Genomic DNA, 54,610 nt, shown 5'->3' with positions numbered 1-54,610 from the left:
ACCGCAGGGTGTCGATCTGGCGCAGGAAATCCAGGTAGTAGCGGGTCGTGCGCATCTCCTCCAGCGAAGCCAGGCGGTCACTGACCATCACGGTGCCGGCCCGCATCGTCGGGGCGGCGCGGTTGAACCACAGATTGTCCACCGAGTAGAGCGTGTCCTCGTTGAAGCGCTCCACCGTGCGCGGATCGGCCATCGAACCGGCAGCGACGAGTGCGGTGTGCCTGCCGGCGTCAACATTGCGCAGCGTGACGCTGCCGGAGTGGCAGCCCACCGCGCGCCCGAGTCGTTCAACGAATGCCTGCATGCGCTCCGGCGAAGTGACCCCGGCGTACAGCTCTTCCATCAATCCATCTTTCACAAGCATCTCCCTGCTCGTTCGTCAAGTCATATCCATGACCTGCATCACTGCGCTGTCTTGCGCAGATTTGCCGTCACCCGATCACATGCCAAGGAAGCCATGCCTCGCCCCTCCCTCCCAACGCTCTGCACCGCCATTGCGGCCACCTTGCTGCTGGCCGCCTGTGGCGACAAGCAGAATAGCCCGGCAGCGGGCGCGCCCTCGTCTGCGGAGGCGGCGACCAGCACGGCGCCGGCCGACGCGAAGGATGCACCCGTGGCCCTGCCCCAGCCCGACCCGGGCAAGCCCCTGGCCGAGTACAACCCATTGGATAGCGGCCAGCAGCTGATGTTTCTTTACACCGCGCTGTCACCGCTGCCGCCGGACTTCGAGCAGATCGCCACTGCGGCCTCGCAGGAGTACCGCAACACCGCCGATACCTTCCGCCGCAAGGACCTGATGACGGCGCTGCAGCCGCAGCTGCAGCAGTCCATCGCCGCAGCCGCACGCTCGCCCTATTACCGGGTCGAGGGCGATGCCGACCTGAAGCCGTACGACTTCGAGCGCAAGGGCTTCCCGGTCGGCGTCTACAGCGGGAACCGCTTCCACTACTTCCACGACCTCCCCGCCTACAACTACACACTGACCAACGCCGTGCAGGTTGCGCTGGCACCGGTGGCCGATGAAGGCGCCGCGCGTGCGATCGAGGGACTGCGCAGCCACTGGAACACCCAGCCCCGGGTGCGCACCTACTTCTTCGCGCAGTCCGTGGACCTCAACCGCCATGAGGTGAATGCCGTGGTGACACGGGTGGAGCTCCTGGACCGCAGCGGCAAGGTGGTGGCCAGCTACGCGCCCGACACCCGCGTTGCCCTGCCGGCCGCGGAGCCCGCTGACGATGGCGACTGCGTGAACGACCCCGGCGCCTGCGCCCTGCGCGCTGCCGGCGGCTGACCCCTTCCTCCTCCTACGAGTCCCACAGCATGAACCCTGTTCCTGAAAACGAGGTGCAGCAGGCCCTGAACGAACGCCGCGTCCGCGATGAGGCCGCGCGTCGGTCCACGGATGGCGCAATGCGCACGGCGCGCACGCTCCGCTGGATCGGCTGGGCCTGCGCCCTGGTGCCGGTGATCGGCATCTTCGGTGTGATGTTCTTCGTCCTGGGCGCCTTCATCTGCTTCATGTATGCCCATTCGAAGGGCAATCCGGACGGCTTGAAGAATGCACTGCTGAGCCTGGCCAGCGCGGTGGTTGCCGGCCTGGTCTGGCTGCTGGTGAACCTGGTCGTTCTCGGCCTGTTCGGCGCTGTCTTGTCCACGCACTGACCCATCCATCCCTGGAGGTCCCTGATGAAACACATCCTGCTTCTGGCGGCAGCGCTCGGCGCCCCGGCGTTTGCACACGCCGAAACCAGCGACGCGCTGCGCCGCGAAAATACAGCATTGCGTGCGCAGCTGGAGGCGCTCTCGCAGCGCTGCCCGCCCACTGCCCCGCCACACCCTGGCAACGGATCGACCGAGCGCATCGGCGACATCGAGGCCGTCCTCGATTCAATCCGGGTCGGTCGTGACACCAGCGGGGCGAGGGCGGTCATTACGGTCACCATGACACTGCGCAACGTGTCGCCGCAGCCGATGAACCTCAACTACATCCTCGGCTCCATCGGCGTCACCGACAGCAACGGCAACCAGTACGCCCCGTGGTCCGGCGAAGGCCCGAGCACCATCAAGGGCATTCCGATTGCGGGCAACAACAGCAGCGTGCCCAGCTACATCCTGCAGCCAGGCAGGACCGGAACCGTCAGTTTCATCGTCTCCAGGCAGCTTCGCAACGGCCAGCCGACCGGTGACCGCTTCGATATCAACGCGAGTTTCGGCCAGTACCGGGGCGATGGCGGCGGCCGCAGGAGCCAGCTGCAGACGTTCCCCGTCGCTTTCAGGAACCAGCCGGCCATGGCCAGCGGATCAGCAATGAGCGGGGGCGCGCTGGGCGGCCCGCAGGTCGAGGAAGCAGCTGGACGCCTGCTCGACCGCCTGTTGAAGTAACTGCCCGGCCTAGCGGAGCAGTTCGCACCCGGCCGGCAGGTGCATGCGCACCCGGCCGGCCACGCAATCGATGCGGAAGCGCTGTGCCTGCACCGGCTCGCCATCCAGGTTCAACGTCAGTGCCTGAGGCGCGTCGATCTGCAGCCACGGCAGCTGCGCACGGGTCGCCACGCGCTCGAGTGCCGCGTCCTTGCCACCGGTCAGCATCTGGCCCAGGGTTGCGGCGACCTCGCCGTCCAGTTCGGGCACCACGGTGACGTCCAGCAGGCCGTCATCGATCAGCGCCTGCGGGCACAAATGTTGGCCACCGCCAGCCTGGCGGCCATTGCCGATACCCAGGGCGATGAAGCCGTCTTCCCACTCGAAATCCGGGCCGGTCAGGCGCGCGGAGATCGGCTCGATGCGGCCCAGCTTGGCGATGCCGGTGATGACATAGGCCAGCCCGCCCAGCATTTTCTTCAGGCCCGCATCGGTTTCCACGGTCACCTGGGTACCGAAGCCGCCGCTGGCGAGGTTGGCGCACCACCAGCGCTTGCCATCGGCGTCGACGCGCAGCAGATCGATGGGACGGGCCGGCGCCTGCGCGATCAGCGCGAACGCATCATCAGGATCATTGGGAATGCCGGCCGACGTGGCGAAATCGTTCGCCGTGCCCATCGGCACCAGTGCCAGCGACGGTAGCGTGTCGGCCGGTTCTTCGCGATGGGCCAGGGTCTCTGCCACCGCACTGAGCGTGCCATCGCCGCCCGCCGCCACGATCACGTCCACGCCATGGTCGATGGCTTCGGCCACGTAGCGCTCGGCGTCGCCCTCTTCCCAGGTCACCCGCACTTCCAGCTGCACGCCCTGCCCGCGCCAGTGGCCAACCGCATTGCGCAGGTCGTCATTGCCAGCGGATTTGCCGTTGAGTATCAGGCGCCAGCGCGGGGTGGTCATGCAGGTGCTTCCAGTGGGGGTGGCACAGGCTATCAACCGCGCGTTCGCGGCCGGTGAAAGGCAGCGCGAAAAGCATCCACGCGTGGCGTGGCTCTACTCAATGCGGTGTCATCCAGCTGTCATCGCGCACCCGGAGAATGGGAGGCCATAGCAGGGAAGACGGATGGAGGCAGGATCAGCCTCCCACGAATGCAGCAGGGCCGCGCCAGGGTTTGGCGCGGTCTTTTTTTTGCTTCAGCCGTTGGCGAAATCGTGCAGCGCCTGGCCCTGCAGCCGGTACACGGTCCACTCGTCCTGCGGCTTGGCGCCGGCGGCGGTGTAGAACTCGATGGCCGGGGTGTTCCAGTCCAGCACCGACCATTCGAAGCGACCGCAGCCCTCGGCCACGGCCTGGCGCGCGATGTACTTCAGCAGCGCCTTGCCGGCGCCGCCGCCGCGCTTTTCCTGGCTGACGTACAGGTCTTCCAGGTAGATGCCCTTGCGGCCCAGCCAGGTCGAGTAGTTGTAGAAATACACCGCATAGCCGATGGCCTCGCCGTCGGCTTCGCAGATCAGCGCGCGGGCGGTGGCATCGGCGCCGAACAGGCTCTCGGCAATGCCGATCTCATCGGTCTGCACCGAATGCTCGGCCTTCTCGTAGATGGCCAGCTCGCGGATGAAATGCAGGATCAGCCCAGCGTCGGCCACGGTGGCCGGGCGGATGTTCAACAGTGCCATGTGCGCAAAAGGGGACGGAGGGGATCAATCGAGCTTAATCCCCTCCGTCCCCATTTTGTCAGCGGGCGGCGGCGACGTTCGCGCGCATCTGCGCGATCACGTCCTGGTAGCTGGTCTTGGCGTTGAAGATGGCCGAGCCGGCCACGAAGGTGTCGGCGCCGGCGGCGGCGATCGCGCCGATGTTGTCGGCCTTCACGCCACCGTCGATCTCCAGGCGGATGTCCTTGCCGCTGGCATCGATCTTCTGGCGGACCACGCGCAGCTTGTCCAGCGCCGAGGGAATGAAGGCCTGGCCGCCGAAGCCCGGGTTCACCGACATCAGCAGCACCAGGTCCAGGTCATCCAGCACCCAGTCCAGGATGTCCACCGGGGTGGCCGGGTTCAGCACCAGGCCCGGCTTGCAGCCCAGCGAGCGGATCAGCTGGATCGTGCGGTGCGGGTGGCGGCTGGCCTCCGGGTGGAAGCTGATGTAGGTGGCACCGGCCTCGGCGAAGTCCGGGATGATGCGGTCCACCGGCTCGACCATCAGGTGCACGTCGATCGGCGCGGTGACGCCGTGCTTGCGCAGGGCCTGGCAGACCATCGGGCCGATGGTCAGGTTGGGCACGTAATGGTTGTCCATCACGTCGAAGTGGACCCAGTCCGCACCGGCGGCCAGGACGTTGTCCACTTCCTCGCCCAGGCGGGCGAAATCGGCGGACAGGATGGACGGGGCGATGAGGCAGTTGGACATGGCCGGGGCCTTGGAGACGAGGGAAAGGGGTCAGCGCTTGCGCAGCGTCTTGATGCGGTCGTAGGCGGCGTTGATCCGCCGCGACTTCTGCTCGGCCTGCTGCTGCAGCTCGGGGGCCGCGCCGCCGAGCTTGTCGGGGTGGTACTGGGAAATGAGCTTGCGGTAGGCCCGCTCGACCTCGGCATCGGTGGCCTCGGAGGTCAGCCCCAGCTCCCGGTACGGGTTTTCCTTGTTCAGGCGGAACCAGTCCGAGTCGAAGGCATGGCCGAGCAGCAGGCCGATGACCGCCCCGAACAGCGGATTGGGCCGGAACAGCAGGGCCCCGGCGATGAAACCGAGCAGTTTTCCGTACCAGCGCATGGCGCCCCAGGGTCGACCGGCGAAATGGATGCTCATTTTACGTCACAGCGGGCCCGGACCGCTTTACACTAGGCCGCCCGCTGGTCAGCGGGCCCGCCGGGTCCGTTGGGCAGCCGTATCGACAACGCCCCAGGAGTGCCCGTGCCAACCACGCTGTTGCAATCCGATCTCCCCGGCCTGCCCTTGCGCCATCGCGGCAAGGTGCGTGATGTGTTCGATATCCCGCGCGAGCGGCTGCCTGCAGGGACCCCGCCGGGCGACTACCTGCTCATGGTGGCCACCGATCGCCTGTCGGCGTTCGACGTGGTCCTGCCCGACCCGATCCCGGGCAAGGGCGAGATGCTCTGCCAGGTGTCCAACTTCTGGTTCGCCAAGACCGCCCACCTGATGCCCAACCACCTGACCGGCATCGACGTGGCCAGCGTGCTGCCCGAGGGCGTGGACCCGGCCCTGTACGCCAAGCGCGCGGTGGTCACCCGCAAGCTGAAGCCGGTGCCGGTGGAAGCGATCGCCCGCGGCTACCTGATCGGCAGCGGCTGGAAGGACTACCAGCGCACCGGCAAGGTCAGCGGCATCGACCTGCCCGACGGCCTGCGCCAGGCCGAGCAGCTGCCCGAGCCGATCTTCACCCCGTCCACCAAGGCCGCCGTCGGCGACCATGACGAGAACATCGATTTCGACGCGATGGTCAAGCAGGTGGGCGCGGACCTGGCCGAGCGCGTGCGTGATGCCACCCTGCGCATCTACAAGTTCGCGGCGGACTACGCCCGCGAGCGCGGCATCATCCTGGCCGATACCAAGTTCGAGTTCGGTACCGATGCCGATGGCCGCCTGTACATCATGGACGAGATGCTGACGCCGGATTCCTCGCGTTACTGGCCGGCCGACGAGTACGAGGTGGGCACCAGCCCGCCGAGCTACGACAAGCAGTTCGTGCGTGACTACCTGGAGACGCTGGACTGGGGCAAGACCGCCCCGGGCCCGAACATCCCGGCGGAAATCATCGAGCGCACCCGCGCCAAGTACGCCGAGGCGCTGCAGCGCCTGGCCGGGATCAGCGTCGACTGATTGCCCCAGCGCCCCCGGCCGGAAGGTCGGGGGCGTTCTGCTTGGGACGACCCATTCGCCCGGATCCGCTGAACCCCGCGCTGCGCGCGATGGTCGACCAACGGTCGACCCTACCCTGCGGACGCCCCCGCACCGTCCGGCCCGGCCGGAGTATGCTGGCAGCATGCAGACCACCACCCAGCTTGCGCGGCCGATCGACCGCTACTTCGCCAGCTATTCAGACGACCACCGCAACGTCATCAACCAGCGCATCCACGTGGTGGCGGTGCCGGCGATCCTGTGGTCGGTGGTGGCCCTGCTGTGGTGCGTGCCGCCGCTGATCACCTGGTTCCAGTACGGCATCTGGTCGGCCTTTGCGATGTTCAGCGCCTGGTGCTTCTACAACAAGCTGTCGCGCCCGCTGGGCATCGGCATGCTCATCCAGTTCTTCGTGTTCGGCTGCCTGTGCCGGCTGCTGGAGGCCGAAATCGGCCTGCACGACCTGCGCTGGCTGGCGGTGGGCGTGTTCGTGGTGGCCTGGGTGGCGCAGTTCATCGGCCACAAGTTCGAAGGCCGCAAGCCCAGCTTCCTGACCGACCTGACCTACCTGCTGATCGGCCCGGCCTGGGTGATGGCCAAGGCCTACCGCAAGCTCGACTGGCGCTACTGACCCTCCTCTGAGCGTCATCGCCCGTCGTTTCCTGAACGGGCACGGCCCGTCACCCCTGCTGCACGAACGACCTGCCAGCCTGCGTTGCGCGTGCGGCATACCTGCGCCTGCGCGTCGGCCGTGAACGCCCCAGCCGTTGCCACGCGGGGGCGCAGGCCGCCATTCGCGGGCGTAGGGAGCCGATCCGACAAAGCCGGCGACCACACGCCGCAAGGCCCTGGAATGGGCATGCCGCACCGCAAAAAAGATGAATAGCGCACGTTACATGCCGTTTGTGGCCGTTACATGGGTTTCGGCGACATTTGGCTGACTGTTAGACTCAATGACCTGCTCGTGAATCATGGATTCCCTGCATGCTCCCCAGCCTGCCCCTGCTGCTGGCCCTGCCGTTCCTGATGGCAGTGGCTGTTGCGGCCTTCCCCCGTAGTTCCCGCTCGACAGCCGCCTGGCTGGCGGCGCTGGCGCCGTTGGGTGGATTGGCCATCCTCGGCTGGCTGACCCCGGCCATCATGGATGGGCAGGTGGTCCGCAGCGTGATGCCTTGGCTGCCGCAGACAGGGCTGGACTTCGCCCTGCGCCTGGATGGCCTGGCCTGGATGTTCGCCGGCATGGTGCTGGGCATCGGCGCGCTGGTGGTGCTGTACGCGCGCTACTACCTCAGCAGCCAGGACAACGCGCACCGCTTCTACTGCTACCTGCTGCTGTTCATGGGCGCCATGCTGGGCATGGTGATCTCCGGCAACCTGCTGCTGCTGATGGTGTTCTGGGAAATGACCAGCATCAGCTCGTTCCTGCTGATCGGCTTCTGGTCGCACCGCAAGGATGCCCGCGAGGGCGCGCGGATGGCGCTGGTGATTACCGGCGGTGGTGGCCTGGCCCTGCTCGGTGGCGTGCTGCTGATCGGCCGCATCGTCGGCAGCTTCGACCTGGACGTGGTGCTGGCCGCCGGCGACCAGATCCGCGCCAGCGCGCTCTACCCCTATGCCCTGTTCCTGGTGCTGGCCGGCATCTTCACCAAGAGCGCGCAGTTCCCGTTCCACTTCTGGCTGCCGCACGCGATGGCCGCGCCCACCCCGGTGTCGGCCTACCTGCATTCGGCCACCATGGTGAAGGCCGGCGTGTTCCTGCTGGCGCGCCTGCACCCGGCGCTGGCCGGCACCGACCTGTTCTTCTATACGGTCAGCGGCATCGGCGCGCTGACCCTGCTGATCGGCGCCTGGAACGCGATCTTCCAGCACGACCTGAAGGGCCTGCTGGCCTATTCGACCATTTCCCACCTGGGCCTGATCACCCTGCTGTTCGGCCTGTCCACGCCGATGGCGGTGGTCGCCGGCGTGTTCCACATCCTCAACCACGCCACGTTCAAGGCCTCGCTGTTCATGGCCGCCGGCATCATCGACCACGAGACCGGCACCCGTGATATGCGCAAGCTGGGTGGCCTGCGCAGGCTGATGCCCTTCACCAGCGCGCTGGCGATCATCGCCTCGCTGGCGATGGCCGGCATCCCGCTGCTCAACGGCTTCCTGTCCAAGGAAATGCTGTTTGCCGAGGCGCTGACCGCCGGCGGCCCGGGCACCATGCGCACGGCGGTGTCGATCGCCGCGCTGCTGGCCGGCGTGTTCGGCGTGGCCTACAGCCTGCGCTTCGTGCACGACACCTTCTTCGGCCCCGGCCCGCACGACCTGGACCGCGTGCCGCACGAGCCGCCGCGCTGGATGAAGGTGCCGGTGGAGATCCTGGTGGTGATCTGCGTGGCGGTGGGCATCGCCCCGGCGCTGACCGTGGCCCCGGTGCTGCATGCCGCGGCCGGCTCCATCCTCGGCAACGCCATGCCCGAGTACAGCCTGTCGGTCTGGCACGGCTTCAACCTGCCGCTGGCGATGAGCGCGATCGGCGTGGTCGGCGGCGTGGCCCTGTACTTCGGCCTGCGCAGGCTGATCAACCTGCACGGCGTGCAGAACACCGCCACCGGCCGCAACGTCTTCCACGCCCAGCTGGACACGGTGTCCGCGCTGGCCATGCGCCTGACCAACGGCATCGCCAACGGCAGCCTGCAGCGCATGCTGCTGGGCCTGGTGCTGGTGGCCATCACTGTGGCCGCCGCGCCCTACATCGCCAACCCGGCCTCGCCCAACTGGACCAGGCCGCAGTCGATGCCGCTGCTGGGCTGGGCGCTGTGGCTGGTGATGATGGCCTGCGCTGTGGCCACCCTGCGCGTCTACAAGCAGCGCCTGCTGGCCGTGCTGCTGGTCGGTGGCGTCGGCCTGATGGTCTCGCTGACCTTCGTATTCCTGTCCGCCCCGGACCTGGCCCTGACCCAGCTGCTGGTGGAGATGGTGACCCTGGTGCTGATGCTGCTGGGCATGAACTACCTGCCCGCCCAGTCCGGGCCGGAGCGGCCGCGCTGGCGCAAGCAGCGCGATGCGGTCATCGCGATCATCGCCGGCGCCGGCCTCGGCGCGCTGGCCTACAGCGCGATGACCCTGCCGCCGAACACCATGGCCGGCGAGATGCTCGCCCGCGCCCTGCCCGAGGCCTATGGGCAGAACGTGGTCAACGTGATCCTGGTCGACTTCCGCGGCTTCGATACCTTCGGCGAGATCACCGTGTTCGGCATCGCCGCGCTGGTGGTGCATGCCCTGCTGCGGCGCACGCGCATGGCGCCGGAACAGATCATGCCGGGCCCGCCGATCAAGCTGCCGGTGCCGGCCGATCTGGCCCAGATCATGTTCCCGCTCACCCTGACGGTGTCGATCTTCCTGTTCCTGCGCGGCCACAACGCGCCCGGCGGCGGCTTCATCGCCGGCCTGGTGCTGGCGGTGCCGCTGCTGATCCAGTACGTGATCCAGGGCACCGCGTCGGTCGAATCGCGCTTCGGCTTCGACTACATCCGCTGCATCGGCATGGGCCTGCTGATCGCCCTGCTCAGCGGCAGCGCCTCGATGCTGTTCGGCGTACCGTTCCTGACCAGCGGCCACCTCGACCTGCACCTGCCGCTGATCGGTGAGGTACCGCTGGCCAGCGCGATCGGGTTCGACATCGGCGTATACCTGGTGGTGTTCGGCGGCGCCATGCTGATGCTGTCGATGATGGGCACGGTCAAGCCGTCGCGCACGCGCACCGCGCGCCGCGGCGAGATCGACCTGCAACGCCGTTCGGCCCGCACCGGGGAGATGCACTGATGGAACTGGCCCTGGCCACCGCGATCGGCGTGCTGACCGCCATCGGCGTCTACCTGCTGCTGCGCGCGCGCAGCTTCGATGTGATCCTCGGCATGACCTTCCTGTCCTACGCCACCAACCTGCTGATCTTCGCCGGTGGCCGCGTGGTGCTGGGCAAGGCGCCGGTGCTGAAGGAAGGCGTGGACAGCAACCTGGGCAACTACACCGATCCGCTGCCGCAGGCGCTGGTGCTGACCGCCATCGTCATCGCCTTTGCGATGACCGCGGTGACCATCGTGCTGGCGATGCGCAGCCGCAGCGACAACCACAGCGACCACGTGGATGCGCACGAGCCGGATGAGGACGCACCGCCGCGTCAGGGCGAGGACCAGGCATGAATCATCTGGTGATCCTGCCGATCCTGGTTCCGCTGCTCGGCGCCGCGCTGTCCCTGTTCGTCGAACACCGCCGCTATGGCCCGAAGGTGCAGCGCAGCGTGGCCTGGACCGCGATGGCGGCGCTGGCCGTGGTGGTGGGCCTGCTGTTCGCGCAGACCGCCGGCGGCGACATCAACGTCTACCTGCTGGGTGACTGGCCCTCGCGGCTGGGCATCGCGCTGGTGGCCGACCGCCTGTCGGCGTGGATGCTGCTGACCACGTTGTTGCTGGCCATCCCCTGCCTGATGCATGCGTGCTCGGGCTGGGACCGGCGCGCACCGCACTTCCACGCACTGTTCCAGTTCCAGCTGGTGGGCCTGAACGGTGCGTTCCTGACCGGCGACATCTTCAACCTGTTCGTGTTCTTCGAGGTGATGCTGATCGCCTCCTACGGCCTGCTGCTGAGCGGCGGCCGTGGCCTGCGCATGCGCATCGGCCTGCACTACGTGGTGTTCAACGTCACCGCCTCGACCCTGTTCCTGATCGCGCTGGGACTGCTGTATGCCTCGCTGGGCTCGCTGAACATGGCCGAGCTGTCGCAGCGCATCGCCGAAGTACCGGCCTCGCAGCTGACGCTGGTGAAGGCGACCATCGGCCTGTTGCTGCTGGTGTTCTGCGCCAAGGCCGCGCTGATGCCGCTGTACCTGTGGCTGCCCGAATCCTACGCGCGTGCGCCGGCGGCGGTGGCGGCGCTGTTCGCGATCATGACCAAGGTCGGCCTGTACGCGGTGCTGCGCGTGCAGATGCTGTGGTTCGGCGAGGACGCAGGCGCGCTGGCCGGCTACGGCCGCGACTGGCTGCTGTGGGCCGGCGTGGCCACCCTGGTGCTGGGCGGCCTCGGCGCGCTGGCCGCGGCCCGCCTGCGTGTGCTGATCTCCTATCTGGTCGTCGTCTCGGCGGCGACGCTGTTCATCGCCTTCGCGGTGGGCACGCCGAAGGTGCTGTCGGCCGGCCTCTACTACCTGCCGCACAGCAGCTTCGTGGCGGCGGCCCTGTTCCTCATCGCCGACCTGATCCGCCGCCGCCGTGGCGGTGCCAGCGACCGCAAGGAAGTGGTGGCACCGATGCCGGGCAAGGAAACGCCGGCCGTGCTGTTCCTGATCGGCGCGGTGTCGGTGGCCGGCCTGCCGCCGCTGTCCGGCTTCCTGGCCAAGGCCGCGCTGCTGGCCGGCATGCCGGCGCAGTACACCGGCGCGGTGTGGACGGCGGTGCTGGTCAGCAGCCTGCTGGTCATCATGGGCCTGACCCGCGGCGGCATCCGCCTGTTCTGGCGCGTGCCGACGCCCGACCCGGACGCGCCGCCGCCGCGCAAGGCACCGCTGCGCCGCATCGAGCTGTATGCCGCGTGCCTGCTGCTGGCCTACGGCGTCGGCATGGCCGTGGCCGCCGCGCCGCTGATGCGCCACACCGACGCCATCGCCGCCCAGCTGCTGCAGCCGGGTGACTACGTGCAGCAGTTGCGCGCGACCACGCCGGAGATCCGCCAGCCATGACCGCCAAGCGTTCCTTCCGCCGCCGCGTGTTCCCCTCGCCCGCCCTGAGCATGATGGTGGTGGCGTTCTGGCTGCTGATGTCCGACAGCTTCACCCTCGGCCAGATCGTGCTGGGCCTGGTGCTGGGCGTGGTGGTGCCGCTGTTCGCCGCGCGCCTGGACCGCGAGTTCGCCCGCATCGGCACGCTGCGGCCGGTGCCCAAGCTGCTGGTCGTCACCCTGTGGGACATCCTGATGTCCAACATCCGCGTGGCGATCCAGGTGCTCGGCCCGGAGCGCAACATCCACCCCGGTTTCATCTGGCTGCCGCTGGATATCGCCAACATCCACGGCATCGCCGCGCTGACCAGCATGATTACCCTGACCCCGGGCACCGTGTCGGCCGCGCTGAGCGATGACCGCAAGTACCTGCTGGTGCACGTGCTGCACCTGGAAGACCCGCAGGAACTGATCGACACGATCAAGCGACGTTACGAAGCCCCGCTGATGGAGATCTTCCCATGACTGGATTCCAGATCATCCAGACCACCCTGGTGGTGTGCATGCACGTGGTCGGCCTGGCCATGCTGCTGGGCACCTGGCGCCTGCTGCGCGGCCCCACCGTGCCCGACCGCATCCTCGCGCTGGACACGCTGTCGGTGACCGCCATCGCCGAGCTGATGCTGTTCGGCATGTACCTCAACTCGGCGATCTACTTCGAGGCAGCGCTGGTCATTGCCATGCTCGGCTTCGGCAGCACGGTGGTGCTGAGCAAGTTCGTGCTGCGCCGGGACATCGTCGAATGATCACCTTCATCCAGATCGCCCTGTCGGTGCTGCTGCTGTTCGGCTGCTTCTTCATCCTGGTCGGTGCACTGGGGCTGGTGAAGCTGTCGACGTTCTTCAAGCGTCTGCACGCGCCGACCAAGGCCAGCACGCTGGGCGTGGGCTGCGTGCTGGCGTGCTCGGTCTGCTACCACATCTTCCTGGGCCAGGACCCGCAGCCGCGCGAGCTGCTGATCACCGTGTTCCTGTTCATCACCGCGCCGATCAGCGCGCACATGATGGCCAAGGCCGCGCTGTCGCTGCTGATGGAAACCCGCCCCAGCCTGCCGGGCAACGAGCGCGCGAAGGAAGAGCAGCTGCCGCCGCCGGAACCGGCGCGGGAAGAGGAAACCCCCGCAAGCTGACGGTAGGTGCCGACCGTTGGTCGGCACGGCCCGTCATCCACGCATGGCGTGGATCTACAGGACCAGGGCGATCTCCAGGCCCAGCCACGCGACGAATGCGCCGAGCAGGATCCCGCCTTCGCCACGGCTGATCTTCAGGTCACCGCGCAGCATCGGGTACAGCACCAGGGCGAAGGCCAGCAGCGTCGGCAGTTCCAGCCGCACGAACGAGGCCGGCAGCGCCAGCGGCTGCAGCAGGCCCATCGCACCGATCACCAGCAGCAGGTTGACCACGCTGGAGCCCAGCACATGGCCCAGCACCATGTCGCCGTGGCCACGCCGCGCGGCTGCGATGGCCGCGGCCACTTCCGGCAGCGTGGTGCCGATGGCCACCGGCAGCAGGCCCACCAGCAGCGGCGTCCAGCCCAGCGCCGCGCCGAGATCCGCCGCCGCGCCCACCACCAGGCGCGCGCCCCAGTAGAGCGTCAGCGCGGCGATCAGCACGCGCAGCACGTTCAGCGGCAGGCTGGTGCGACTCAGCGCGGATTCGGCGATGACCGCCTGCACATCCGGCGCTTCCAAGCGCCCGCGACGCAGCAGCACGATCTGCACCAGCACGAAGCCCGCCACCAGCACGCCGGCTTCCCAGCGCTGCAGGCGACCATCCAGGCCGAACACGATCAGCAGCAGGCCGGCGGCCAGCAGCGACCACCACAGCACGCCCTGCAGGCGAGCGCGCAGCAGCAGCGGCGCGGCGATGGCAGCCACGGCCAGGGTCAGGCCGAGATTGGCGATGCTGCTGCCGATGGCGTTGCCCAGGGCCAGTTCCGGTTGGCCAAGGGCCAGCGCGCGTGCATTGACCGCCAGTTCCGGCAGCGAGGTGGCGACGCCGAGCAGCAGCAGGCCCGCAGTGAAAGCGCTGGCGCCGAAGCGCTGGGCGAGGCCGGACACGGCCTTGACGATGGAATCCCCGCCCAGCGCCAGCAGCAGCAGGCCAAGCAGGAACCAGGCAATCGAGATGGCGATCATCGAGCACTCCCCAGCGGTCGTGGCGCGATTCTACGCGTGGCCCACCCGCTGCGGGTGGGCCACGGTCGTGGTGGTCAGAGGCAGCCTTCCACGTAATCCACCTGCGGGATCTGGCCGACCCGCCAGCCGTTGACCTTACCGTCGGGTGCCACCTCGAAATCGATGATGCCCGCGCCCTCCTGGGCCGGGCGCACGCGCAGGTGCTGGGCCTTCTCGTCGTACTTGTCTGGACCGACGTCGGCGCGCTCGGGGTACAGCAGCTGCAGCTCACCCAGGGTCATGCCGACCTTGCCACCGCCCGGCGCAACGATGCCAGTGCTGAACACCTCGTAGCGCACCAGCTTGCGGCCTTCGATCATCAGGCGCGGCTCATCGGCCCCCTGCGGGTGCAGGTAATAGCATTCTTCGTTGTTGTCATCGTCCGGCAGCGGCTTGCCGGTCGCATCCAGGTTCATGACCTGCAGGGGGGCGCCGAAGCCACTGCGCACCTCGGCGATGGGCGCGCCCAGGCGGGCGCCGCCGAAGCCATCCAGCCGCGCCGGGCTGTCGCTGCGCGGGTCGGCCGGCGAGGTGGTGGCCAGGTCGGCATCGGCCGGGGCGGTGGCGGTCGCCGTGTCCTTGGCCGGGGCGGGGGCAGCCTCGGGGCTGTCGGGGCTGCGCGAACAGGCGGCCAGCGACAGCAGCAACAGACCGGCAATCGGGAGGTGTTTCATGGCGCGGATCCTTGGCACGAGATGGCTGCACGCTAGCGCAGCGCGCGTGCAGGCGCTGCATTGTCATCGCCGTTTCATGCCCCGCGTTCAGGCTCGGCGTGCACCGACTTGGCTGTCCCTCCCATGCAACCGCGCAAGACCGACCTCGCCCGAACCGCGCTGCAGGCCCACCGCGCGCCGCTGGACATGCGCCAGCGCCGCCTGCTGATCCTGTGTGATGGCCAGCGCAGCATTGCCGACCTGACCGGCTTGATGGGCCAGGAAGCGCCTGCCATGGTGATCCAGCTGATCCAGGGCGGCTATCTGGAAACCGGCGCGCCCGCAGCGGCGAGTCCATCTGCAGCGCCAGCGCCTGCCGCGCCCCGCCCTGCGGCGGCGGTGGCGGCCGCACCTGCGCCCGCCCCCGTGCCAGCCCCCGCCCCGGCCGCACCGGTCGAGCGCCGCCGCTCGCTGGTGGCCGCACGCATCTACCTGCTGGGCATCCTGGAGATGCAGCGCAACCCGATGGCGGCCGCCCTGTTCCGCGACCTGCAGCAGGCCCGCGCCGAGAACGACGTGGTGAAGGTGCTGCAGGCGGCGCTGCAGGTACTGCCCGGCATGACCTCAGAAGGCTACTGCGAGCGCGTTCGGCAGCGCCTGCTGGAGGCGCTGCCAATGGAGCATTGCGACGCGTTTGCGGCAACGGCGTAGGGTTGCGAAAACACCCACGCATGGCGTGGATCTACAACATCACGCGACCGGATCAACCCGTAGATCCACGCCATGCGTGGATGCGATGAATCAACGGAAATTGTTGCGCAGGCCGTTCCAGCACTGCTGGTAATCGCCCTGGCGGTGGCCGGCAGCCAGCGCCTGCGCGCTCGGGCGGATCACTGCGCGGGTCTCGAACATGAAGGCCATCGTGTCCTTGATGACATCGGCCTTGGACAGGTCGGCATTGGATGCCTTGTCGAAGGTCGGCGCATCCGGGCCATGGCCGCTCATGCAGTTGTGCAGCGACGCGCCACCGGGCACGAAGCCCTCGGCCTTGGCGTCGTAGGCACCGTGCACCAGGCCCATGAACTCGCTGGCGATGTTGCGGTGGAACCACGGCGGGCGGAACGTGTTCTGCGCCACCAGCCAGCGCGGCGGGAAGATGGCGAAATCCATGTTGCTGGTGCCGGGCGTGTCGCTGGGCGAATGCAGCACCAGGAAGATCGACGGGTCCGGATGGTCGTAGCTGATCGAGCCGATCGTGTTGAAGCGGCGCAGGTCGTAGCGGTACGGCGCGTAGTTGCCGTGCCAGGCCACCACGTCCAGCGGCGAATGGTCGATGGGCGCGCGCCACAGGCGGCCCTCGAACTTGGCGATCAGTTCGAAATCACCGTCCACATCCTCGAATGCGGCGTGCGGGGTTTCGAAGTCGCGCGGGTTGGCCAGGCCGTTGGCACCGATCGGGCCCAGGTCCGGCAGCTTCAGCAGCGCGCCGTAGTTTTCGCAGATGTAGCCGCGGCTGGGGCCGTCGGGCAGCTCGACGCGGAAGCGCACGCCGCGCGGAATGACCGCGATCTGCTGCGGTTCGATCTCGATCACGCCCAGTTCGGTCAGCAGGCGCAGCGCGCCCAGCTGCGGCACGATCAGCAGTTCGCCGTCGGCGTTGTAGAAGTAGCGGCCGACCATGTCCCGGTTGGCGGCGTACAGATGGATGCCGACGCCGGCATGAGCATCGGGCGCGCCGTTGCCGCCCATCGTGTACAGGCCTTCGACGAAATCGGTCGGCAGTTCCGGCAGCGGCAGCGGGCTCCAGCGCAGCTGGTTCGGCGAGGCCGGCTGCGCGCCGAAATCACACTGCAGCTGCGACTGCGCGAACGGGGTGAATTCGCCGTGGGTCACCGCCGGGCGGATGCGGTACAGCCAGCTGCGGCGGTTGCTGCCGCGCGGCGCGGTGAACGCGGTGCCGGACAGCTGCTCGGCGTACAGGCCGTGGGCCACCTTCTGCGGTGAGTTCTGCCCGACCGGCAGCGCGCCGGCGACGGCCTCGGTGGCGAATTCGTTGCCGAAACCGGACTGGTAGCCGCGGGCGGTGAGGGCGGTGGACATGGTGGCTCCTGGAACGCGATGCCGGAACGGAAAGCAGCCGAGCATGGCTCGGCTATACTAGTGAGCAGCCGCCGGGCGTGGCCCGGCGCTGCCGATGAACGTTACAGCACGCCGCGGCGGATCTGGTCGCGCTCGATGCTTTCGAACAGCGCGGTGAAGTTGCCTTCGCCGAAGCCTTCGTTGCCCTTGCGCTGGATGATCTCGAAGAAGATCGGGCCGATGCAGTTCTGGGTGAAGATCTGCAGCAGCTTGCGCTGGTGGGTTTCCGGATCGGCGTCGATCAGGATCTTGTTCTTCGCCAGGCGCGCCACGTCTTCACCGTGGTTCGGCACGCGCTGGTCGATCACATCGAAGTAGGTTTCCGGCGTGTCGAGGAAATCCACGCCCTGCGCGCGCATGGCTTCGACGGTCTCGTAGATGTTGTCGGTGAAGCAGGCGATGTGCTGGATGCCCTCGCCCTTGTACGCGTCCAGGTACTCGTTGATCTGGCTCTTCGGGTCGGACGATTCGTTCAGCGGGATGCGCACGATGCCGTCCGGCGCGGTCATCGCCTTGGACACCAGGCCGGTCTTCAGGCCCTTGATGTCGAAGTAGCGGATCTCGCGGAAGTTGAACAGGCGCTCGTAGTAATCCGACCACTGCTGCATGTTGCCGAAGTACAGGTTGTGGGTCAGGTGGTCGATGAAGGTCAGGCCGAAGCCGAACGGACGCAGGTCGGCGCCGTCGATCACCTCGTAGTCGCCATCGAAGACGCTGCCGGCGCTGCCGTAGCGGTCCACCAGGTACAGCATGCAATCGCCGATGCCCTTGATGACCGGGGCGTTGACCGCCTTGCTGTCCGGCTTGAAGGCGATGGCTTCGGCGCCGTTGCCCAGGGCGGTCTGGTAGACCTCCTGGCCCGGCTTCTTGAAGCGGATGGCGAAGCCGCAGGCGCACGGACCATGCTTTTCGGCGAAGTCGGCGGCGAAGGAATCCGGGTCTTCGTTGACGAGGAAGTTGACGTCGCCCTGGCGATAGACGGTAATCGGACGCTGCTTGTGCTTGAGCACCGCGCTGAAGCCCATCTTGCGGAAGTACTCGTGCAGCTCCTGGCCGCGGCCGGCCGGGGCGGCAAATTCGACGAACTCGAAGCCGTCGATGCCCATCGGGTTTTCGAAGGTGGTGACCTGCATGCCGGGGTTCGGGTGCGAGGCGGTCGGGACTGCGGTATTCATGGCGTGGCTCCGAATCGGTACCGCATCGGTACAAACCAGGTGCGGGCTAGGGTGGACCCGGCGAGAATGCAGGGTCCGGACATACCACTTATAGTTACACTTGAAACCACCAGCAAGGTGCACCGCAGCATGAGCCCAGCCGACCCCGCCTCCACCCGCGTGCGTGCCTCGCACGTCCTGCTCGACCTGGAACAGTTCCTGCCGTATCGGCTGAGCGTGCTGTCCAACCGCGTGAGCGGCAACATCGCCAAACTCTATGGCGACCGTTACGGCCTGGCCATTCCCGAGTGGCGGGTGATCACCATCCTGGCGCTGTACCCGGGGTCGTCGGCCAGTGAGGTCTCCGACCGAACGGCGATGGACAAGGTGGCGGTCAGCCGGGCGGTGGCGCGCCTGCTGGAGCGCGGTTTCATCAAGCGTGAGACGCACGGCGACGACCGCCGGCGCTCGGTGCTGGCGCTGTCGGCGGCGGGTTTCGAGGTGTACGAGACGATCGCGCCGCTGGTGATCGAGATCACCCGCAAGCTGATGTCGGTGCTGAGCGAGGAAGAAGAGCAGGTGCTGGAGAAGCTGATCCTGCGGCTGGCCGGTGACGGCCTGGAGCGGATGGGCGAAGGCGTCTGAGGGGAAGGTTTCCGGGGCCCTGCCCCGGCCCCCGGTAGTGCCGGCCGCTGGCCGGCAACTTCAACGGCAACCGCTGGCTTTCCGCTGGATGGCGGGTGGCCTGTAGATCCACGCCATGCGTGGATGACGTTGGCTGCCATCCCCGACGTGTCGCCGGCAACCCTGCGCGCGTGCGTCGGGCCATCTTTGATGACATTGGGTGCACGCGGCTTGGCATTCGCCGACGAACGGCACTCATCCCGGACGCGTCACGGCCTGTCGGCTTTGCCGCCTGATGTTTCGGGATCGGCCCGGTAGCGTCGTCTTGGACAGGTCGGGCCTATCCAACGGCTTCAATCGAGTGATTTTGCCTATTGGACGACCGGCCCCACCGGGGCGAGGTTGGGCGCGCAGCGGAGCACCGCTGCCGGGGTTGAAAGCCCGTTGACCCAGGCTCAGGAATCCCACCATGTCCCGATCCGCCCGCCGCAAGGTTCCGCCGCCCGCCCCTGTCTCCATCGATCATGAGGCCGACCTGCAGCGCATCGATGAGGCGCTGGCGACGGTGGAATCCATCGCCGACGTCTGGTTCGAGCACCATCGCCTGAAGCCCTGCCCGCCCGGGTTCCTGCTGTCGCTGAACCGGCTGCGCGATTTCACCAGCTTCGCCAAGGCCTATGCGACCGCGTTGCGGGTGGTGCGGGAGTAGATCCACGCCATGCGTGGATGGCTGCGATGCCTTTACCCGCAATGGGGTCAGAGCCCTTTCCTGCGGAAAGGGATCCGACCCCGCGGCTCAGCTCAGGTGCTTGCGCCGCGCATGGATCCACGGCACGGCCAGCGCGGCGATGGCACCGCCGGCGAAGCCCAGCGAGGCCGCGACCGTGGCCGCTTCGATCGCACCCGGCAGCGCCAGCGCGGCGGCCACCAGCAGCAGTGACGGCAGGCCGACAAAGGTGCCGAGGAAGAAGGTCCAGCGCGGCGACCAGGTGTTGAGCTGCAGCAGGCTGACCGGCTGCCAGGTTTCGGCCGCGGCGTCTTCGGCGATCTTCGCCACGACCTTGCCGAGGTCCACTTCCGGCACCAGCTTGCCCGGGCGGGCGGCGGCAATGGCTTCGGCCACCGCTTCCACCGGCGGGAAGCTGGCCGGCCAGGCGGCAGGCGCGGCCACGCCATAGGCGGTCAGCAGCGGCACGCTCAGCCACGGCGCCACCAGCGGGCGCACTTTGCGACGACCGTACACGCACCAGATCTGCGCCTGGCCGTGCGCGGTCACGCTGTACAGGGCGAGCTCGCCCGGCGGCGGGTAGCCCAGCATGGTCACCCGTGCGGCCAGGCTGTCCTGGTCCATCGCGCGCAGGAAGCCGGGGCGGCTGCGCCCTTCCTGCATGAACGCGAGACCCAGCGCACCGACCAGCCAGGCTTCGGCCACGTCCTTGCTGCCGGCCGTGGCTCGCTCATCCGCAGCCAGGTACCAGGCCAGCGATTTGGGTTCGGCCACGTCCTCCAGGCCCCAGCGGCTGTCATCACCCAGCACGTGGCGCACCGGCAGGCGGGCCGGCGCGGTCTCGCCACGCTCGCCGGTCTGCAGGAAGGGCAGCACGCCCTGCACGAAGCTGGAAAGGTCGATCGCGCGCAGGCCATTGCCCTGCCACTCCGGCGGCAGCAGGCCAGCCAGCTGGCCTTCGGCGGCGAGACGGTCCAGACGGGCCTTCTGTTCAACCAGCTTCTGCACCGCGCCCTTCAGCACGACGTTGTCCGGCAGGGCGATCTGCGGCAGGCGGTGGCGCGGCGGCGCCAGCTCCACACCGTCCTCGCCGGTGCCTGCATCATCCAGCAGGGCATCCTGCGGCGGCAGGCTCACCCCCTCGGGGGCGGCGTCGCTGGCCGCGTCGGGCTGGCGTTGGGCGTGGTCGCTGTGCATGGGCGCTCCGGTAGGGGCAGCCGACGATCCTGTCGACTGACGTCCTTGCCGTTAGCGGCCGTGGGGTGGGTTTCTGTAGTCGTCGAGCGACCCGGGCAGTCGAGCGGCGCGGCAGTCGAGCATGGCTCGACTCTACAAACGGCGGGTCAGCGCTGCGGCGCCCACTTCTTCAGGAAGGCCATGAACCTGCTGCGGTTGTAGCCCTTGCCTTCGCTCTTGGCTTTTTCCAGCTCGCCGGTGAACTGCGACTGCAGCAGGGTGCCATCCGAATCGAGCACGAACAGGTGCGGGTAACCCTTCACCTGCGGGTACTGCGAAAGGAACGCCGCGTTCTCGTTCTCTTCGCTGTAGTTGACCTTCATCCACACGTAGTTGGCATCACGGAAGCGGCGGATCTCAGCATCGCCTTCCACGAACTGGTCCATCAGGTGGCACCAGGGGCACCACTCGCCGCCCACGTCCAGGATGATGTGCTTGTTGCCGCGCTGGGCTTCGACCTTGGCCGTTTCCAGATCGGCGGCCGGGTCGCGCGCCGGGTCGAAACTGGCATTGAGGCCGGCGATGGCGGCGATGTCGGCCGCGGCCGGGGTGTTGCCCGAGGCCACCGGCGCGCTGGGGTCAGCGGCCGGTGGCTCGGTGGGACGGGTATCGAGCGGTTGCGTCGGTTCGGCAGGCGCCGGCGGCGGTTGCTGGGAACAGGCGCTGATCAGCGCCGCACACACCACTGCCACCACTGCACTGCCAAACGTTGTACGCATGCCTACTACCCTCTGTGTTTACTTGACGCCGTGCATCAGCTTGTTGATCAGCGGGGCGATCAGGAACAGCACCACGCCGGAGCCGATCAGGGCCCAGAACCCGAAGGTATACCCCTTCAGCGCCGATTCGATCGTCATGCCGCCTTCACCGGACACCGCGCCGGCGAAGATGCCCGACAGGTTGTTGCCGATGCCGGTGGACAGGAACCAGCCACCCATGCCGAAGCCGACCAGGCGCACCGGGGCCAGCTTGGTCACCATCGACAGGCCGATCGGCGACAGGCACAGCTCACCCACCGACTGGATGACGTAGACCATGAACAGGGTCCAGAACGGAATCTTGCCGTCCACGACCATCTGCGACAGGGCGAACATCAGCAGGGCGAAGGCGGCGCCGTTGAACAGCAGGCCCAGGCCGAACTTGCGCGGGATGGACGGATTGGCGCTGCCCATCTTGACCCAGATCCAGGCAATGATCGGCGCCAGGGCGATGATCGCCACCGAGTTGACCGACTGGAACCACGCGGTCGGGAAGGTCCATTCGCCCATCTGGCGGTTGACGATGTTCTCGGCCAGGAAGGTGAAGGAGCTGCCGGCCTGTTCGAAGAACATCCAGAACATGACGTTGAAGGCGAAGATGATCAGCATGGCGATCACGCGGTCGCGCTGCACCTTGCCTTCGCGGATGCCTTCAACCAGCAGCAGGATGGCCAGGGCGGTGAACATCGCGCCCAGAATCCAGGCCAGCGCGGCGGCGCCGGTGGCCAGCAGGAAGTACGACACCGGAATGGCGACGACCGCACCGACCAGCACCTTGATGATCGGGCCGATGCCTTCGGCACCCACCGGCGGTGCACCAATGCCCTTCAGGCCGGCGCGACCGATGTAGAACCACACCAGCGAGATCAGCATGCCCACGCCCGAGGCGATGAACACGACCTTGTAGGACGGCATCGCATCGGTACCGAAGACCTTGCGGGCCAGGTACTCGGTCAGCACCGGGGCGATCATCGCGCCGATGTTGATGCCCATGTAGAAGATGGTGAAGCCCGAGTCGCGGCGCTCATCCTTCAGGCCGTACAGCTTGCCGACCATGGTGGAGATGTTCGGCTTGAACAGACCGTTGCCGACGATGATCGTGGCCAGGCCGAGCTTGAAGATGTGCTCCTGCGGCAGCGAGATCATGAACAGGCCGGCGGCCATGATGATCGCGCCGGTCAGGATCGATCGCTGGTAACCGAGCACCCGGTCGGCCACGTAGCCACCGAAGATCGCCGCGGCGTACACCAGGGCCAGGTAGGCACCGTAGATGCGGCTGGCGTCGCCTTCACCGGCAGCGCTGCCGTTGTAGAACTGGGCGACGATGTACAGCACCAAGGCCCAGCGGATGCCGTAGAACGCAAAGCGCTCCCAGAACTCGGTCATGAACAGCATCCACAGCGGGCGCGGGTGGCCCATCGTGGTCTTGAAGTCCGGCAGCGCCGGCTCTGGGGTGTTCGCAGTGGCGTTTAGGCTCATGCGGATTTCCTGGTTCGGTGGATGGACGGCACATCCGATGTGCGCTGGAGAAACGCGCGAGGATCACCGACTTCTGGCGTTCACGTCAAATACACGCCGTTTGAGGCAGGTCACGGCCTGCTCGCTGAACTTGCATCTGAAACGATCCAGCCCGTCGTCGGCGGCCTTGCTGAATGGGGCTCAGGCCAAGTCGGCCGGCGGCGCGACCTGCAGGCTGGTGCGCACCTGGAACAGCTCGGGGAAGAAGGTCAACTCCAGTGCCTGTCGCAGGAAGCCCACCCCGGACGAACCGCCGGTGCCGCGCTTGAAGCCGATCACCCGCATCACGGTGCGCATGTGGCGGAAGCGCCACAGCTGGAAGGCGGTTTCCAGGTCCACCAGGTCCTCGCACAGCGAGTACTCGCGCCAGTAGCGGTCGGTGTCCTGGTAGATGCGGGCGAACACCGGCTGCAGGCTGTCATCGGACACGTGCGGCTGGGTCCAGTCGCGGTCGCGGTAGAGGTCGGGGATATCGTGGCCGAAGCGCGCCAGGTACTTCAGGAATTCCTCGTACAGGCTCGGCGCTTCCAGCACGGTGCGCAGCTGCGCCTCGCCGTCCACGTCGTGCTCGAACACCTGCAGCATCTGCGCGTTCTTGTTGCCCAGCAGGAACTCGATGTAGCGGTACTGCAGCGACTGGAAGCCCGAGGACGGACCCAGCACGTCGCGGAAGCCCATGTACTCGGACGGGGTCAGCGTTTCCAGCACCGACCACTGCTCGGTCAGCTGGCGCAGGACCTGCTTGCTGCGCGCCAGCACCTTGCGGCACTGCCAGACTTCGTCACGCTGCAGGAAGCCGATCGCCGCACGCAGCTCGTGGCCCAGCAGCTTCAGCCACAGCTCCGAGGTCTGGTGCTGGATGATGAAGAGCATCTCGTCGTGGTGCGGCGGGCTGGACAGCGGCTGCTGCGCGGCCAGCAGCTGGTCCAGGCGCAGGTAGCCGCCGTAGGTCAGGCGCCCCTGCAGGTCGGTGTGGATGCCGGCTTCGAGATCGCGTTGGTTGTTGTCGACGGACATGGGCGGGACCAGATCAGGGGCGGCAAGGGTAGCGCGTTGCCTGCCGTGCGGGCAGCCGGACGACCGTACCGGGGCGTGCGGTGGGCCTGTGGAACCGCCGTTGCGCGTGGAACCGTTTGCGGCGTTGCGCCGACAGTCAGCCAAAGGCGTATTCTGATGCTTTGCAGCAACGACTGAATACGTTGTTGTTATTGGCCCCCGAGCCGTCGCCAGGGGTACAAAGGGGAATCCCCGTGTTGCGCCGCAGGAAGGCTATTTCGTACGCAATCCTTAACATGGCGATTCATATCATTTGTAACTTCTCTGTCGAAGGTGCAGTACGCAATGACGGTTGCCGCTGAGTTCAAGATCGAATACCTGCAGTACCTGGACGCGGACGGCAAGCTCGTCCGTGACGACCTGCCCGCATCCCTGAAGGATCCGGCCGTCCTGGTGCCGCTGTTCAAGCAGATGCTGTACGTACGCACGTTCGACAGCAAATCCATCGCGCTGCAGCGCACCGGCAAGCTCGGCACCTACGCCGCCTGCCTGGGCCACGAAGCCGCACACGTCGGCATCGGCGCAGCGATGAAGGCCGGCGACGTGTTCGCGCCCAGCTACCGCGAATACGGTGCCATGTTCATGCGTGGCGTGCGCCCGTACGACGTGCTGATGTACTGGGGCGGCGACGAGCGCGGCAACGACTACACCGGCAACGCGGTGAAGGACTTCCCGTTCTGCGTGCCGATCTCCACCCAGTGCCTGCACGCTGCCGGCGCTGCGCTGAAGTTCAAGCTCAACAACGAACCGCAGATCGCGGTGGCGGTGTGCGGCGATGGCGGCAGCTCGAAGACCGACTTCTATGCCGCGCTCAACTCGGCCGGTGCCTACAAGCTCCCGCTGATCCTGTGCATCGTCAACAACGGCTGGGCGATCTCGGTGCCGCGTTCGGCCCAGACTGGTGCCGAAACCCTGGCCCAGAAGGGCCTGGCCGGCGGCCTGCACTGCCTGCAGGTGGACGGCAACGACCTGATCGCCGTGCTGGCCGCGATGGAACAGGCCCGCGAACGCGGTCTGGCCGGCGAAGGCGGCACCGTGCTGGAACTGCTGACCTACCGCCTGTCCGACCACACCACCGCCGATGACGCGCGCCGTTACCGCGACGACGCCGAGGTGAAGGACGCCTGGACCCGTGAGCCGATGCTGCGCCTGCGCAAGTACCTCATCGCCAACGGCGTGTGGAGCGACGACGAAGAAAAGACCTGGGTCGAGCAGTGCGCGGCCAAGGTGGACGAGGAAGTGAACCAGTACCTCAACACCCCGGTGCAGCCGGTCGAGGCGATGTTCGACTACCTGTATGCCGATCCGCCGGCGGACCTGCTGGCCCAGCGCGCGGCCGCCATTGCCCTGGAGCAGCGCCATGGATGACATCAAGACGGGCGCATCCGCTTCCCAGGCCAATGCCGCCGACAGCGCCGCTGTCGCCGGTGGAGATATCGCAATGACCGCTACCCCCATCACCCTGATCGAAGCCATCACCCAGGCCCTGGCCTGGGAGCTGGAACACGACCCGTCGGTGCTGGTGCTGGGCGAGGACGTGGGCGTCAACGGCGGCGTGTTCCGCGCCACCGCCGGCCTGCAGCAGCGCTTCGGTTCGCAGCGCATCCTCGACACCCCGCTGGATGAAACCACCATTGCCGGCCTCACCGTCGGCCTGGCCGCGCAGGGCATGAAGCCGGTGGCCGAAGCCCAGTTCGACGGCTTCGTCTACCCGATGGTCGACCACATCATCTGCCACGCCGCGCGCCTGCGTACCCGTACCCGTGGCCGCCTGCACTGCCCGATGGTGCTGCGCGTGCCGTGGGGTGGTGGCATCCGCGCGCCGGAACACCACAGCGAAGCCAACGAATCGATCTTCACCAACGTGCCGGGCCTGCGCGTGGTGCTGCCGTCCAGCCCGCAGCGTGCCTACGGCCTGCTGCTGGCCGCCATGCGTGATCCCGACCCGGTGATCTACATGGAGCCCAAGCGCATCTACCGCCAGTACAAGGAAGTGGTCGTCAACGACGGCGAAGCCTTGCCGCTGGACGTGTGCTTCGTGCTGCGCGACGGCACCGACGTGACCCTGGTGGCCTGGGGCGCACAGGTGAAGGAAGCGCTGGAAGCGGCCGACAAGCTGGCCGGCGAAGGCATCAGTGCCGAAGTCATCGACGTGGCCACGCTGCGTCCGCTGGACTTCGCCACCATCGCCGAATCGGTGGCCAAGACCGGCCGCTGCGTGGTCGTGCAGGAAGCCCCGAAGACCGCGGGTTTCGGTGCCGAGATCGCCGCGCGCCTGGCCGAGGAATCCCTGTACGACCTGCTGGCCCCGGTCGAGCGCGTTACCGGCTACGACACCCACATTCCGCTGTTCCGCCTGGAAATGAAGTACCTGCCCAGCGTGGACCGGATCGTGACCGCGGCCAAGCGCGCGGTGGCGGCAGGCTGACATGCGGGCACGGCTCCTTGGGGCTTACCGCAGCCAGTATTCCAATCCACTCCGGTTCCGCACCGGCCAGATCGTCGAAGTCGGTGTACGTGACGAGGAATGGCCGGCGTTTGCCTGGGTACGCACCAACGATGGGCGCGCTGGATGGGCGCCCGTCGCCTGGCTGCAGCTGCTGGACGATGGTCGCGCCGAAGCCCTGCGCGACTACGACGCCCGCGAGCTGGATGTGGAAAACGGCGAGATGGTGAAGCTGCATCACGAACATGGTGGGTGGTGGTGGTCCGAGCGCGCGAATGGCGCGACGGGCTGGCTGCCGGCCCGCGAACTGGAACTGCTGGAAGAGAACTGCACATGAGCCAGACCAAGAATTTCAACCTGCCCGACCTGGGTGAAGGCCTGCCGGACGCGACCATCGTCGAGTGGTTCGTCAAGGAAGGCGACGTGATCAAGCTGGACGCGCCGCTGGTGTCGATGGAGACCGCCAAGGCCGTGGTGGAAGTGCCCTCGCCGGTGTCCGGCACGGTGCTGAAGCTGTCCGGCGCCGCCGGCGACATCATCCCGACCGGTGCCGTGCTGGCCACCTTCGAGATCGACCCGAACCTGCCGCAGCGCGCCGATGGCCAGGACACCGGCCACAGCCACGGGCACGCCCCGGCGGCCCCGGCGGCACCGAACCCGCCGCCGCTGCCGGCCGCTGCCGCCCCGGTGGCCGCCGCTGCCGAAGAAAAGGCCGAGCGCGATGACGCCGGCACCGTGGTCGGCGCGATGCAGAGCTCCAATGCCGTGCACACCGAACAGGCGCTGGCCGTCGGTGGCGTCAAGGCCGTGCCGGCCGTGCGTGCCACCGCGCGCAAGCTGGGCGTGGACCTGGCCCGCGTGCGTGCCACCGGCGCCGATGGCGCGGTGACCATGGCCGACGTCAAGCAGGCTGCGGCCGACGGCAGCGCCAAGCTGGGCGTTGCGCCGGCCCCGGTGGCTGCCGCTGCTGCTGCCTATGCCGCGCCGGCCCCGGCCCACGTGGCCGCCCCGGTGCAGAGCGAAGCCCGCACCCCGCTGTCCGCCGCCGGCAAGCCGATGCGCACCCAGCCGCCGGGCGTGGTCGCCAAGGGCCAGCCGGAACCGCTGAAGGGCGTGCGCCGCAACATGGCACGCGTGATGGCCGACGCGCACAGCAAGGTCGTGCCGACCACGCTGAACGACGACGCCGACATCCACGCCTGGCTGCCGGGCAACGACGTCACCGCCCGCCTGGTGCGTGCGATCGTGGTTGCCGCGCAGAAGGTGCCGGCGATGAACGCCTGGTTCGACGGTGAAGCGCTGACCCGCACCCTGCACGCGCAGGTGGACATCGGCATCGCCGTGGACACCGACGACGGCCTGTTCGTGCCGGCGTTGCGCAATGCCGACATGCTCGATGCCCGTGGCATCCGCGAAGGCGTCAACCGCCTGCGTGAGCAGGTGGAAGCACGCTCGATCGCCGCCTCGGAACTGAGCGGCTACACCATCTCGCTGTCCAACTTCGGCATGTTCGCCGGCCGCTACGCGACCCCGGTCGTGGTGCCGCCGTGCGTGGCCATCATCGGTGCCGGCCGTGCCCGCCACCAGATGACCCCGGTGATGGGCGGCGTGGAAGCGCACAAGGTCATCCCGCTGTCGGTGACCTTCGATCACCGCGCCGCCACCGGCGGTGAAGCGGCCCGCTTCCTGCGCGCGATGATGGATGATCTGGCGCTGGCCAGCTGATCCACTGACTGATCGGTGGGTGCCAACCCTTGGTTGGCACATGAGCTGAAAAAACGCTGGGCATTGCCCGGCGTTTTTTTGTGCCCGCGCTGTGGCGGTCAATCGCGCGCGACCATGCCCTCGGCACGGCTGTAGACACGCAAGCGATGGCCATCAGGATCGACACCGACGAAGGTGTGGCCGAATTCCAGGGTCACCGGTGCCTGCGTGATCTGCACGCCAAGCGCGCGCCAGGCGTCATGCAGCTGCTGCACTTCAGCCGGGTTGGCGGCCACCATCGCCAGCTCGGCGGCGCCGGCTTCGGCGGTGACCTGTGGCAGCACGCCGTCGCGCTGCCACAGGCCCAGGGCCGCGCCATCGCCGAGCAGGAACAGGGCGAAGCCGGGCGTCTGCTCGACCGGCGGCGTGCCAAGGATGCCGCTGTAGAACGTGGCACTGGCCGCGACATCGCGCACGTACTGCAGCAGGGTGCTGGGCTTGAACATGGGGAACCTCCGTTGTTGGGAGCGCCCATGGTGGTGCGGGCCTGCTGACAGATCCTGTCAGCAGCGTTGACGGCGCTGGCCTGCGCTTCTGCCCTGGTAGAGTCGACTGTCAGTCGACTGCTCCTGCGTGAAAATCCCGCGCTTCGCGCGATAGTCGACTAGCAGTCGACTCTACCCCCGGCGTTTCGTACGCCGCCGGTTCCGGGCAGCGCGCTCTTGCGGCTCACGCCCGATCCAGCCAATCCGGGGCGATGCCCTGCGCTTTCTGCCAGCGGCGCAGCAAGGTGCCGCGTGGCTCGCGGTAGCGATCTTCCAGCGTGCGCACCTGCCGGATGCGATCCAGGCGGAAATGGCGGAAATCCTCGCGGCCCTCGCACCATGCCGCCAGCACCACCACCTCATCGAAGTAGCCCAGCGCGAACGGCCAGACCACGCGCTCGCTGCGCTGCCCCTGCGCATCCTCGTAGGCAAACTGCAGCCGCTGCTGCGCGCCCACGGCTTCGCGCACCGCCTGCATCCGCGCCGCCGGCACCGTCGCTCCGGCCTTCGAGGGACCGATGCGCAGGCCGCTGTCGCGCAGCGCTTCACGGCGTGCGGCGGGCAGTACATGGGCGATGCGTGCCAGGGCATCTCGGGCGGCGTCGGCCAGCGCCGGCTCGGTGCGCGCGGCCACCCAGCGCAGGCCCAGTACCAGCGCATCGATCTCGGCCGGCGGCAGGGTCATCGGTGGCAGCACGTCGCCGGGTATCAACTGGTAACCCACGCCGGCCTCGCCGCGCAGGTCGGCACCCTGCGCGCGCAGGGTCTCGATATCGCGGTACAGCGTGCGCAGGCTGATGCCCAGCGCTTCGGCCAGGGCCTGCCCGGCCACCGGCCGGCGGTGCCGGCGCAGCAGCTGCAGCAGCTGGGTCAGGCGCAGCGCACGCGACATCAGCCTGCCAGCGCGCTGGACGCCACCACGTGCTCGCCCGGCGGCGGGGCCAGTGCGGCATCCACCAGCGCCCTGGCAATGCGGTTGGCCGGATTGATCCGCCAGGCCCGCGGCAGCACCGGCCCGAGCACGCCCAGCACCTGCAGGGCGAAGTGCTCGCCGCGACGCACCTGCTGCCGCTGGCCCCCGATCAGGCCCGGCCGCACCAGGGTGAGCGAGGCGAAGCCCAGTGCGCGCAGGTCGCGCTCCAGCTCGCCTTTCACCCGGTTGTAGAAGATGGCCGAGCCCGCGTTGGCGCCGGCCGCGGAGTTCAGCACGAAGGCGCGCGCACCCTGGGTACGGGCCAGGCGGGCGAAGGCCAGCGGGTAATCGTGGTCGATGCGGTGGAAAGCCTCGCGGCTGCCCGCCTGGGCCATGGTGCTGCCCAGCGCGCAGATCACCGCATCCACCTGCGCCCAGTCCGGTGCATCGGGCAGGGCGTCGAACTGCAGCACCGGGGCATGCAGTTTCGGATGGCTCAGGCCCAGCGGGCGCCGGGTCGGGGCCACCACCGCGCGGCACAGCGGGTCATCCAGCAGCATCGGCAGGGCCAGCCCGCCGACCAGGCCGGTCGCCCCCAGCAACATCACGCGCATACCCACCTCCCCTACGGCATCCTGTCGTCCATCGTAGCCGTTCAAGCCGTCGGCGGCCGCGCCGATATGCTGTCACCAGTCCCTGCCAGCCCCAGGATTTTTTGCCATGACGGACCAGCCCGACCACCGCCCTGCCCCCGGTACCGCCCTGGGACCGCCGGCGCACGTGCGTGCGGTGTCCGACGATGGCCGCGGTGACCGGGTGGTCCTGCAGGGCGGCACGGCGGTGGCGCTGCAGCAGCTGTTCGCCGGCGCCGATGCGCCCGAGCCGCTGCTGGCCGCCTTCGCCAATGGCATGGCCACCCTGCCCGGCGAGCTGGGCGACATGGGGGACCGCCTGCAGTCGGCCCAGGCCAGCGCCGACTGGCCGCGCTACGGCCGGGCGATGCGGCAGCTGATCGACAAGTACATCCGCACCATCGAGCAGCACTCGCCCGATGGCCAGCCCGACAGCCTGCGCCTGTCCGAACAGCTGCGCCTGCTGCTGGGCGGCGCGGTGGTGTCGCTGCTGCTGCACGACCCGGACCTGCGCGAGCAGGCCCAGGCGCTGGCCGGCAAGCTGCGGCAGTGGCAGCCCGGCGCACCGCTGGAGCCCATCGAACAGGGCGTGCGCGAGCTGGGCCACCAGGTGGGCGTGCGCGCGGAAAGCTGGCAGGAACAGCAGGCCCTGCTGCTGGAGCTGTTTGCGCTGCTGCTGGAGAACGTCAGCGAGCTGCTGGATGACCGCAGCTGGCTGCAGGGCCAGATCGCCGCGGTACGCCAGCTGCTGGCTGGCCCGCTGGAAGCGGAGTCGGTCGAGCGCACGCGCGCCGAGCTGCGCGAGGTGATCTACAAGCAGGGGCTGCTGCGCCAGGGCATCGATGATTCCAAGGCGGCGATGCGCGGCCTGATGGGCGAGTTCATCGAACGCATGGACGGCATGGCCGCCAGCACCGGGGAATACCACGACCGCATCGGCACCTATGCCCTGCAGCTGCGCGAGGCACGCAGCATCGCCGACCTCAACCAGCTGCTGCAGGAAGTGATGCATGACACCGGCAAGGTGCAGCAGCAGGCCGCACAGGCGCGCGACCACCTGGCCAGTGCGCGGCAGGAAGTGGAACGCGCCGAGCGGCGCATCAGCGAACTGGAACAGGAACTGCGCGAGGCCGGCGACCTGGCCCGCATCGATCCGCTGACCCAGGCCCTCAATCGCCGTGGCCTGGACGAGATGCTGCAGCGGGAAATGGCCCGTGCGGCGCGCAACAACACGCCGCTGGGCCTGGCGGTGATCGACCTGGATGACTTTCACCAGACCAACGATGCCCACGGCCACGCCGGTGGCGATGCGCTGCTGCAGCACCTGGTGTCGACCTGCCGGCTGCTGCTGCGCGCCACCGATGGCGTCGCCCGCCTCGGCGGTGATGAATTCGTGCTGCTGCTGCCGGAAACCCCGGGTGCCGACAGCATGGCCACCGTGCAACGCCTGCAGCGTTCACTGGCCCATCGCGTGCTGACCGTGCAGGACAAGCGCGTACCAGTGCACTTCAGCGCCGGCCTGGCGCAATGGCAGCCCGGCGATGATGCCGAGGCCCTGCTGCGACGCGCCGATGAGGCGCTGTACGTGGCCAAGCGCCAGGGCAAGAACCGGGTGCAGGCGGGGTAATCCGCCCTGGTGGCATGGCCCGGCGGCGGCGGTTGGTGGGTGCCGACCGTTGGTCGGCACGCCCTTCGCTTACTTCCCGCGCAGCTTCTGGATGCCGGTCACCGCGGCCAGCACGATCGCGCCGGCAACGATGCCGACCACCATGTTCGCTGCGGCACTGATCAGCCAGCCCCACTGCCCTTCGCCACCAAAGCCCTGCACGGCGTGATGCAGCGTCGGTACGTTGTGCACGAGGATGCCGCCACCCACCAGGAACATGGCGATGGTGCCGGCCACCGACAGGAACTTCATCAGCCACGGCGCGGACACCACCAGGCCACGACCAAACGCAGCCACCGCCCCGCCCTTGCGCGACAGGTACAGGCCCACGTCATCCAGCTTCACGATGCCGGCCACCAGCCCGTAGACGAACACCGTCATCGCCAAGGCCACCACGGCCAGCGTCACCAGCTGCTGGGTGAAGGCCGCGGTGGCGACCACGCCCAGGGTCAGCACGATGATCTCGGCCGACAGGATGAAGTCGGTGCGGATGGCACCCTTCACCTTGTCCTTCTCCCACGCCACCATGTCCACCTGCGCATCGGCCAGCGCCTTGCGCCGCTCGGCCTGGTGTTCGGCGTCCTCATCGGCCGAATGCAGGAAGCGGTGCGCCAGCTTCTCCACGCCTTCAAAGCACAGGAAGGCGCCGCCGATCATCATCAGCGGCACGATCAGCGGCACGTTCCAGCCGCGGCTGTGCAGCCAGGCTTCCAGCGCGCTGATCGCCAGCGCCGCCGGCACCAGGATCACCTTGTTCAGCAGCGAGCCCTTGGCCACCGCCCACACCACCGGCAGTTCGCGGTTCGCGTTGACCCCGGTCACTTGCTGCGCGTTCAGCGCCAGGTCGTCGCCCAGGACGCCGGCGGTCTTCTTCGCGGCCACCTTGGTGAGGATCGAGACGTCGTCGAGCAGGGTGGCGATATCGTCGAGCAGGGCAAACAGGCTGGCACCGGCCATGATGGATCCAAAGAGGGGTTGGACGGATTCTGACTGATCCGGTGCCTGCTGCGGAAGCGGGTTCACTGCGTGCCTACCGCCCCCCGGCCACACTGCAGGGCCCCGGTAGTGGGGGGGGGGGGGGGCGGCGCGCCCCCCCCCCGCGCCGGGGGGGCCCGCCCCCCGCCCCCCCCCCCCGGGGCGCGCGCCCGCGCGCCGGCCCCCCCCCCCCCCGCGGGCCCCCCCCCGCCCCCCCGCCACTACCCCTGTCTTGCCTGCATGGGAGTTCCGCTTGAGCAATCCGTCCACCGCCACGGCCAATCCCACACTGGTCAAGGGCATGAACCGGCGCAGCCAGATCCTGCGCCTGCTGATGCGCTACCGCCATTCGGGCGTTTTTTCCGGGATGAACCTGGATGCGGCCGGCAGCAACGGCGACGTGCCCGCCGACGGCAACCCGGAGCAGTTCGTCAGCGACCTGGAAGCGCTGGGGCCGACCTTCGTCAAGCTCGGACAGATGCTGTCCACGCGCCCGGACATGGTGCCGCCGGAATTTGCCACCGCGCTGGAACGCATGCAGGAGAACGTGGCGCCGATTCCGGTCGAGCGCATCCACGCCATCGTCGAGCAGGAACTCGGTGCCGGGGTGAACAAGCTGTTCGCCTCGTTCGATCCCGAGCCGCTGGGCTGCGCGTCGATCGCCCAGGTGCACCGTGCGGTCCTGCATGACGGCCGCCAGGTGGCGGTGAAGGTGCAGAAGCCGGAAGTGGCCGCGCAGCTGCGTTCGGACCTGGAAGCGCTGCGCAGCTTCGCGCTGGCCGCCGACCACCTGACCCAGGTCGGCCGCCGCGTGCGCCTGCGTGACTGGCTCAACGAGTTCGCCAAGACCCTGATGCAGGAGCTGGACTACCACGCCGAGGCCGAGAATCTTGCGCGTTTCGGCCGCCACCTCAAGCCGTTCCGCCGCCTGTGGGTGCCGCAGCCGCTGTGGGACTACTGCAGCCAGCGCGTGCTGACGATGGAACTGGCCACCGGCGTGCGCGTGGATGCGATTCCCGAAGTGCGCCGCACCGAGCAGGCGATGGATCCGTTGGCCGCCGCGCTGATCCGTGGCTACCTGGACCAGATCTTCGTGCATGGCGAGATCCATGCCGATCCACACCCGGGCAACCTGCGGGTGACGCCCGATGGCCGCCTGGCGATCTTCGACCTGGGCATGGTCGCGCACATGCCGCCGCGCCTGCGCGAGCGCCTGCTGAAGATCCTGTTTGCCGCCGTCGATGGCCGCGGCGAGGAAGTGGCCGACGACCTGATCAGCATCAGCACGCGGCTGGAAGCCTTTGACGAGGAGCGCTACCTGCGCGAGACCGGCCAGCTGATCGCGCGCTATGCGGCCAGCGGCAGCTTCTCCGAAGGCCGCGTGGTGCTGGACATGGTGCGCATCGCCACCGCGTCCGGCCTGCGCACGCCGCCGGAACTGAGCCTGGTCGGCAAGGCCCTGCTGAACCTGGAAACGGTGTGCCGCCTGCTGGCACCGGATCTGGACACGCGCCGCATAGTCGAGCGCCAGCTGCAGCACGTGATGCGCGCACGCCTGAAGAAATCGCTGTCGGCGGCCAACCTCGCCAGTGAGGCGATGGAACTGCAGCAGCTGCTGCGCGATGGGCCGCGCAAGCTGACCGACATCATGGCGTTGCTGGCCGAGAACCGCCTGCAGATGAAGGTGACCGGCCTGGAAGAATCGCGGCTGATGGAAAACCTGCAGAAGATCGCCAATCGCGTCGCGGCCGGCATCATCAGTGCCGCACTGATCATGGCTGCCTCGCTGATGATGAAGGTGGAGACCGGCTGGCACATCTTCGGCTATCCGGCCATCGCGCTGTTCCTGATGCTGATCGGTGTGGTGCTCGGACTGGGGATCGTGACCAGTGCATTGCTGTTCGATCGGCGTGCACGTGCGCGCGAGGAACGCGGGCATCGTTGAAGAAGCGGGAAATCGCGCCGTTTTTTAATGAAATCGCGTAGCGGCTTTCACGCTGGTTTTACTTGAACCGCGCGATTTCACCTCATGTAACAAACAAACATTTCAGTCAGGTTCGTGCATGCACTATCGGGTCATCAGCCTGTCATGCACGTGTGCTTGAGGCAGCGCTGGTCGGATGGACACGCGTCGGTACGACGTCCATCACCACCTCCCGTCACTGCCGAAGCCGCTTATGCTCTGGATCCTGCTGCTGTCGCTGTTGTTGTTGGCCTGGTTGTTCCTCGCCTCCGATAAGTGGGTGTGGTGGAAGGCGAGCACGTTCTCGCTGCTGCTGCTCCTGCTCAGCACGTGGTGGTTGATCGACAAGCTGTCCGGCGATGGCCTGAATGCCGCAACGCTCTACCACCTGGGCGCCGACATGGAAGGCGCCGGCATCGCGGACTTCAAGGGCTATATCGCCGGCTACATCGCGCTTGTCCTGGTGTCGCTGCTGCCGCTGTTTGCCACGCGGGTGAAGCGCTGGCGCCGCCCGGGTCGCGGTGGCGCATGGTTCGCCGGCTTCGCGGTGGTGTGGATCACCACGATCATGATCAGCCCGCTGGCACGTGATGGCCAGCGCCTGTACCAGCAGCTGCGCCCGGTCGATTTCGCCCGCATCGCTCCCGAATACCAGGTGCCGACACAGCCGCTGCAGCGCCCGCGCAACATCGTCTGGATCTACGGTGAAAGCCTGGAACGCACTTATCTGGACGACAACGTGTTCCCGGGCCTGATGCCCAACATCAACCGCCTCGCCAGCCAGTCGCTGGACGTGCGCGGGCTGGCCTCGGCCGAGGGCAGCGGCTGGACCATCGCCGGGCTCGTGTCGTCGATGTGCGGCGTGCCGCTGACCACCTCGCAGGGCGATGAGAACAGCATGGACCGCATGGGCAGCTTCCTGCCCAAGGCCGTGTGCCTGGGCGACTACCTGAAGCAGCAGGGCTACACCAACCATTACCTGGGCGGCGCCAGCGGCCGCTTCGCCGGCAAGGGCCAGTTCCTGGCCAGCCACGGTTTCGATGAAGTGCACGACCTGGAGTGGTTCAAGCAGCAGAAGAAGATCGGCCGCGTGCATTATTCGCCGTGGGGCGTGCATGACGACGTGCTGCTGGACACCGCCTACCAGCGTTTCGAACAGCTCTCGCGCAAGGGCGAGCCGTTCATGCTGACGACGCTGACGATGGACACCCACCACCCGGCCGGCCATCTGCCGGTGGCGTGCAAGGGCCAGCGATATGAAAGCAAGTACGGCAACATCAACATGCTCAACGCGCTGAAGTGCAGCGACCGGCTGATCTCGCAGCTGGTGCAGCGCATCCAGGCCAGTCCGTACGGCAAGGACACGCTGATCGTGATCGCTTCGGACCATCTGGCGATGCCCAACGACCTCACCGACATCCTGACCCAGCAGAAGCGCGAGAACCTGCTGCTGTTCCTCGGCGATGGCATTGCCCCGCAGCAGCTGAAGGCCGACGCCGGCACCACGCTGGATTCGGGTGCGACCCTGCTCAGCCTGCTGGACCCGCAGCTGAAGACGATGGGCTTCGGTCGCTCGCTGATCGATACCCAGCGCGCGCCCAGCGCGAGTGTGGCGACCCAGCGCGATGGTGGCCGCGATTATCCGCAGTACCTGGCCTTCGCCCGCTCGCTCTGGTTGGGCGAGCCGACCCGCGAACTGAAGATCGATGGCGATGACCAGGTGGTGGTCGGCCTGCAGCACGTGCAGCCGCCGGTGCTGCTGGAGTACGACAAGGACTGGGGCCTGAAGTCAGTGTATCTGGAGAACACCTCGCGCCAGTTCGACGATGCCGACCCGGACAACACGCTGGCCTATGTGGATCGCTGCACGGCATTCGAGGATGGTTCGGCCGACGGCGACTGGTGCGCGCTGCTCGTGAACCGCGACAACGGCATCAAGCTGTTCCGCGATGACGACCTGCGTGGCGGCATCGCGGTGGATGCACCGCTGGAATCGTTCCAGGGCCCTCGCCCGAGCGTGCGCCAGGCGCACATGATCACCCAGAAGGGCCGCCGCACCCGTGCTGGCCAGTACATGCTGGAACTGGTGGCGAGCCAGCGCCCGGACCGCGGTTTCTGGATCGAGGCAGTGTCGTCGCAGCGCAAGGTGGTGCTGGCCCAGCAGTGGGTGCAGCCGGATGCGGACGGCAAGATCAACGTCTCGTTCGGGTTGGACCACGAGGTGGATGATCTGGAGATCCGGGCGTGGTTGAACCATGCCGAGAAGCTGGCGGTGGATACGTTTGCGCTGGTGCCGTCGCGCGCACGCCCGCGGGGGTAAGGGTTTTTCCTTTGCAGGGCTTGCAGCCCTGCACCTGCTGGTAGTGCCGGCCGCTGGCCGGCAACCTCAAGAGCAAGAGCGGCATTCCGTGGGATGGCGGGGCACTGTGGGTTTGCGGGGACGCCGTAGACCCATCCATGGGAGCTTGGTCGCCGCATCCATGCGGCTCACACCCCGCAAACCCACAGGGCCCCGCCTTCGACAGTTGGCCGGTGGCTGTTGGCAACTGCTGGTGGTGGGCGCCGACCATTGGTCGGCACATCTGTCAGATATCGAATAGATCATCCACGCATGGCGTGGATCTACTGGCAACGGGAGCTGTTGATAGGTGCCGACCGTTGGTCGGCACATCTGTCAGATATCGATATTCGACCCCGTGCCGCCCAAGGGGGGGCACCCACCAACATCCCTGGGAAACTGTCGAAGGCGGGGTGGGTCCGGTTGAGGGGGTGTGAGCCGCATGGGCCCGAGGCATGCCTCGGGCGGGTTGGGCAGGACGCCCAACCCCGGTCTTGCCGTGTGCGCAGGACAGCGCACACGAGCAAGCCGCGACCAAGCCCCCATGGATGGGTTCACGGCGTCCCCCTCAACCGGACCCACCCCGCCATCCCACGGATAGCCCGCTGTTGACTTTGAGGTTGCCGGCCAGCGGCCGGCACTACCGCAGGTGCAGGGCTGCAAGCCCTGCAAAAAGACCCCCCTTACTCCGGAGGGGTGTCGCGTACCAGATGGATGTCGGTCGGGGTCGACAGCGGGATCTCCCGCTCGGCCATTATCTGCAGCAGGCTGAAATACAGATCACTGCGCGTGCCATACACCTGCCGCGGGCTCGCCACGTAGGCGAAGCTGTTGAACGTGATCTGGCCACCGGCAATGCTGTCGATGAACACCGACGGCGCCGGCTGCTGCAGCACCGCCTGGTGCGCGCCATAGGCATCCAGCAGCGCCTGCTTCAGGCCCGCCACATCGGTGCTGGTCGGCACCGCGAACTGGATCTGGATGCGGCCCTGGTTGTTGCCCATCGTCATGTTGCGGATGGTCTTGGTGATCAGCTCCGAGTTCGGCACGATCAGCGTCGACTTGTCGCCCACCTGGATCTCGGTCGAACGCACGTTGATGCGGCGGATGTCGCCTTCCTGGTCACCCAGCTTCACCCAGTCGCCGATCTTCACCGGCCGCTCGGCCAGCAGGATCAGGCCTGACACGAAGTTCTGGATGATCGCCTGCAGGCCGAAGCCAATACCCACCGACAGCGCGCTGGCCAGCAGCGCCAGGTTCTTCATGTCCAGGCCCATCGCGGTCAGCGCCCACAGGCCCACCAGGATGATGCCGACGTAACCGGAGATGGTGCTGATCGAGTTGCGCGCGCCCAGGTCCAGCTCGGTCTTGGGCAGGTAGGTGTCGGTCAGCCAGCGCTGCATCAGCTGGGTCAGGCCCACGCCGATGAGCAGCACCAGCACGCCGGTGACGATGCGGCCGGGCTGCAGCGTCAGGTCCTTGTTGATCGTGATGCCGTTGGCCAGCGCAGCGATGCGCTCGACGATGGTGCCGACGTTGCCGAACGGCGCGGCCAGGGCCAGCAGCGCGATCAGCACCACCAAGGTGCGCAGCATCGCCGACAGCAGCACGCCGGCCTGCTCCAGCCGCGACACGCTCAGGCCGGTGCTCAGCAGGATGGTCTGGCCGACCTTGCTGTCGGCGTTGAGCAGCCAGGTGCAGAGGTCATCGACGAACTTGAACAGCAGCAGCGCCGCCAGCACCACGATGCTGCCGCCGATCAGCTGCTGGCTCACGAACTTGGCGAAGTTCACGTACCCCAGCAGGGTGGCGATGATCGCCGCAGTGACGGCGAGGTTGCCGGCCACGCGAGCCAGCACCAGCCAGCTGCTGCGACGCACCGGTACCGCCGCACCCACGCCATCGGCCTGCGCCTCCAGCTTGGCCTCGGCTTCGGCAGTCTGGCGGCGATGCAGTCGGGACAGGGTCACCAGCATGGCCAAGATCAGGCCGAGGTAGGTCAGTGCGATCACGCCGTCCAGCGCCACCGTGGTCACATCGCTGGTGCGCGTGGCCCGGTCGATGGCCACCAGCACCGTGCTGAACCAGGCCAGCGCGGCCGCGCCCCAGGCGTACTTGCGCAGCTTCAGCGCGGCGGTGTCATCCAGGTTCAACAGGCGCCATGAGGGCCGCGTGGGCACCAGCAGGCAGGCGCTGAGCGCGGCGATGAAGGCGGCGGCGAAGCTGGCCGCCTGCACGCCGTCGGCGACGTTCTGCAGGCGCGGGGCGATACCGCCGATGGCATTGAGCGAAGCGATGAACACCACCACCGCGTAGCCCGGCAACAGCGTGCCGACCAGCAGCAGCCACATCGCCAGGCCAGAGCGGCGCAGACGGCCATCAGGCGCGCGCTCGGAGGCGGCGAAGCGGCGACCCAGCGCGCGCAGCCACAGGCGCAGCGGGAACATCATCACCAGCGCGGCCAGCAGGCCCAGCAGCGGCGTACCCCAGCCTTCCTTGTCCAGGGCGGCCACCAAGGCATCACGGCCCTGCGCCGCCAGCGGCGTAACCCGGGCGATATCCACCGGCAGCTGCTTGGCGACCTTGCGCCACAGCGCGGGCGACAACGGCGAATCGACCTTCTGGCCCAGTTCCTCGGTGCGCTGCGCGGTGCGCTGCTTCTCGATATCGTTGGCAAGCTGGCCGGCGCGCACGGCGCTGGCCTTGGCCTGCGCGACCGAAGACGCCAGCGCATCACGCTGGCGGGTGAGGTTGCGGCGCTGCGTCGCCAGCTCGGGCAGCTCGGTGGTGCCTTCCGGCGCCGTGCCCAGCTGGGCCAGCTGCTCGGTCAACTGGTCCAGCTGCGGCTGCAGGCTCTTGTCCAGCGCCCCGGCATCGCGGCGCACCTGCGATGCGGTCTCGGACAGCATCGCCAGCGTTTCGGTGGCCTCGGCGGAATCGCGCTTGCGCTCCACGTCCTTCAGGCTGGCATCGAACTGGGCCAGCTGCTGCTTCGGCGTCGGGTCGTCGTCCTGGGCCAGTACCGGCGCGGCCAGCAGCAGCGCACCACACAACAGCAGCGCCAGCCACGGGCCACGCATCAGGATCGTTCGGAAGAAGGAAAGCAAGCCAGCCACACCGGTTCGCGCGGACCACCGCGCCTGCGCGCGACTATACGGCACGGCTGGTAAAGGCCGGATGGACGGCCACGCCAACACCGACCGGGGTAGAGTCGACCGTTGGTCGACTACCGCGCGCAGCGCGGGATTTTCAGCGCTTCCCGCAAAGGGCAGTCGACCAACGGTCGACTCTACCCAAGCCGTCAGTACTTCAAGCGCAGCTCCTCCACCTGCGGCTGCTGCAGCGCGTACCAATCCTGGAACTCCTCTTCGCTGATCTCATCCGGCGCATACACGGCGATGGGGTGCCAGTCGTGGTCGGTTGGCAGCGGCTGGCGCGGGCCCGCGCGCAGGCTGTAGCTGACGCCCTCGTAATTCACCACGTGGTCCACCTGCGGCCACTGCTCGCGGGCAAACGCGGTTTCACTCTTCAACAGGATCACCTGGTACATCGGCACCTCCACTTCGCTTGTATGGGGAAAAAACCCGGCGCTGGCGCAAGGATAGCGCTGCGCCGGTGACAGCTGCGCCGCCGCGCGGGCGACGCATTGTTCTGGACGTGGGCCTCGCCCCGGCTTCACCTGCCCATGGCGAGCCCGACGGCATGGTGGGACACCCTTATCCACGACGCTGGACACGATGACCGACCACCCGCCGCTGAAGACCGTCGCCGACCTCAAGCTGCCCCGCTACCTGGGCACCTGGTACGAGATCGCCCGCCTGCCCATGCGCCACGAGCCGGAGGGCTGCACCGACGTGTCGGCGCATTACGAACTCCTGGAAAACGGCAACGTGGGCGTCACCAACCGCTGCCGCATGGACGGCGAGGTTGAGGAAGCCTCGGGTGAGGCATGCGCCGTGGACAACGACGTGGCCCGCCTGGAGGTCAGCTTCCTGCCCAAGGGCCTGCGCTGGCTGCCCTTCGCCAAGGGCGACTACTGGGTGATCCAGGTGGCCCCCGATTACAGCGTGGCACTGGTCGGCAGCCCGGACCGCAAGTACCTCTGGCTGCTGGCGCGAGAGCCGAAGCTGGACACCACCGTGCAGGAACATTATCTGGCAGCGGCCCGCCTCCAGGGCTTCGATCTGTCCGAACTGATCAAGACTCCCCACACCGGCCGCCCCACTGCCTGATCGATCGGTAGCCCCATGGACCTGAAGAGCGGTTACCCCTGGTGGGCCGTGAGCAATGGGCTGATCCAGGCCTTCCCGCCGCTGCAGCAGGACCTGCGCTGCGATGTCCTGGTGGTGGGCGGCGGTGTCACCGGCGCGCTGATCGCCGATGAGCTGTCCGGCCACGGCCACGAGGTCGCGGTGATCGAGCAGCGCGACATCGGTTGGGGCAGCACCGCGGCCAGCACCGCCCTGCTGCAGTACGAGATCGACACCCACCTGCTGGACCTGGCCCGCCAGTACGGCACTGATGCCGCGGAACTGGCCTACCGCGCCTGCGCCGAGGCCATCCCGGCCCTGGGCGAAGTGGCGCGCGGGCTGAAGAACGTCGATTTCCAGCGCATGGACAGCCTCTATCTGGCCAGCCGCCATCGCGGCGTGCCGGTGCTGATGGCCGAGGGTGCCGCACGCCGCCAGGCCGGACTGGACGCCCGCTGGCTGCAGCCGGACGACCTGCAGCAGCGCTTCGGCGTGGACGCTGGTGGCGCGCTGCTGACCCGCCAGGCCGCGCGGGTCGATCCCTACTGCCTCACCTATGGCCTGCTCAAGCGCGTGCGCCGCCGCGGCGGCCATGTGCATGACCGCACGGTGCTGCACAGCCTGGAGGCCACCTCACGCGGCGTGACCGCACGTACCGAGGCGGGGGCCACCATCCGTGCGCGCCACGTCGTGCTCGCGATGGGCTACGCCAACCAGCGCTGGATCGACCAGCGGGTGGCGCGCAACCGCAGCAGCTACGCCTTCATCACCGACCCCATCGATGCCGACGTGCTGGGCCCGCTGCAGCGCACGATCGTGTGGGAAAGCGCACGGCCCTACCTGTACCTGCGTGCCACCGGCGAGGGCCGGCTGCTGGTGGGCGGGCTGGACGATGCCATCGACATCCCGGCGCGCCGCGACCGCCGGGTGGAGGGCAAGGCGAAGCAGCTGATGAAGCAGCTGCAGCACTGGTTCCCGCGGCTGGACCCGACCCCGGCGTTTTCCTGGGCGGGGACCTTCGCCGAGACCGCCGACGGCCTGCCGTTCTTCGGCCCGCACCCGCAGTGGGGGCCGCGCGTGCACCTGGCCATGGCCTACGGCGGCAACGGCATCACCTATTCGATGATCGGTGCCGGGCTGCTGCGGGCGCGGATCGAGCGGCGCCGTCACCCGCTGCAGGATCTTTTCGGGTTCGGCCGGGTCTAAGGGAATCCGGGCCTGGCCCGGATCTACCACAAGCCGGCGGCGACAGGCATCATTCAAGCAACGCCTGTTAGCGTCGGCCTGTACCGCCGCGCGTGGCGCGGTCCCTGCCCGTTGGAGCATCGCGATGATCCGTCCCCTGACCCTGCTGCTGTGCCTGGCCAGCCTGCCCGGGACCGTGCTTGCCCAGTCCGCTGCCGGCGCCACGGCACCGCAGTCGCCCGGCCTGGACCTGTCCGTGCCGCACGCACCGATGCGCTATCTCAATGACCCGACCGTGCAGCAGGACCCGCCGGGCACCTACTACGGCGACAAGAGCGGCCCGCGCGTGCACGACGACGCCCGCATCGCCGACGTGACCGACGACAAGCTGAAGGTGTCCGGCAGCTTCACCACCGGCATCGGTTATTCGAAGGGCTACGGCAACTCGCACTACAACGCCGCCACGCTCAACCTCAGCAAGAACTACACCACCGATGAAGGCAAGACCCACGGGGTCAACCTCAACATCCATGTCAGCGAAGGCAAGGGCCCGGGCTTCGGCCCGTATGGTGGTGGTTTCTATGGCGGCGGTGGCCCGGGTTACTGGGATTACCCGCCGCCGTACGGCTGGTAAGCAGCTCCCGCTGCGCTCGCCGGGCATGGCCCGGCGCTACCTCCTGCCTCGTAGAGCCGAGCCCGCGCTCGGCTGCGCATCGCGCCTGCCGTTACCGACCTCAATCCAGCCAGCCATCGCGCTCGCTGTGCAGGATCCGCCCGTCATGGCCGCTCAGGCGCACTTCCACGCGCTGGTTGCGGGCGTTGCGCGCTTCCAGCGACCAGGTCGCGCCATCGCGTTCCAGCGAATGGATCTCGCGCAGACCGTGCGCCTGCGCCTTGGCCAGTACCTGCTCGGTGCCCAGCAGCGCGCGGCCATCGTGCTCGTCGAAGATCTCGCCGGTCTTCGGGTCGACATACACCTCGCTGAAGCGACCATCGGCACGGCTGACATCGGCTTCCCACAGACCATCATCGCGCTCGATCTCGTGGATCTGGGTGTAGCCGGCCTTGCGCAGGGTCTGCTCGACCTGGGCCATGCCCAGCGGGGCCGCCTGCACGGCGGGGGCGAAGGCCAGGGCGGCGACGGTGGCGAGGGTGAGCGACTTCAACATGGGGGTTCTCCTGTTCGATGCCGGACCATCCCGGCACCGCCACGATGCCGGGCGCGGTTAACAGCCCCTTAGCCGGCACTGTTAGCCAATGGTTAGCCGCAACCGGCACACTCGCGCCATCCTCCCCGCATGGCTGCCCTCCCCCGTGACGCTGCTGTTCGCCCTGCCCCTGCTGCTGGCCCTGACCAGCCCCGCGACCGCCGCCCGGCCTGCCCAGGATCCGGCGCAGGATGTCGCGCGCCGGGCCGTGCAGCAGGGTCGTTACGTCGCGCTGGAAGGCGTGGTGCGCGATGCGCTCAAGCGCCACCCCGGCCAGCTGCTGGAAGTGGAACTGGACGATGGCGTGTACGAAGTGGAGATCCTGCGCGCCGACGGCGTGGTGGTGGAGCTGGACTATGATGCGCGCAACGGCAGGCTGCTGAAGACGGAGCTGGACGACTGATGCGCATCCTGCTGGCCGAGGACGATGCGGCGCTGGCACAGCGCCTGCAGCCGCTGCTGGAACAGGCCGGTTACGTGGTGCAGACCGTGGCCGATGGCCGCCAGGCCGAAGAGATCGGCCAGATCGAGGATCTGCAGGCCGCCATCGTCGACCTCGGCCTGCCCGGGCTGGATGGCCTGAGCGTGATCGAGCGCTGGCGCAGCAACGGCCGCAGCTTCCCGGTGCTGGTGCTGACCGCACGCGGGCGCTGGCACGACAAGCTGGCCGGCTTCGATGCCGGCGCCGATGACTACCTGACCAAACCCTTCCAGGCCGATGAACTGGTGCTGCGCCTGCGCGCCCTGATCCGTCGCAGCCATGGCCATGCCAGCCCACGCCTGCAGTGCGGCCCTTTGCAGCTGGACGTCAACGCCGGGCGCTTCGAACTGGACGGCCAGGCCCTGACACTCAGCCCGCAGGAGTTCCGCCTGCTCAGCTGCTTCATCCACCACAGCGGCCAGGTGATCGGCCGCGACCGCCTGGGCGAACAGGTGTTCGATGGCGGCCTCGACCCGGATTCGAATGCGCTGGACGTGCTGCTCGGGCGCGTGCGCCGCAAGCTCGGCAGCGACCTGATCCAGACGGTGCGCGGCCAGGGCTGGCGGCTGGCCGCGCCGTGAGCGGGCAACCCTCGCTGCGCCGCCGCCTGCTGCTGGCCGGTGGCATCGGCCTGCTGCTGGTTTCGCTGCTGGCCAGCGCGCTGCTGGGCGAACTGTTCAAGCGCAGCGCGCGCGACCGCCTGGACCATGAGCTGCAGCAGGATCTGCTGACCCTGGTTGCACAGATGGAAACCACGTCTGACGGGCAGCTGCAGCTGCGCCAGGAGCCCAACGATGCGCGCTTCCAGCGGGTGTTTTCCGGTGCGTACTGGCAGATCGCCAACCGCCAAGGCGAGGTGCTGCTGCAGTCGCGCTCGCTGTGGGATGAAACCCTGCCGGCCGCGGCAGCCGGCGAGGCCACCCGCAACCTGCCCGGCCCGCTGCAGCAGGCGCTGCGTGCGCGCGTGCAGGAGGTGCGCCTGCCACGCGCCACCGAGGCGTATCGGGTGACCGTGGCCACCGACCGCAGCGCGCTGGATGCCGATGTGGCGGCCTTCCGCCAGCGCACCGCGCTGGCGCTGGGCGTGCTGGTGGCGATCTGGCTGGCGGTGCTGGCCAGCCAGGTGCAGTTCGGCCTGCGCCCGCTGCGGCGCCTGGCCCATCAGCTTGAACGCGTGCGGCGCGGGCAGGCCCAGCGCATCGACACCGATGGCCTGGGCAGCGAGATCGTGCCGCTGGGCGAGGAGCTCAACGCCCTGCTCGAGCACCAGCAGCGGATGGTCGCGCGTGCGCGCACCAGTGCCGAAGACCTGGCCCATGCATTGAAGACGCCGCTGAGCGTGCTGGCCGCCGAGGCCGATGGCGACGGGACGGAATGGCGCACGACCGTGCGCGAACAGGGCACGCGCATGCAGGCCAGTGTCGACCGCTACCTGGCGGTGGGCCTGGCCGCGGATCATCGCCAGCGCACCGGCGTGGCGCCGGTGGCGAAGGCGCTGTGTGGGCTGATGGCCCGTGTGCACGGCGAGCGCGGCGTGGTGTTCGGTGCGGAGGGCATCGACGAGGCGCTGCAGTTTGCCGGTGCGCGTGCAGACCTGGAGGAAATGCTGGGCAACCTGCTGGACAACGCCGGCAAGTGGGCACGGCAGCAGGTGTCGATCACCGCGGCGATTGAGGAAGGGCAGCTGCGCATTGATGTGCGCGACGACGGCCCCGGCCTGGCCCCCGATGCGCTGGCGCAGGTCACCCAGCGCGGTGTGCGCCTGGATGAGCGCGAAGGCAGCAGCGGACTGGGCCTGGCGATCGTGGGAGACATCGCCGCCAGCTACGGCGGGCGACTGGTGCTGGAGAACGCCGAGCCGGGGTTGCGCGCGGCGATGTGGTTGCCGGTGGGGTGACCTGCCGTTGCGCTCGCCGGGCATGGCCCGGCGGTGCACAGCCGGGGTCGGATCCCTTGCGCAATGCGCAAGGGCTCTGACCCCATCCAGGCACTGCGCATCCACGCATGGCGTGGATCTACTACGGGCATGGCCTACCGGGGTCGGATCCCTTGCGCAATGCGCAAGGGCTCTGACCCCATCCAGGCACCACGCATCCACGCATGGCGTGGATCTACTACGGGCATTGCCCGGCGGTGCACGACATCCGCCGTCAGCGGTGATGCATCCACCAGCAGTCGATGGCATCCAGCGCGATGTGGATCATCAAACCAATGCCCACCAGCCGCGTTTTCTTCGGCACGCACAGCCCCGCATACACGGCAATCGCCGGTGCGGTGTGCAGCGGGTGGAAACCGATGCTGCAGCGGTTCGGCGCGTAGATCGGGTCGGCCAGCAGGTGGTCCAGGTCGATGATCCAGCCCAGCAGCAACAGCAGCCAGGCCGAAGCAAACCGCTTGCGCCAGAACAGCCATGCCAGCAGGGCTGGCACGGCGGCATGCAGGAACAGATGGAAGATCGCGCGCGCGCTCATCGGCGTCGGTCGCGCCGGGTCATGCCCGGCGCACCGCAGGCATCAGGCCAGCGGTTCGTCGGACAGGTAGGTGTAACCGGTCAGGCCGGCTTCCAGCGCCTGCGACAGTTCCTGCGCACGTTCCGGCGACAGCTCGGCCGCCGCCACACGCTGGGCATAGGCCGCGCGCAGGTCGTCCAGCTTGTAGCCCACGTAATCCAGCATCACGTCGGTGGTGTCACCGCGGCGCTGCTGGGTGATCGCGTAGCCATCGGCATCGGCCACCACTTCCACGGCATCGGTATCGCCGAACAGGTTGTGGATGTCGCCCAGGATTTCCTGGTAGGCACCGACCATGAAGAAACCGATGCGGTAGCTCTCGCCGTGCTTCATCGCGTGCAGCGGCAGCGAGGTGTCCAGGCTCTCGTTCTCGACATAGGTCTTCACCATGCCGTCCGAGTCGCAGGTCATGTCGGCGATGATGCCGCGACGGTCCGGGGTCTCGTTCAGGCGCTCGATCGGCACGATCGGGAACACCTGGTCGATCGCCCACGCATCGGGAATCGATTCGAACACGCTGAAGTTGACGAAGTACTTGTCGACCAGGCGCTCGTTCAGTTCGTCCAGCGCCGGGCGGTGGCTCTTCTCGTCGTAGCTCAGGCGCGCACGCACACCGTGGGCGATGGCGTAGAACAGATCGTCGATGCGCGCACGCTGCGGCAGGTCGATCTGGCCCAGCGCGTAGCTGGCCAGGCCTTCGGCGTGGAAGTGCTGCGCTTCCTGGAACAGTTCCACGGCCGGGCGGGTGTCCAGTTCCTCATGGATCTCGCGCAGGTGGCGGATCGAGGCCGGCTCGTCGTCGTGCTGGTCCGGCACGCGACCTTCCTGCGCCTGCTCCACTTCAGAGACGTTGGCGATCAGCACCGCGTGGTGCGCGGTCATCGCGCGGCCGCACTCGGTGACGATGCGCGGCGGGGTCAGGCCGTGTTCTTCGCAGGCATTGGCCAGCGGCTGCACGATGTTGCTGGCGTACGAGTTCAGCCCGTAGTTGATCGAGCAGAAGCTGCGCGAACGGGTGCCTTCGTAATCCACGCCCAGGCCGCCGCCCACGTCCACGTGGGTGATCTTCGCGCCCAGCTGTGACAGCTCGACGAAATAGCGGGTGGCTTCGCGCATGCCGTTGGCGATGTCGCGCACGTTGGAGATCTGCGACCCCATGTGGAAGTGCAGCAGGTTCAGGCAGTCGGCGTATTCGGTATCGCGCAGCGACTTCCACAGGTCCAGCAGCTGGCGCGGGGACAGACCGAACTTGGCCTTGTCGCCACCGCTGTTCTGCCACTTGCCGGCGCCCAGCGAGGCCAGGCGCATGCGCACACCCAAGCCCGGCTTCACATCCAGCGCCTTGGATTCCTCCAGCACCAGCTTCAGCTCGGACGGCTTCTCGATGACGATGAAGGTCTGCAGGCCCAGCTTGCGGCCGATCAGGGCCAGGCGGATGTACTCGCGGTCCTTGTAGCCGTTGCAGACGATCAGGCCACCCGGGCGCGACAGCGCCAGCACGGCCATCAGCTCGGGCTTGCTGCCCGCTTCCAGGCCGAAGCCTTCACCGTGGTGGCTGGCCAGGGTGCCGGCCACGCCGCGGTGCTGGTTCACCTTGATCGGGTACACAGCGGTGTAGCCGCCCGGGTACTCCCAGTCCTGCTGGGCCTGGGCGAACGCCGCCTGCAGCTTGCCCAGGCGCTGGCCGAGGATGTCCGGGAAGCGCACCAGCAGCGGCAGCTTGGCGCCGCCGGCACGTGCCGCGTCCACCACCTTGGGCAGCGACACCACCGGGCCGTCTGCCCCGGTCGGTCTCACCACCATGTGCCCGGCCTGATCCACATCGAAATAACCATCCGCCCAATGCGGGATCGAGTAGGTCTTGCGGGCTTGGTCGAGGGACCAATCGGTCATTGCAGTCGGCCTTGTTGGCAATAAAAGGGGGGGCATGATAACGCCTATATGCCCACAGGTTCGTTATCATGCGCGCCCGCGCCCGTGGCAGGTCTGAACCTGAACGGGCCGATCCGTCCGGATGTGGCATCTGTGCCACGCGGCCCCGCCCGCCAGCCCGGCTTCAACCCTCCGAACAGGACCGTAATCCAATGACTGACAGCAGCAACTGGTACATCGAACACTTCGAACGCACTGGCTCGGCCATCGGCTTCCGCATCACCGGCAAGCTGGACGAGGTGCAGTCGCCGTTCCAGAAGATCGAGATCTTCCAGACCACCGACTGGGGCAACCTGATGACCATCGACGGGGCCATCATGCTGACCAGCAAGGACAACTTCTTCTACCACGAGATGATCAGCCACCCGGTGCTGTTCACCCACGCCGCGCCCAAGCGCGTGGTCATCATCGGTGGCGGCGACTGCGGCACCCTGCGCGAAGTGCTCAAGCACAAGGGCGTGGAGAGCGTGACCCAGTGCGATATCGACGAGCAGGTCACCGTGATGGCGCGCAAGCACTTCCCGGAACTGTGCGATTCCAACGATGACGCGCGCGCCGAACTGCTGTTCGACGACGGCGTGGCCTACATGGCCAACTGCCCGGCCGGCAGCGTGGACGTGGTGATCGTCGATTCGACCGACCCGGTCGGCCCCGGCGAAGGCCTGTTCAACAAGGCGTTCTACGAGAGCTGCTTCAAGGCCCTGAAGGACGACGGCATCCTGGTGCAGCAGTCCGAATCGCCGCTGATGCAGCTGGAGCTGATCAACGAGATGCGCACCGAGATGGGCAAGGCCGGCTTCGGCTCGTTCAAGACCCTGCCGTTCCCGCAGCCGTGCTACCCCACCGGCTGGTGGAGCGTGACCATGGCGCGCAAGGGCGAGAGCGGCTTCGACTTCCGCCAGGCCGACTCGGCTGCCAAGACCTTCAACACCCTGTACTACACCGCCGCGCTGCACACCGGCGTGCTGGTGACCCCGCCGTTCGTGCAGGCGGCGTTGAAGTAAGGCGTGCCGACCAACGGTCGGCACCCACCAATGAAAAACCCGCGCTGGCGTCAGCGCGGTTTTTTTGCTTTTGCGGTAGTGCCGGCCGCTGGCCGGCAACCCCATGAACGACCGCGATCAGATCGCCCAGATACCCGCAATCACCGCCACCACCAGACCCCACTTGATGACCTGGTAGGCCACCACGCTGCGCTCGCGCAGGGCCTTGGCCTTCAGGCGCACCTTGTACACGCCACCGAAAGCCTTGTTGACGCCACCGGTCGGGTCACCCGGCAGGTTCGGCGAGGCACCGCCGGCCAGCAGCGTGGACGCCACCGCGCGGTTGAACAGGCCCGGCAGGCCGAAGCGCAGCGGGCGGGCGATATCGCAGAACAGGATCACGCGGTCCTGGTCGGTCTCGTTGTGCGCGTGGTGGATGTAGGTTTCATCGAACATCATCCACTCGCCATCGCGCCAGCTCTTCTTCACCCCGTCCACCACGATGTAGCAGCCATCGTCGTTGGGCGTGCTCAGGCCCAGGTGCAGGCGCAGCGAACCGGCGAACGGGTCGCGGTGCGGGCGCAGTTCGCTGCCCGGCGGCAGCTGCGCGAACATCGCCGCGCGCACATCGGGAATCGACTCGATCAGCGCCACGGTCTTCGGGCACATGGCCTTGGCCGACGGGTGCGACGGGCCGTACCACTTCAGGTAGAAGCGCTTCCAGCCACGGCGGAAGAACGAGTTGAAGCCGGCATCGTTGTAGCTGCTGGAGGCGGCGATCTTCTGCGCATCGCGCAGCGCCAGCGCCTCGTCGCGGATCACCTGCCAGTTCTGCCGCAGCGGCTCCAGCTGCGGGAGTTCCTTGCCCGGGTCCAGGAACGGCGTGGTCGGCACCTTCGAGAACAGATACATGATGACGTTGATCGGGGCCATGAAGCTGGAGTGGTCCAGCAACTGGCGCGACCAGCGCGCGCGGACCTTGCCGCGGTAATGGATGTACAGCACGCAGGCCACGAACAGCGCTGCCAGGACAATCTTGATGATCAAAGCACTTTCCTCCAGCGGGCGCCGGACAGGGAAACGAACGATGCGGCCGCGCGGCCTGCACCAGGGGGGACGCGGCAGGGGACGGGGACGTGCCGGGTGGGGGCGGCCGCCGATGTCGCGGGTTAACAGCTTATGGTCCGCAGCCACTGCGCCGGGGTCAAGTTACCCGTGCGCCCTGTTCAGCATCACGTAGCTGAACAACCGGCCTACACTGCCCGGATGCCTGCCCGCGACCCCGCCCCCTACCCTGCCCTCAGCGCCCGCTACGCGGATTTCTTCCCGGACCAGCCCGCCGCCACGCCGCGCAGCGAGACCTTCCCCTGGGCAGGTGGTTCGCTGCAGCTGGACCGCCACGGCCCGGCCGATGCCGACGCCACCGTGGTCCTGGTGCATGGCGCCGGCGGCTACGGGCGCATGTCCGCCCCGCTGGCGGCTGGCCTGGCCGACGCCGGGCATGAAGTGCTGGCACCCGACCTGCCCGGCTATGGCCTGAGCGCCGCGCCCTGGACATCCATCGACTACGACGTCTGGAAGCAGGCCCTGCTGGCCCTGATCGACGCCGAGCACCAGCGCCGGCCGCGCCCGATCGTGCTGCTCGGCGCCAGCATTGGCGGCTACCTGGCCTATCTGGTGGCGGCCGAATCACCGTGGGTGCGGGGCCTGGTGGCGACCACCCTGGCCGACCCGCGCGATCCCGTGGTGCAGGCCGCGCTGGTGCGCCAGCCGTGGATGCGCGCCCTGCTGCCCACGCTGCGGCCCCTCAGCCGCCTCACCCGCGGCCTGCGCGTGCCGGTGCGCTGGTTCACCCACATGCAGCGCATGTCGCGCGACCCAGCCCTGACCGCGCTGGTCTGCGCCGACCCGCTGGGCGGCGGCAACCGCGTGCCGCTGGGGCTGCTGGCCTCGTTGTTCGACACCGCTCCAGCGCTGGAACCCGAGCAGTTCCAGCGCTGCCCGGTACTGATGCTGCACCCGGCCTGCGACGACTGGACGCCGGTGGCGATCAGCGACCGCTTCTTCCAGCGGCTGGCCGCGCCCAGGCAGCGGGTGCTGCTGGAAGCCTGCGGCCACTTCCCCATCGAGCAGCCCGGCCTGGACCAGCTGCGCGACGCACTGCTGCCGTTCGTGCAACGCATTGCAGGGCGACTGGATGGCAAACCATTGATTGCAAAGGCCTGAAGCGCTAAGTGAGACGAAATTGTCCGATCAGGCGCGACGAACTGTTCCAGCCACGACCCCGACATTTCTCCGACAAAACGTGGATTAGCGAACTCGGCGGTACTAAAATTCACTTAACGAAAGTTTAGCTACCTCCCCCAATCGTACCGGTTCGCTTGACGCTGCAGCGCCACCCACCGGGTCGTCGTCCGAGACCCCGCCATGACTTCCACTGTTTCCCCCTCCCCGTCCTGCGGCGATGACGCCGTGGTCCCGCTGCTGCTCAAGCGCGGTGAACGTTTCCTCGCCCCCGATGTGTACCGCACCTGCCTGGACGGCCGTCCGGCGGTGGTCAAGGACTACTCCCGCTACCGCGGCACGCCGGTTTCGCTGATCGCGCGCCTCATGGTGCGCCGCGAAGCGCGGATCCTGCAGCGCCTGGGTGGCTGGAAGCACGCCCCGGCCCTGCTCGGCACCCTCGGCGGCCTCGCCCTGGGCATGGAATTCATTCCCGGGCAGACGCTCAGCACCGCGCAGGCGGTGGGCAATGAAGTGTTCGACCAGCTGCAGCATGCGCTCAGCCGCCTGCACGCGGCCGGCATCACCCACAACGACCTGCACGGCACCAACGTGGTGGTGAGTGGTGGCGTGCCGGTGCTGCTGGACTTCACCTCGGCCTGGCGCGCCCCGCGCTGGCTGCGCCGCAACCCGCTCAGCCGGCAGATGCGCCGCAGCGACATGAAGAACCTGCTGAAGATCCGCCAGCGCGTGACCGGTCAGGCGCCGAGCGCCGCGCAGGCGGCCCTGGTGGCCGACCCGGGCTGGGTCGCGGCCGTGCGCCAGGGCTGGAAGCGGTTCTATAAGTGGGCGAAGCGGTAGAGTCGACCGCTGGTCGACTGCCCTTCCATCCGCACCCGAAATGCCCGCGCTGCGCGCGATAGTCGACCAGCGGTCGACTCTACCCAGCTGACGCGCTTACAGCGCGTCCGCGTCCAGTTCGCCGGTACGGATGCGCACCACGCTGCCCAGGTCGTACACGAACACCTTGCCGTCGCCGATCTTGCCGGTGCCCGCGGCCTTCACGATCGCCTCGACCACCAGTTCCACCTGGTCATCGGTCACCGCCACTTCCAGCTTCACCTTCGGCAGGAAGTCGACCACGTACTCGGCGCCACGGTACAGCTCGGTATGGCCCTTCTGCCGGCCAAAGCCCTTCACCTCGGTCACCGTAATACCGGTAACCCCACGCTCGGCCAGCGCTTCGCGCACGTCGTCGAGCTTGAACGGCTTGATCACCGCCATGACCATCTTCATCGTCGATCTCCTGTATTCCGGCGTGGAGGATAGCGCCTGAACGCGCCCGGCGCGAAACCGCCGCCGCCTGTGCGGGCGCGCGGCCCGCAAGTATCCTTATGCGCAGAACGGCCTGCCAGGCCACGGAGTCCCCCATGATCGACCTGAACCACCTCGATGACCTCGCCCGCCGCCTGAGCGACCTGGTCCCGCCGGGCCTGCGCGAGTCGCGCGAGGAACTGCAGGCCACCTTCAAGACCGCGCTGCAGGCCGGCCTGGCCAAGCTGGACCTGGTGACCCGCGAGGAGTTTGAAGTGCAGCGCGCGGTGCTGTTGAAGACGCGCGAGAAGCTGGATGCGCTGGAGGCGACTGTGCGTGAGATTGAGGGGCGGGATTCAGCCCAGGGCTGAGCGCTTGCCCCCCAGTAGATGTGACAGGGATGCGACCTCCGGCCATAGCAGAGGTCGCGCCCATAGCAGTGACTAGCCAGTGCGGGTGATCAGCGGACACCCAAGCTCTGATGCGTCACCTGACAGAAAGCCTCGCGTCCAGAACTTCATCTTCCCGGCGTCCAAGGCTACCGTCCCGTCTTCAGCCAAGGCCCCTACCACGTTACCCTCGCTGCCCAGCGCCACGGTGCACTTCCCAATACGCCCGTCCGCTCGGATAAGCATGTGGTTGGGTTTGGCGGCATAGCACACGTGACTGACGCGGAGACCCGACTCCTTCAGTGACTGGAACGCCGGGTTCGAATCTGAAAGCCCTGAAACCGAAACCTGGCTTTCAAACTCAGCTTCCACTCCATTCTCGACACAGAAGCCCTCGGCTTCAAAGTGCGCCTGCAGGAGCTTGGATATCCGGACGGCCTCGGCGTGCGTAATCATCTGCAGGGACTCGCCCTTCCCGCCAAGATTGGATATGTCGCGCAGAAACACCGTGAAGCGTTCATCTCCCTTGAAGTCACCACACAGCCGGCGCGAAAGCCGCATCAGACTTTCTTCATTTCCCGGCATGATGTGCAGCCGCATCATCACCGTGAAGCTGAGGCTGGAGGCCTTCATCGCAAGCAGGTTCTCGTAGATCCGATGAAACGTGCCAGCCCCAGAGGCATACCGTCGCGTCAGATCGTGAGCTTCCGAATCGCCATCCAGCGATATCTGGAAGAAGTTCACGCCAAGTGCTACAAGTTCACTGAACAACGGCGGGGTCAGCTCAAAACCGTTCGTGGTCATGCTGCAATCCAGCAGCTCGAGAGCCCCGGGTTCACCCCCGTTTTCACGGACACTTACAAGAAGGCCGATCCAGGCCATGAGGAGTGTTCATGTCAAAGCGTAGGAAGTTCAGTGCCGAGTTCAAGCGTGGTGCG

The 54,610-nt window shown here is 67.7% G+C and carries 55 protein-coding genes and 1 pseudogene (1 of these 56 cut by a window edge); 31 read left to right on the top strand and 25 right to left on the bottom strand.

Annotated elements, in window-relative coordinates; all coding sequences use genetic code 11:
• Positions 1-364 carry the 5' end (the start) of a helix-turn-helix transcriptional regulator gene (locus tag ACVOK1_RS05675; RefSeq protein WP_481561389.1) on the bottom strand. 767 nt of this gene lie to the left of the window's left edge, so the window shows 364 of its 1,131 coding nt (coding positions 1-364); the start codon lies at positions 362-364; the stop codon falls past the left edge of the window.
• A 249-nt stretch (positions 365-613) separates the two neighbouring features.
• Between ACVOK1_RS05675 and ACVOK1_RS05670 the strand changes: the two genes are divergently transcribed.
• Genes ACVOK1_RS05670 through ACVOK1_RS05660 form a run of 3 tightly spaced genes read left to right on the top strand, consistent with a single transcriptional unit; the run spans position 614 to position 2,382 of the window.
• The gene (locus ACVOK1_RS05670) at positions 614-1,291 is read left to right on the top strand and encodes a hypothetical protein (protein WP_481561388.1); all 678 of its coding nucleotides are present in this window, start codon (positions 614-616) and stop codon (positions 1,289-1,291) included.
• A gap of 29 nt (positions 1,292-1,320) precedes the next feature.
• The gene (locus tag ACVOK1_RS05665) at positions 1,321-1,662 is read left to right on the top strand and encodes a hypothetical protein (protein ID WP_481561387.1); all 342 of its coding nucleotides are present in this window, start codon (positions 1,321-1,323) and stop codon (positions 1,660-1,662) included.
• Positions 1,663-1,686: 24 nt separating this feature from the next.
• Positions 1,687-2,382: a hypothetical protein gene (locus tag ACVOK1_RS05660; RefSeq protein WP_481561386.1), complete on the top strand. Its 696-nt coding sequence runs from the start codon at positions 1,687-1,689 to the stop codon at positions 2,380-2,382.
• A 9-nt stretch (positions 2,383-2,391) separates the two neighbouring features.
• Here the strand turns inward: ACVOK1_RS05660 and yegS are convergent, their stop codons facing one another.
• The 4 genes from yegS to ACVOK1_RS05640 all read right to left on the bottom strand — a co-directional run bounded on the left by yegS (position 2,392) and on the right by ACVOK1_RS05640 (position 5,128).
• The gene (gene yegS / locus ACVOK1_RS05655; protein WP_481561385.1) at positions 2,392-3,318 is read right to left on the bottom strand and encodes a lipid kinase YegS; all 927 of its coding nucleotides are present in this window, start codon (positions 3,316-3,318) and stop codon (positions 2,392-2,394) included.
• Positions 3,319-3,552: 234 nt separating this feature from the next.
• Positions 3,553-4,035, bottom strand: coding sequence for a GNAT family N-acetyltransferase (locus ACVOK1_RS05650; RefSeq protein ID WP_409460572.1), 483 nt, complete (start codon positions 4,033-4,035; stop codon positions 3,553-3,555).
• Between the two features lie 58 nt (positions 4,036-4,093).
• The gene (gene rpe / locus ACVOK1_RS05645) at positions 4,094-4,768 is read right to left on the bottom strand and encodes a ribulose-phosphate 3-epimerase (protein ID WP_164073792.1); all 675 of its coding nucleotides are present in this window, start codon (positions 4,766-4,768) and stop codon (positions 4,094-4,096) included.
• Positions 4,769-4,798: 30 nt separating this feature from the next.
• The gene (locus tag ACVOK1_RS05640; protein WP_079223907.1) at positions 4,799-5,128 is read right to left on the bottom strand and encodes a J domain-containing protein; all 330 of its coding nucleotides are present in this window, start codon (positions 5,126-5,128) and stop codon (positions 4,799-4,801) included.
• Between the two features lie 141 nt (positions 5,129-5,269).
• Between ACVOK1_RS05640 and ACVOK1_RS05635 the strand changes: the two genes are divergently transcribed.
• The 8 genes from ACVOK1_RS05635 (at position 5,270) to ACVOK1_RS05600 (ending at position 13,103) form a co-directional block, all read left to right on the top strand.
• The gene (locus ACVOK1_RS05635; RefSeq protein WP_049448436.1) at positions 5,270-6,196 is read left to right on the top strand and encodes a phosphoribosylaminoimidazolesuccinocarboxamide synthase; all 927 of its coding nucleotides are present in this window, start codon (positions 5,270-5,272) and stop codon (positions 6,194-6,196) included.
• A gap of 163 nt (positions 6,197-6,359) precedes the next feature.
• Positions 6,360-6,845: an Mpo1 family 2-hydroxy fatty acid dioxygenase gene (locus ACVOK1_RS05630; protein WP_481561383.1), complete on the top strand. Its 486-nt coding sequence runs from the start codon at positions 6,360-6,362 to the stop codon at positions 6,843-6,845.
• A 353-nt stretch (positions 6,846-7,198) separates the two neighbouring features.
• Positions 7,199-10,027, top strand: coding sequence for a monovalent cation/H+ antiporter subunit A (locus tag ACVOK1_RS05625; protein ID WP_481561382.1), 2,829 nt, complete (start codon positions 7,199-7,201; stop codon positions 10,025-10,027).
• A complete protein-coding gene (locus ACVOK1_RS05620; protein ID WP_200752369.1) occupies positions 10,027-10,404 on the top strand; it encodes a Na+/H+ antiporter subunit C in 378 nt (125 codons plus the stop codon). The genes ACVOK1_RS05625 and ACVOK1_RS05620 overlap by 1 nt, the downstream gene beginning before the upstream one ends.
• Positions 10,401-11,936: a monovalent cation/H+ antiporter subunit D gene (locus tag ACVOK1_RS05615; RefSeq protein WP_200752368.1), complete on the top strand. Its 1,536-nt coding sequence runs from the start codon at positions 10,401-10,403 to the stop codon at positions 11,934-11,936. Before ACVOK1_RS05620 ends, ACVOK1_RS05615 begins: the two co-directional genes overlap by 4 nt.
• Positions 11,933-12,439 (top strand): Na+/H+ antiporter subunit E, encoded by a 507-nt coding sequence (locus tag ACVOK1_RS05610; RefSeq protein ID WP_200732477.1) that lies wholly within the window; start codon positions 11,933-11,935, stop codon positions 12,437-12,439. Before ACVOK1_RS05615 ends, ACVOK1_RS05610 begins: the two co-directional genes overlap by 4 nt.
• On the top strand, positions 12,436-12,720 hold the full coding sequence (locus ACVOK1_RS05605) for a K+/H+ antiporter subunit F (protein ID WP_079223917.1): 285 nt from the start codon (positions 12,436-12,438) through the stop codon (positions 12,718-12,720). The genes ACVOK1_RS05610 and ACVOK1_RS05605 overlap by 4 nt, the downstream gene beginning before the upstream one ends.
• A complete protein-coding gene (locus ACVOK1_RS05600; protein ID WP_108770258.1) occupies positions 12,717-13,103 on the top strand; it encodes a Na+/H+ antiporter subunit G in 387 nt (128 codons plus the stop codon). The genes ACVOK1_RS05605 and ACVOK1_RS05600 overlap by 4 nt, the downstream gene beginning before the upstream one ends.
• Before the next feature lie 54 nt (positions 13,104-13,157).
• On the opposite strand, the gene ACVOK1_RS05595 is transcribed toward ACVOK1_RS05600, so the two are convergent.
• The gene (locus ACVOK1_RS05595; protein ID WP_481561381.1) at positions 13,158-14,111 is read right to left on the bottom strand and encodes a sodium:calcium antiporter; all 954 of its coding nucleotides are present in this window, start codon (positions 14,109-14,111) and stop codon (positions 13,158-13,160) included.
• 74 nt (positions 14,112-14,185) lie between these two features.
• On the bottom strand, positions 14,186-14,824 hold the full coding sequence (locus ACVOK1_RS05590) for a hypothetical protein (protein ID WP_481561380.1): 639 nt from the start codon (positions 14,822-14,824) through the stop codon (positions 14,186-14,188).
• Positions 14,825-14,947: 123 nt separating this feature from the next.
• Between ACVOK1_RS05590 and ACVOK1_RS05585 the strand changes: the two genes are divergently transcribed.
• Positions 14,948-15,514: a hypothetical protein gene (locus ACVOK1_RS05585; RefSeq protein ID WP_481561379.1), complete on the top strand. Its 567-nt coding sequence runs from the start codon at positions 14,948-14,950 to the stop codon at positions 15,512-15,514.
• A gap of 90 nt (positions 15,515-15,604) precedes the next feature.
• On the opposite strand, the gene hmgA is transcribed toward ACVOK1_RS05585, so the two are convergent.
• Both hmgA and hppD read right to left on the bottom strand, forming a co-directional pair.
• Complete coding sequence (hmgA, locus tag ACVOK1_RS05580; RefSeq protein WP_313144542.1) at positions 15,605-16,903, bottom strand: homogentisate 1,2-dioxygenase; 1,299 nt, start codon at positions 16,901-16,903, stop codon at positions 15,605-15,607.
• Positions 16,904-17,004: 101 nt separating this feature from the next.
• Positions 17,005-18,117 (bottom strand): 4-hydroxyphenylpyruvate dioxygenase, encoded by a 1,113-nt coding sequence (gene hppD / locus ACVOK1_RS05575; protein ID WP_174208704.1) that lies wholly within the window; start codon positions 18,115-18,117, stop codon positions 17,005-17,007.
• 129 nt (positions 18,118-18,246) lie between these two features.
• On the opposite strand from hppD, the gene ACVOK1_RS05570 reads away from it, so the two are divergent.
• Both ACVOK1_RS05570 and ACVOK1_RS05565 read left to right on the top strand, forming a co-directional pair.
• Positions 18,247-18,741, top strand: a complete 495-nt coding sequence (locus tag ACVOK1_RS05570; RefSeq protein ID WP_079223924.1) for a MarR family winged helix-turn-helix transcriptional regulator — start codon at positions 18,247-18,249, stop codon at positions 18,739-18,741.
• A 448-nt stretch (positions 18,742-19,189) separates the two neighbouring features.
• Positions 19,190-19,429, top strand: a complete 240-nt coding sequence (locus tag ACVOK1_RS05565) for a hypothetical protein (protein WP_481561378.1) — start codon at positions 19,190-19,192, stop codon at positions 19,427-19,429.
• Between the two features lie 87 nt (positions 19,430-19,516).
• Here ACVOK1_RS05565 and ACVOK1_RS05560 read toward each other — a convergent pair whose 3' ends face one another.
• The 4 genes from ACVOK1_RS05560 to ACVOK1_RS05545 all read right to left on the bottom strand — a co-directional run bounded on the left by ACVOK1_RS05560 (position 19,517) and on the right by ACVOK1_RS05545 (position 23,976).
• Complete coding sequence (locus ACVOK1_RS05560; RefSeq protein ID WP_481561377.1) at positions 19,517-20,644, bottom strand: hypothetical protein; 1,128 nt, start codon at positions 20,642-20,644, stop codon at positions 19,517-19,519.
• A gap of 146 nt (positions 20,645-20,790) precedes the next feature.
• Positions 20,791-21,402, bottom strand: a complete 612-nt coding sequence (locus ACVOK1_RS05555) for a thioredoxin family protein (protein WP_481561376.1) — start codon at positions 21,400-21,402, stop codon at positions 20,791-20,793.
• 18 nt (positions 21,403-21,420) lie between these two features.
• Positions 21,421-22,920, bottom strand: a complete 1,500-nt coding sequence (locus tag ACVOK1_RS05550) for a peptide MFS transporter (protein ID WP_108770266.1) — start codon at positions 22,918-22,920, stop codon at positions 21,421-21,423.
• Between the two features lie 180 nt (positions 22,921-23,100).
• Positions 23,101-23,976, bottom strand: coding sequence for a tryptophan 2,3-dioxygenase (locus ACVOK1_RS05545; RefSeq protein ID WP_481561375.1), 876 nt, complete (start codon positions 23,974-23,976; stop codon positions 23,101-23,103).
• Between the two features lie 324 nt (positions 23,977-24,300).
• Here ACVOK1_RS05545 and pdhA point away from each other — a divergent pair, with 324 nt between their 5' ends.
• From pdhA to ACVOK1_RS05525, 4 genes are read left to right on the top strand one after another with little or no spacing between them, the layout of a single operon-like run.
• Positions 24,301-25,383, top strand: a complete 1,083-nt coding sequence (gene pdhA, locus ACVOK1_RS05540) for a pyruvate dehydrogenase (acetyl-transferring) E1 component subunit alpha (protein ID WP_108770268.1) — start codon at positions 24,301-24,303, stop codon at positions 25,381-25,383.
• A complete protein-coding gene (locus tag ACVOK1_RS05535) occupies positions 25,376-26,443 on the top strand; it encodes an alpha-ketoacid dehydrogenase subunit beta (protein ID WP_079223931.1) in 1,068 nt (355 codons plus the stop codon). The genes pdhA and ACVOK1_RS05535 overlap by 8 nt, the downstream gene beginning before the upstream one ends.
• Position 26,444: 1 nt before the next feature.
• Positions 26,445-26,798 (top strand): SH3 domain-containing protein, encoded by a 354-nt coding sequence (locus ACVOK1_RS05530; RefSeq protein WP_079223933.1) that lies wholly within the window; start codon positions 26,445-26,447, stop codon positions 26,796-26,798.
• Positions 26,795-28,186: a dihydrolipoamide acetyltransferase family protein gene (locus ACVOK1_RS05525; RefSeq protein ID WP_481561374.1), complete on the top strand. Its 1,392-nt coding sequence runs from the start codon at positions 26,795-26,797 to the stop codon at positions 28,184-28,186. Before ACVOK1_RS05530 ends, ACVOK1_RS05525 begins: the two co-directional genes overlap by 4 nt.
• Positions 28,187-28,284: 98 nt before the next feature.
• Here the strand turns inward: ACVOK1_RS05525 and ACVOK1_RS05520 are convergent, their stop codons facing one another.
• The 3 genes from ACVOK1_RS05520 to ACVOK1_RS05510 all read right to left on the bottom strand — a co-directional run bounded on the left by ACVOK1_RS05520 (position 28,285) and on the right by ACVOK1_RS05510 (position 30,237).
• Positions 28,285-28,671 carry a VOC family protein gene (locus tag ACVOK1_RS05520; RefSeq protein WP_481561373.1) on the bottom strand — a complete coding sequence of 129 codons (387 nt, stop codon included), beginning with the start codon at positions 28,669-28,671 and terminating at the stop codon, positions 28,285-28,287.
• A 223-nt stretch (positions 28,672-28,894) separates the two neighbouring features.
• Positions 28,895-29,602 (bottom strand): helix-turn-helix transcriptional regulator, encoded by a 708-nt coding sequence (locus ACVOK1_RS05515; RefSeq protein ID WP_481561372.1) that lies wholly within the window; start codon positions 29,600-29,602, stop codon positions 28,895-28,897.
• Positions 29,602-30,237 (bottom strand): Rossmann-fold NAD(P)-binding domain-containing protein, encoded by a 636-nt coding sequence (locus ACVOK1_RS05510; protein WP_200752863.1) that lies wholly within the window; start codon positions 30,235-30,237, stop codon positions 29,602-29,604. Before ACVOK1_RS05510 ends, ACVOK1_RS05515 begins: the two co-directional genes overlap by 1 nt.
• A 106-nt stretch (positions 30,238-30,343) precedes the next feature.
• On the opposite strand from ACVOK1_RS05510, the gene ACVOK1_RS05505 reads away from it, so the two are divergent.
• Positions 30,344-31,882 carry a GGDEF domain-containing protein gene (locus ACVOK1_RS05505; protein WP_313144560.1) on the top strand — a complete coding sequence of 513 codons (1,539 nt, stop codon included), beginning with the start codon at positions 30,344-30,346 and terminating at the stop codon, positions 31,880-31,882.
• Between the two features lie 69 nt (positions 31,883-31,951).
• On the opposite strand, the gene ACVOK1_RS05500 is transcribed toward ACVOK1_RS05505, so the two are convergent.
• The gene (locus tag ACVOK1_RS05500) at positions 31,952-32,878 is read right to left on the bottom strand and encodes a DUF808 domain-containing protein (protein ID WP_481561370.1); all 927 of its coding nucleotides are present in this window, start codon (positions 32,876-32,878) and stop codon (positions 31,952-31,954) included.
• A 316-nt stretch (positions 32,879-33,194) separates the two neighbouring features.
• Between ACVOK1_RS05500 and ACVOK1_RS05495 the strand changes: the two are divergent.
• Both ACVOK1_RS05495 and ACVOK1_RS05490 read left to right on the top strand, forming a co-directional pair.
• A pseudogene (locus ACVOK1_RS05495) lies at positions 33,195-34,841 on the top strand (ABC1 kinase family protein); the annotation flags it as partial.
• A 232-nt stretch (positions 34,842-35,073) separates the two neighbouring features.
• On the top strand, positions 35,074-37,179 hold the full coding sequence (locus ACVOK1_RS05490; RefSeq protein WP_481561368.1) for a phosphoglycerol transferase I: 2,106 nt from the start codon (positions 35,074-35,076) through the stop codon (positions 37,177-37,179).
• A gap of 701 nt (positions 37,180-37,880) precedes the next feature.
• Here ACVOK1_RS05490 and ACVOK1_RS05485 read toward each other — a convergent pair.
• Both ACVOK1_RS05485 and ACVOK1_RS05480 read right to left on the bottom strand, forming a co-directional pair.
• Positions 37,881-40,277, bottom strand: coding sequence for a DUF3772 domain-containing protein (locus ACVOK1_RS05485; RefSeq protein WP_481561393.1), 2,397 nt, complete (start codon positions 40,275-40,277; stop codon positions 37,881-37,883).
• 221 nt (positions 40,278-40,498) lie between these two features.
• Positions 40,499-40,747, bottom strand: coding sequence for a hypothetical protein (locus ACVOK1_RS05480; RefSeq protein ID WP_481561367.1), 249 nt, complete (start codon positions 40,745-40,747; stop codon positions 40,499-40,501).
• Positions 40,748-40,934: 187 nt separating this feature from the next.
• Here ACVOK1_RS05480 and ACVOK1_RS05475 point away from each other — a divergent pair, with 187 nt between their 5' ends.
• The 3 genes from ACVOK1_RS05475 (at position 40,935) to ACVOK1_RS05465 (ending at position 43,266) form a co-directional block, all read left to right on the top strand.
• Positions 40,935-41,429, top strand: a complete 495-nt coding sequence (locus tag ACVOK1_RS05475; RefSeq protein WP_481561365.1) for a lipocalin family protein — start codon at positions 40,935-40,937, stop codon at positions 41,427-41,429.
• A 15-nt stretch (positions 41,430-41,444) separates the two neighbouring features.
• Positions 41,445-42,653, top strand: a complete 1,209-nt coding sequence (locus ACVOK1_RS05470; RefSeq protein WP_481561364.1) for an NAD(P)/FAD-dependent oxidoreductase — start codon at positions 41,445-41,447, stop codon at positions 42,651-42,653.
• Positions 42,654-42,777: 124 nt separating this feature from the next.
• A complete protein-coding gene (locus ACVOK1_RS05465) occupies positions 42,778-43,266 on the top strand; it encodes a hypothetical protein (protein ID WP_481561363.1) in 489 nt (162 codons plus the stop codon).
• Between the two features lie 100 nt (positions 43,267-43,366).
• Here ACVOK1_RS05465 and ACVOK1_RS05460 read toward each other — a convergent pair whose 3' ends face one another.
• Complete coding sequence (locus tag ACVOK1_RS05460; RefSeq protein ID WP_313178790.1) at positions 43,367-43,801, bottom strand: PepSY domain-containing protein; 435 nt, start codon at positions 43,799-43,801, stop codon at positions 43,367-43,369.
• Positions 43,802-43,952: 151 nt separating this feature from the next.
• Here ACVOK1_RS05460 and ACVOK1_RS05455 point away from each other — a divergent pair, with 151 nt between their 5' ends.
• From ACVOK1_RS05455 to ACVOK1_RS05445, 3 genes are read left to right on the top strand one after another with little or no spacing between them, the layout of a single operon-like run.
• Positions 43,953-44,243, top strand: coding sequence for a PepSY domain-containing protein (locus ACVOK1_RS05455; RefSeq protein WP_406236407.1), 291 nt, complete (start codon positions 43,953-43,955; stop codon positions 44,241-44,243).
• Positions 44,243-44,902 carry a response regulator transcription factor gene (locus ACVOK1_RS05450; protein WP_481561362.1) on the top strand — a complete coding sequence of 220 codons (660 nt, stop codon included), beginning with the start codon at positions 44,243-44,245 and terminating at the stop codon, positions 44,900-44,902. Before ACVOK1_RS05455 ends, ACVOK1_RS05450 begins: the two co-directional genes overlap by 1 nt.
• Positions 44,899-46,218 carry an ATP-binding protein gene (locus ACVOK1_RS05445; protein ID WP_481561361.1) on the top strand — a complete coding sequence of 440 codons (1,320 nt, stop codon included), beginning with the start codon at positions 44,899-44,901 and terminating at the stop codon, positions 46,216-46,218. Before ACVOK1_RS05450 ends, ACVOK1_RS05445 begins: the two co-directional genes overlap by 4 nt.
• Positions 46,219-46,471: 253 nt before the next feature.
• On the opposite strand, the gene ACVOK1_RS05440 is transcribed toward ACVOK1_RS05445, so the two are convergent.
• Together ACVOK1_RS05440 and speA are read right to left on the bottom strand one after the other, a co-directional pair.
• Complete coding sequence (locus ACVOK1_RS05440; protein WP_079223965.1) at positions 46,472-46,792, bottom strand: DUF6122 family protein; 321 nt, start codon at positions 46,790-46,792, stop codon at positions 46,472-46,474.
• 42 nt (positions 46,793-46,834) lie between these two features.
• Positions 46,835-48,724: an arginine decarboxylase gene (gene speA / locus ACVOK1_RS05435; protein WP_079223967.1), complete on the bottom strand. Its 1,890-nt coding sequence runs from the start codon at positions 48,722-48,724 to the stop codon at positions 46,835-46,837.
• Positions 48,725-48,915: 191 nt separating this feature from the next.
• Here speA and speE point away from each other — a divergent pair, with 191 nt between their 5' ends.
• Positions 48,916-49,767 (top strand): polyamine aminopropyltransferase, encoded by an 852-nt coding sequence (gene speE, locus ACVOK1_RS05430; protein ID WP_150455674.1) that lies wholly within the window; start codon positions 48,916-48,918, stop codon positions 49,765-49,767.
• 117 nt (positions 49,768-49,884) lie between these two features.
• On the opposite strand, the gene ACVOK1_RS05425 is transcribed toward speE, so the two are convergent.
• On the bottom strand, positions 49,885-50,790 hold the full coding sequence (locus ACVOK1_RS05425; protein ID WP_174208738.1) for an aspartyl/asparaginyl beta-hydroxylase domain-containing protein: 906 nt from the start codon (positions 50,788-50,790) through the stop codon (positions 49,885-49,887).
• Between the two features lie 222 nt (positions 50,791-51,012).
• Here ACVOK1_RS05425 and ACVOK1_RS05420 point away from each other — a divergent pair, with 222 nt between their 5' ends.
• Positions 51,013-51,972 carry an alpha/beta hydrolase gene (locus ACVOK1_RS05420; RefSeq protein WP_481561360.1) on the top strand — a complete coding sequence of 320 codons (960 nt, stop codon included), beginning with the start codon at positions 51,013-51,015 and terminating at the stop codon, positions 51,970-51,972.
• A 201-nt stretch (positions 51,973-52,173) separates the two neighbouring features.
• Positions 52,174-52,830 (top strand): RIO1 family regulatory kinase/ATPase domain-containing protein, encoded by a 657-nt coding sequence (locus ACVOK1_RS05415; protein ID WP_481561359.1) that lies wholly within the window; start codon positions 52,174-52,176, stop codon positions 52,828-52,830.
• A 96-nt stretch (positions 52,831-52,926) separates the two neighbouring features.
• On the opposite strand, the gene ACVOK1_RS05410 is transcribed toward ACVOK1_RS05415, so the two are convergent.
• Positions 52,927-53,265 carry a P-II family nitrogen regulator gene (locus ACVOK1_RS05410; RefSeq protein ID WP_079223976.1) on the bottom strand — a complete coding sequence of 113 codons (339 nt, stop codon included), beginning with the start codon at positions 53,263-53,265 and terminating at the stop codon, positions 52,927-52,929.
• Positions 53,266-53,399: 134 nt separating this feature from the next.
• Here ACVOK1_RS05410 and ubiK point away from each other — a divergent pair, with 134 nt between their 5' ends.
• On the top strand, positions 53,400-53,654 hold the full coding sequence (gene ubiK, locus ACVOK1_RS05405; protein ID WP_164074203.1) for a ubiquinone biosynthesis accessory factor UbiK: 255 nt from the start codon (positions 53,400-53,402) through the stop codon (positions 53,652-53,654).
• A 72-nt stretch (positions 53,655-53,726) separates the two neighbouring features.
• Here the strand turns inward: ubiK and ACVOK1_RS05400 are convergent, their stop codons facing one another.
• Positions 53,727-54,476 (bottom strand): radical SAM protein, encoded by a 750-nt coding sequence (locus ACVOK1_RS05400; protein WP_481561358.1) that lies wholly within the window; start codon positions 54,474-54,476, stop codon positions 53,727-53,729.
• Between the last annotated feature and the right edge of the window lie 134 nt (positions 54,477-54,610).

This window comes from Stenotrophomonas sp. STEN087 (genome assembly GCF_056759115.1).
This window is presented reverse-complemented; position numbering and strand designations above follow the sequence as displayed.

Coding starts and splice junctions, on each gene's coding strand:
- ACVOK1_RS05665 (WP_481561387.1), top strand. CDS start 1,321: ATGAACCCTGTTCCTGAAAACGAGGTGCAGCAGGCCCTGAACGAACGC.
- ACVOK1_RS05660 (WP_481561386.1), top strand. CDS start 1,687: ATGAAACACATCCTGCTTCTGGCGGCAGCGCTCGGCGCCCCGGCGTTT.
- yegS (WP_481561385.1), bottom strand. CDS start 3,318: ATGACCACCCCGCGCTGGCGCCTGATACTCAACGGCAAATCCGCTGGC.
- ACVOK1_RS05650 (WP_409460572.1), bottom strand. CDS start 4,035: ATGGCACTGTTGAACATCCGCCCGGCCACCGTGGCCGACGCTGGGCTG.
- rpe (WP_164073792.1), bottom strand. CDS start 4,768: ATGTCCAACTGCCTCATCGCCCCGTCCATCCTGTCCGCCGATTTCGCC.
- ACVOK1_RS05640 (WP_079223907.1), bottom strand. CDS start 5,128: ATGCGCTGGTACGGAAAACTGCTCGGTTTCATCGCCGGGGCCCTGCTG.
- ACVOK1_RS05630 (WP_481561383.1), top strand. CDS start 6,360: ATGCAGACCACCACCCAGCTTGCGCGGCCGATCGACCGCTACTTCGCC.
- ACVOK1_RS05625 (WP_481561382.1), top strand. CDS start 7,199: ATGCTCCCCAGCCTGCCCCTGCTGCTGGCCCTGCCGTTCCTGATGGCA.
- ACVOK1_RS05620 (WP_200752369.1), top strand. CDS start 10,027: ATGGAACTGGCCCTGGCCACCGCGATCGGCGTGCTGACCGCCATCGGC.
- ACVOK1_RS05615 (WP_200752368.1), top strand. CDS start 10,401: ATGAATCATCTGGTGATCCTGCCGATCCTGGTTCCGCTGCTCGGCGCC.
- ACVOK1_RS05610 (WP_200732477.1), top strand. CDS start 11,933: ATGACCGCCAAGCGTTCCTTCCGCCGCCGCGTGTTCCCCTCGCCCGCC.
- ACVOK1_RS05605 (WP_079223917.1), top strand. CDS start 12,436: ATGACTGGATTCCAGATCATCCAGACCACCCTGGTGGTGTGCATGCAC.
- ACVOK1_RS05600 (WP_108770258.1), top strand. CDS start 12,717: ATGATCACCTTCATCCAGATCGCCCTGTCGGTGCTGCTGCTGTTCGGC.
- ACVOK1_RS05595 (WP_481561381.1), bottom strand. CDS start 14,111: ATGATCGCCATCTCGATTGCCTGGTTCCTGCTTGGCCTGCTGCTGCTG.
- ACVOK1_RS05590 (WP_481561380.1), bottom strand. CDS start 14,824: ATGAAACACCTCCCGATTGCCGGTCTGTTGCTGCTGTCGCTGGCCGCC.
- ACVOK1_RS05585 (WP_481561379.1), top strand. CDS start 14,948: ATGCAACCGCGCAAGACCGACCTCGCCCGAACCGCGCTGCAGGCCCAC.
- hmgA (WP_313144542.1), bottom strand. CDS start 16,903: ATGTCCACCGCCCTCACCGCCCGCGGCTACCAGTCCGGTTTCGGCAAC.
- hppD (WP_174208704.1), bottom strand. CDS start 18,117: ATGAATACCGCAGTCCCGACCGCCTCGCACCCGAACCCCGGCATGCAG.
- ACVOK1_RS05570 (WP_079223924.1), top strand. CDS start 18,247: ATGAGCCCAGCCGACCCCGCCTCCACCCGCGTGCGTGCCTCGCACGTC.
- ACVOK1_RS05565 (WP_481561378.1), top strand. CDS start 19,190: ATGTCCCGATCCGCCCGCCGCAAGGTTCCGCCGCCCGCCCCTGTCTCC.
- ACVOK1_RS05560 (WP_481561377.1), bottom strand. CDS start 20,644: ATGCACAGCGACCACGCCCAACGCCAGCCCGACGCGGCCAGCGACGCC.
- ACVOK1_RS05555 (WP_481561376.1), bottom strand. CDS start 21,402: ATGCGTACAACGTTTGGCAGTGCAGTGGTGGCAGTGGTGTGTGCGGCG.
- ACVOK1_RS05550 (WP_108770266.1), bottom strand. CDS start 22,920: ATGAGCCTAAACGCCACTGCGAACACCCCAGAGCCGGCGCTGCCGGAC.
- ACVOK1_RS05545 (WP_481561375.1), bottom strand. CDS start 23,976: ATGTCCGTCGACAACAACCAACGCGATCTCGAAGCCGGCATCCACACC.
- pdhA (WP_108770268.1), top strand. CDS start 24,301: ATGACGGTTGCCGCTGAGTTCAAGATCGAATACCTGCAGTACCTGGAC.
- ACVOK1_RS05535 (WP_079223931.1), top strand. CDS start 25,376: ATGGATGACATCAAGACGGGCGCATCCGCTTCCCAGGCCAATGCCGCC.
- ACVOK1_RS05530 (WP_079223933.1), top strand. CDS start 26,445: ATGCGGGCACGGCTCCTTGGGGCTTACCGCAGCCAGTATTCCAATCCA.
- ACVOK1_RS05525 (WP_481561374.1), top strand. CDS start 26,795: ATGAGCCAGACCAAGAATTTCAACCTGCCCGACCTGGGTGAAGGCCTG.
- ACVOK1_RS05520 (WP_481561373.1), bottom strand. CDS start 28,671: ATGTTCAAGCCCAGCACCCTGCTGCAGTACGTGCGCGATGTCGCGGCC.
- ACVOK1_RS05515 (WP_481561372.1), bottom strand. CDS start 29,602: ATGTCGCGTGCGCTGCGCCTGACCCAGCTGCTGCAGCTGCTGCGCCGG.
- ACVOK1_RS05510 (WP_200752863.1), bottom strand. CDS start 30,237: ATGCGCGTGATGTTGCTGGGGGCGACCGGCCTGGTCGGCGGGCTGGCC.
- ACVOK1_RS05505 (WP_313144560.1), top strand. CDS start 30,344: ATGACGGACCAGCCCGACCACCGCCCTGCCCCCGGTACCGCCCTGGGA.
- ACVOK1_RS05500 (WP_481561370.1), bottom strand. CDS start 32,878: ATGGCCGGTGCCAGCCTGTTTGCCCTGCTCGACGATATCGCCACCCTG.
- ACVOK1_RS05490 (WP_481561368.1), top strand. CDS start 35,074: ATGCTCTGGATCCTGCTGCTGTCGCTGTTGTTGTTGGCCTGGTTGTTC.
- ACVOK1_RS05485 (WP_481561393.1), bottom strand. CDS start 40,277: ATGCGTGGCCCGTGGCTGGCGCTGCTGTTGTGTGGTGCGCTGCTGCTG.
- ACVOK1_RS05480 (WP_481561367.1), bottom strand. CDS start 40,747: ATGTACCAGGTGATCCTGTTGAAGAGTGAAACCGCGTTTGCCCGCGAG.
- ACVOK1_RS05475 (WP_481561365.1), top strand. CDS start 40,935: ATGACCGACCACCCGCCGCTGAAGACCGTCGCCGACCTCAAGCTGCCC.
- ACVOK1_RS05470 (WP_481561364.1), top strand. CDS start 41,445: ATGGACCTGAAGAGCGGTTACCCCTGGTGGGCCGTGAGCAATGGGCTG.
- ACVOK1_RS05465 (WP_481561363.1), top strand. CDS start 42,778: ATGATCCGTCCCCTGACCCTGCTGCTGTGCCTGGCCAGCCTGCCCGGG.
- ACVOK1_RS05460 (WP_313178790.1), bottom strand. CDS start 43,801: ATGTTGAAGTCGCTCACCCTCGCCACCGTCGCCGCCCTGGCCTTCGCC.
- ACVOK1_RS05450 (WP_481561362.1), top strand. CDS start 44,243: ATGCGCATCCTGCTGGCCGAGGACGATGCGGCGCTGGCACAGCGCCTG.
- ACVOK1_RS05440 (WP_079223965.1), bottom strand. CDS start 46,792: ATGAGCGCGCGCGCGATCTTCCATCTGTTCCTGCATGCCGCCGTGCCA.
- speA (WP_079223967.1), bottom strand. CDS start 48,724: ATGACCGATTGGTCCCTCGACCAAGCCCGCAAGACCTACTCGATCCCG.
- speE (WP_150455674.1), top strand. CDS start 48,916: ATGACTGACAGCAGCAACTGGTACATCGAACACTTCGAACGCACTGGC.
- ACVOK1_RS05420 (WP_481561360.1), top strand. CDS start 51,013: ATGCCTGCCCGCGACCCCGCCCCCTACCCTGCCCTCAGCGCCCGCTAC.
- ACVOK1_RS05415 (WP_481561359.1), top strand. CDS start 52,174: ATGACTTCCACTGTTTCCCCCTCCCCGTCCTGCGGCGATGACGCCGTG.
- ACVOK1_RS05410 (WP_079223976.1), bottom strand. CDS start 53,265: ATGAAGATGGTCATGGCGGTGATCAAGCCGTTCAAGCTCGACGACGTG.
- ubiK (WP_164074203.1), top strand. CDS start 53,400: ATGATCGACCTGAACCACCTCGATGACCTCGCCCGCCGCCTGAGCGAC.
- ACVOK1_RS05400 (WP_481561358.1), bottom strand. CDS start 54,476: ATGACCACGAACGGTTTTGAGCTGACCCCGCCGTTGTTCAGTGAACTT.